The sequence below is a fragment of the Streptomyces sp. NPDC002680 genome (assembly GCF_042889145.1).
Lineage (GTDB): Bacteria > Actinomycetota > Actinomycetes > Streptomycetales > Streptomycetaceae > Streptomyces > Streptomyces adonidis.
In genome coordinates, this window is record NZ_JBIAQP010000012.1 from 335,495 (window position 1) to 389,170 (window position 53,676).

The 53,676-nt window shown below is 69.9% G+C and carries 41 protein-coding genes (1 of these 41 running past the window's edge); 20 read left to right on the plus strand and 21 right to left on the minus strand.

The genetic code is table 11. From position 1 onward, the window contains the following. From iolC to ACFYXF_RS30930, 5 genes are all read right to left on the minus strand, one after another. Positions 1 to 186, minus strand: partial view of a 5-dehydro-2-deoxygluconokinase gene (gene iolC, locus ACFYXF_RS30910; RefSeq protein WP_389354489.1) — the 5' end (the start) only. It extends 783 nt beyond the left edge of the window; only the first 186 of its 969 coding nucleotides appear in the window; it begins with the start codon at positions 184 to 186; its stop codon lies beyond the left edge, outside the window. Positions 187 to 385: 199 nt separating this feature from the next. Next, a complete protein-coding gene (locus tag ACFYXF_RS30915) occupies positions 386 to 1,243 on the minus strand; it encodes a sugar phosphate isomerase/epimerase family protein (protein ID WP_389354491.1) in 858 nt (285 codons plus the stop codon). Positions 1,244 to 1,328: 85 nt separating this feature from the next. Further along, positions 1,329 to 2,270 (minus strand): ATP-binding cassette domain-containing protein, encoded by a 942-nt coding sequence (locus tag ACFYXF_RS30920; RefSeq protein ID WP_389354493.1) that lies wholly within the window; start codon positions 2,268 to 2,270, stop codon positions 1,329 to 1,331. Between the two features lie 4 nt (positions 2,271 to 2,274). Continuing rightward, on the minus strand, positions 2,275 to 3,351 hold the full coding sequence (locus ACFYXF_RS30925; RefSeq protein WP_389354495.1) for an ABC transporter permease: 1,077 nt from the start codon (positions 3,349 to 3,351) through the stop codon (positions 2,275 to 2,277). Beyond that, entirely contained in the window at positions 3,351 to 4,370 is a 1,020-nt protein-coding gene (locus tag ACFYXF_RS30930) for a sugar ABC transporter substrate-binding protein (RefSeq protein ID WP_389354497.1), read from the minus strand. Before ACFYXF_RS30930 ends, ACFYXF_RS30925 begins: the two co-directional genes overlap by 1 nt. Positions 4,371 to 4,610: 240 nt before the next feature. On the opposite strand from ACFYXF_RS30930, the gene ACFYXF_RS30935 reads away from it, so the two are divergent. The 7 genes from ACFYXF_RS30935 (at position 4,611) to ACFYXF_RS30965 (ending at position 12,725) form a co-directional block, all read left to right on the plus strand. Continuing rightward, positions 4,611 to 5,642 carry a LacI family DNA-binding transcriptional regulator gene (locus ACFYXF_RS30935; RefSeq protein ID WP_389354573.1) on the plus strand — a complete coding sequence of 344 codons (1,032 nt, stop codon included), beginning with the start codon at positions 4,611 to 4,613 and terminating at the stop codon, positions 5,640 to 5,642. A 234-nt stretch (positions 5,643 to 5,876) separates the two neighbouring features. After that, complete coding sequence (locus tag ACFYXF_RS30940; protein WP_389354499.1) at positions 5,877 to 6,920, plus strand: LacI family DNA-binding transcriptional regulator; 1,044 nt, start codon at positions 5,877 to 5,879, stop codon at positions 6,918 to 6,920. Positions 6,921 to 7,207: 287 nt separating this feature from the next. Then, on the plus strand, positions 7,208 to 8,500 hold the full coding sequence (locus ACFYXF_RS30945; RefSeq protein ID WP_389354501.1) for an ABC transporter substrate-binding protein: 1,293 nt from the start codon (positions 7,208 to 7,210) through the stop codon (positions 8,498 to 8,500). 3 nt (positions 8,501 to 8,503) lie between these two features. Further along, positions 8,504 to 9,544, plus strand: coding sequence for a carbohydrate ABC transporter permease (locus ACFYXF_RS30950; RefSeq protein WP_389354503.1), 1,041 nt, complete (start codon positions 8,504 to 8,506; stop codon positions 9,542 to 9,544). After that, entirely contained in the window at positions 9,534 to 10,406 is an 873-nt protein-coding gene (locus ACFYXF_RS30955) for a carbohydrate ABC transporter permease (protein WP_389354505.1), read from the plus strand. Before ACFYXF_RS30950 ends, ACFYXF_RS30955 begins: the two co-directional genes overlap by 11 nt. Before the next feature lie 268 nt (positions 10,407 to 10,674). Then, positions 10,675 to 11,433: an IclR family transcriptional regulator gene (locus ACFYXF_RS30960; RefSeq protein ID WP_389354507.1), complete on the plus strand. Its 759-nt coding sequence runs from the start codon at positions 10,675 to 10,677 to the stop codon at positions 11,431 to 11,433. Between the two features lie 107 nt (positions 11,434 to 11,540). After that, on the plus strand, positions 11,541 to 12,725 hold the full coding sequence (locus ACFYXF_RS30965; RefSeq protein ID WP_389354508.1) for a PP2C family protein-serine/threonine phosphatase: 1,185 nt from the start codon (positions 11,541 to 11,543) through the stop codon (positions 12,723 to 12,725). On the opposite strand, the gene ACFYXF_RS30970 is transcribed toward ACFYXF_RS30965, so the two are convergent. From ACFYXF_RS30970 to ACFYXF_RS30980, 3 genes are all read right to left on the minus strand, one after another. Further along, on the minus strand, positions 12,697 to 14,151 hold the full coding sequence (locus ACFYXF_RS30970; RefSeq protein ID WP_389354575.1) for a family 43 glycosylhydrolase: 1,455 nt from the start codon (positions 14,149 to 14,151) through the stop codon (positions 12,697 to 12,699). The genes ACFYXF_RS30965 and ACFYXF_RS30970 overlap by 29 nt on opposite strands. 78 nt (positions 14,152 to 14,229) lie before the next feature. Continuing rightward, a complete protein-coding gene (locus ACFYXF_RS30975; RefSeq protein WP_389354510.1) occupies positions 14,230 to 17,514 on the minus strand; it encodes a discoidin domain-containing protein in 3,285 nt (1,094 codons plus the stop codon). A 141-nt stretch (positions 17,515 to 17,655) separates the two neighbouring features. Further along, a complete protein-coding gene (locus tag ACFYXF_RS30980) occupies positions 17,656 to 18,684 on the minus strand; it encodes a LacI family DNA-binding transcriptional regulator (RefSeq protein ID WP_389354512.1) in 1,029 nt (342 codons plus the stop codon). A gap of 223 nt (positions 18,685 to 18,907) precedes the next feature. Between ACFYXF_RS30980 and ACFYXF_RS30985 the strand changes: the two genes are divergently transcribed. The 5 genes from ACFYXF_RS30985 (at position 18,908) to ACFYXF_RS31005 (ending at position 26,185) form a co-directional block, all read left to right on the plus strand. Continuing rightward, on the plus strand, positions 18,908 to 20,203 hold the full coding sequence (locus ACFYXF_RS30985; protein WP_389354513.1) for an ABC transporter substrate-binding protein: 1,296 nt from the start codon (positions 18,908 to 18,910) through the stop codon (positions 20,201 to 20,203). A gap of 105 nt (positions 20,204 to 20,308) precedes the next feature. Next, positions 20,309 to 21,187, plus strand: coding sequence for a carbohydrate ABC transporter permease (locus ACFYXF_RS30990; RefSeq protein ID WP_389354515.1), 879 nt, complete (start codon positions 20,309 to 20,311; stop codon positions 21,185 to 21,187). Positions 21,188 to 21,200: 13 nt separating this feature from the next. Beyond that, positions 21,201 to 22,022: a carbohydrate ABC transporter permease gene (locus ACFYXF_RS30995; protein WP_389354516.1), complete on the plus strand. Its 822-nt coding sequence runs from the start codon at positions 21,201 to 21,203 to the stop codon at positions 22,020 to 22,022. A gap of 25 nt (positions 22,023 to 22,047) precedes the next feature. Next, on the plus strand, positions 22,048 to 23,991 hold the full coding sequence (locus tag ACFYXF_RS31000) for a glycoside hydrolase family 127 protein (protein WP_389354518.1): 1,944 nt from the start codon (positions 22,048 to 22,050) through the stop codon (positions 23,989 to 23,991). A 40-nt stretch (positions 23,992 to 24,031) separates the two neighbouring features. Next, on the plus strand, positions 24,032 to 26,185 hold the full coding sequence (locus tag ACFYXF_RS31005; RefSeq protein WP_389354520.1) for a glycoside hydrolase family 127 protein: 2,154 nt from the start codon (positions 24,032 to 24,034) through the stop codon (positions 26,183 to 26,185). A gap of 48 nt (positions 26,186 to 26,233) precedes the next feature. Here ACFYXF_RS31005 and ACFYXF_RS31010 read toward each other — a convergent pair whose 3' ends face one another. Then, positions 26,234 to 29,383, minus strand: a complete 3,150-nt coding sequence (locus tag ACFYXF_RS31010; protein ID WP_389354522.1) for a glycoside hydrolase — start codon at positions 29,381 to 29,383, stop codon at positions 26,234 to 26,236. A gap of 195 nt (positions 29,384 to 29,578) precedes the next feature. Here ACFYXF_RS31010 and ACFYXF_RS31015 point away from each other — a divergent pair, with 195 nt between their 5' ends. Both ACFYXF_RS31015 and ACFYXF_RS31020 read left to right on the plus strand, forming a co-directional pair. Next, positions 29,579 to 30,205, plus strand: coding sequence for a hypothetical protein (locus ACFYXF_RS31015; protein WP_389354524.1), 627 nt, complete (start codon positions 29,579 to 29,581; stop codon positions 30,203 to 30,205). A gap of 103 nt (positions 30,206 to 30,308) precedes the next feature. Then, positions 30,309 to 32,036 (plus strand): hypothetical protein, encoded by a 1,728-nt coding sequence (locus ACFYXF_RS31020; RefSeq protein WP_389354525.1) that lies wholly within the window; start codon positions 30,309 to 30,311, stop codon positions 32,034 to 32,036. Positions 32,037 to 32,118: 82 nt separating this feature from the next. On the opposite strand, the gene ACFYXF_RS31025 is transcribed toward ACFYXF_RS31020, so the two are convergent. From ACFYXF_RS31025 to ACFYXF_RS31065, 9 genes are all read right to left on the minus strand, one after another. Beyond that, the gene (locus tag ACFYXF_RS31025) at positions 32,119 to 32,772 is read right to left on the minus strand and encodes a cutinase family protein (RefSeq protein WP_389354526.1); all 654 of its coding nucleotides are present in this window, start codon (positions 32,770 to 32,772) and stop codon (positions 32,119 to 32,121) included. Positions 32,773 to 32,852: 80 nt separating this feature from the next. Next, positions 32,853 to 34,091 (minus strand): PucR family transcriptional regulator, encoded by a 1,239-nt coding sequence (locus tag ACFYXF_RS31030; RefSeq protein WP_389354528.1) that lies wholly within the window; start codon positions 34,089 to 34,091, stop codon positions 32,853 to 32,855. A 122-nt stretch (positions 34,092 to 34,213) separates the two neighbouring features. After that, positions 34,214 to 35,155 (minus strand): alpha/beta hydrolase, encoded by a 942-nt coding sequence (locus tag ACFYXF_RS31035; RefSeq protein WP_389354530.1) that lies wholly within the window; start codon positions 35,153 to 35,155, stop codon positions 34,214 to 34,216. 21 nt (positions 35,156 to 35,176) lie between these two features. After that, complete coding sequence (locus tag ACFYXF_RS31040; protein WP_389354532.1) at positions 35,177 to 39,166, minus strand: beta-ketoacyl synthase N-terminal-like domain-containing protein; 3,990 nt, start codon at positions 39,164 to 39,166, stop codon at positions 35,177 to 35,179. Beyond that, a complete protein-coding gene (locus ACFYXF_RS31045; RefSeq protein ID WP_389354534.1) occupies positions 39,163 to 40,920 on the minus strand; it encodes a fatty acyl-AMP ligase in 1,758 nt (585 codons plus the stop codon). Before ACFYXF_RS31045 ends, ACFYXF_RS31040 begins: the two co-directional genes overlap by 4 nt. Positions 40,921 to 41,009: 89 nt before the next feature. Beyond that, positions 41,010 to 42,572 carry an acyl-CoA carboxylase subunit beta gene (locus ACFYXF_RS31050; RefSeq protein ID WP_389354577.1) on the minus strand — a complete coding sequence of 521 codons (1,563 nt, stop codon included), beginning with the start codon at positions 42,570 to 42,572 and terminating at the stop codon, positions 41,010 to 41,012. Positions 42,573 to 42,716: 144 nt separating this feature from the next. Further along, a complete protein-coding gene (locus ACFYXF_RS31055) occupies positions 42,717 to 43,598 on the minus strand; it encodes a metal ABC transporter permease (protein ID WP_389354535.1) in 882 nt (293 codons plus the stop codon). Continuing rightward, positions 43,595 to 44,437 carry a metal ABC transporter ATP-binding protein gene (locus ACFYXF_RS31060; protein WP_389354536.1) on the minus strand — a complete coding sequence of 281 codons (843 nt, stop codon included), beginning with the start codon at positions 44,435 to 44,437 and terminating at the stop codon, positions 43,595 to 43,597. The genes ACFYXF_RS31055 and ACFYXF_RS31060 overlap by 4 nt, the downstream gene beginning before the upstream one ends. Next, positions 44,434 to 45,369: a metal ABC transporter solute-binding protein, Zn/Mn family gene (locus tag ACFYXF_RS31065; protein ID WP_389354538.1), complete on the minus strand. Its 936-nt coding sequence runs from the start codon at positions 45,367 to 45,369 to the stop codon at positions 44,434 to 44,436. Before ACFYXF_RS31065 ends, ACFYXF_RS31060 begins: the two co-directional genes overlap by 4 nt. 261 nt (positions 45,370 to 45,630) lie before the next feature. Between ACFYXF_RS31065 and ACFYXF_RS31070 the strand changes: the two genes are divergently transcribed. From ACFYXF_RS31070 to ACFYXF_RS31090, 5 genes are all read left to right on the plus strand, one after another. Continuing rightward, positions 45,631 to 46,254, plus strand: coding sequence for a bifunctional 4-hydroxy-2-oxoglutarate aldolase/2-dehydro-3-deoxy-phosphogluconate aldolase (locus ACFYXF_RS31070; protein WP_389354540.1), 624 nt, complete (start codon positions 45,631 to 45,633; stop codon positions 46,252 to 46,254). Beyond that, entirely contained in the window at positions 46,251 to 46,451 is a 201-nt protein-coding gene (locus ACFYXF_RS31075; RefSeq protein WP_389354541.1) for a hypothetical protein, read from the plus strand. The genes ACFYXF_RS31070 and ACFYXF_RS31075 overlap by 4 nt, the downstream gene beginning before the upstream one ends. A gap of 148 nt (positions 46,452 to 46,599) precedes the next feature. Continuing rightward, positions 46,600 to 47,520, plus strand: a complete 921-nt coding sequence (locus ACFYXF_RS31080; protein ID WP_389354579.1) for a sugar kinase — start codon at positions 46,600 to 46,602, stop codon at positions 47,518 to 47,520. Positions 47,521 to 47,720: 200 nt separating this feature from the next. Beyond that, positions 47,721 to 48,422, plus strand: a complete 702-nt coding sequence (locus ACFYXF_RS31085) for a BTAD domain-containing putative transcriptional regulator (RefSeq protein WP_389354543.1) — start codon at positions 47,721 to 47,723, stop codon at positions 48,420 to 48,422. A 187-nt stretch (positions 48,423 to 48,609) separates the two neighbouring features. Then, complete coding sequence (locus ACFYXF_RS31090; RefSeq protein ID WP_389354545.1) at positions 48,610 to 49,755, plus strand: ricin-type beta-trefoil lectin domain protein; 1,146 nt, start codon at positions 48,610 to 48,612, stop codon at positions 49,753 to 49,755. Positions 49,756 to 50,094: 339 nt separating this feature from the next. Here the strand turns inward: ACFYXF_RS31090 and ACFYXF_RS31095 are convergent, their stop codons facing one another. The 3 genes from ACFYXF_RS31095 to ACFYXF_RS31105 form a co-directional block, all read right to left on the minus strand. Beyond that, on the minus strand, positions 50,095 to 50,889 hold the full coding sequence (locus ACFYXF_RS31095; protein WP_389354547.1) for an SDR family NAD(P)-dependent oxidoreductase: 795 nt from the start codon (positions 50,887 to 50,889) through the stop codon (positions 50,095 to 50,097). A 201-nt stretch (positions 50,890 to 51,090) separates the two neighbouring features. Beyond that, complete coding sequence (locus ACFYXF_RS31100) at positions 51,091 to 52,101, minus strand: zinc-binding alcohol dehydrogenase family protein (protein ID WP_389354581.1); 1,011 nt, start codon at positions 52,099 to 52,101, stop codon at positions 51,091 to 51,093. Between the two features lie 150 nt (positions 52,102 to 52,251). Then, on the minus strand, positions 52,252 to 52,614 hold the full coding sequence (locus tag ACFYXF_RS31105; protein WP_389354549.1) for a winged helix-turn-helix transcriptional regulator: 363 nt from the start codon (positions 52,612 to 52,614) through the stop codon (positions 52,252 to 52,254). A 298-nt stretch (positions 52,615 to 52,912) separates the two neighbouring features. Here ACFYXF_RS31105 and ACFYXF_RS31110 point away from each other — a divergent pair, with 298 nt between their 5' ends. Further along, positions 52,913 to 53,584 carry a hypothetical protein gene (locus ACFYXF_RS31110; RefSeq protein ID WP_389354551.1) on the plus strand — a complete coding sequence of 224 codons (672 nt, stop codon included), beginning with the start codon at positions 52,913 to 52,915 and terminating at the stop codon, positions 53,582 to 53,584. Positions 53,585 to 53,676 lie beyond the last annotated feature (92 nt).

Sequence of the window (53,676 nt, forward strand, 5' to 3'; positions counted from 1 at the left end):
CGGGTCGCGGCCCGTCTTGGTGATCACGGCCGCGGAGTGCCCGTAACGGGCGGCGGCCACGGCGACGTTGGTGGGGCTGCCGCCGAGGTACTTGCCGAACGAGGTGACGTCCGCCAGCCCCATGCCCGTCTGCAGCGGATACACATCCACTCCGACTCGGCCCATGGTCAGGACTTCCAACGGCATGACGCGGTTTCCCTTCGGCGGATCGATGGACTTAAAGCGCTTTAAAAACGCTTTCAGCAGAGAACGATGCCCGTGCTGAAATGTCATGTCAATAGATTGTTACAACAAGATGTCTCGCTGGTGGGCAGGCAGTGCCCGGTCGGCACGCACCGCCGGATTGTCGGGCTGCCGGAGGTGCGTGCCGAGGTGGTCGCAGCCGTCAGGGGCGGGCGGCCAGGTACTCGTCGATCTTCTTCCGCATGAGGACGGAGGACTCCTTGGCCCGTTCCTCCCAGGCGAAGACACACGCCGTGAGGGTGCCGTCGAAGCCGTTCGCGCGCAGGGCGCCGAAGAGTTCGTCGAAGTCGACCTCGCCCTCCCCGATGTCCAGGTGCTGGTGGACGCGGGCCGTGGTGCCGGGCGGGTTGAGGATGTAGCGGTTGCCCGACGACGCGGTGTGGTCGAAGACGTCCGCCAGATGGACGTGGGTGAGCAGGTCGCCCGCGTACTCGATGATGCCGGGGGCGTCGTTGCCGATGTGGAAGGTGTGCGGGGCGCAGTAGAGGAAGCTGACGTTGGGGTTGTTGACGCCCCGGATCAGGTTGACCGCGTCGTAGCCGTTCTCGATGAAGTCGTCCGGGTGCGGTTCCAGGGCCAGTTTGATGCCCTCGCGCTCGAACGCCGGCAGCAGGTCGTCCATCGACTTCCAGAACTGCGCCTCACTGCGGTCCGGGTCCTCGGGGCGGCCGTTGAACTCGGAGATCATGCTGTCCACACCAAGATCCGAGGCGATCTGGATGGCCCGCTTCCAGTACCGTACGGCGGCCTGCCGGGCGTCCTCGTCCGGCCCCGACCAGCGGAACAGGGGCAGTAGGGAGGAGATGCCGACGCCGGCCGCGTCGAGCGCCTTGCGGAACTTCCGTACCGTCGCGTCGTCCACGCGTGGGTGCCGGAAGAAGGGGATGAAGTCCTCCCGGGGGGACAGCTCGATCCACTCGTAGCCCAACTCGGCCACCACGGCGGGCAGTTCGAGGAGCGGGACGTTGCGGATCATATAGGGGTCGAGGGCGATCTTCACGGGGTGTGCCTTCCGGTCACGGGGAGACGGTGGGGCGTTGCTTTCGCCGAGCCGTTGCCGAGCATGCGCCGGGCCTTTTCCGGGGTCAGGGCGTCGTCTTTTCCGAGGAGACGGCCAGGGGTGCCTGGAGGTCCTCCACTTCGGGGAGTTCCTCGACGTCGACGCCGCGTACCTGGGCCAACTCGTGCTTGAGGGCTGCGAGTTCGGCGCCGCCGGCCATGTGGTTGGTGAGTTCTTCGAGGCTGACCTCGCTGCGGGCGGCGCTCAACTCCATGGTGCCGAGGCGCAGGACGCTGAAGTGGTCGCCGACCATGTAGGCGTGGTGCGGGTTGTGGGTGATGAAGATGACCCCGAGGCCCTTGTCCCGTGCGGCGGCGATGTACTTCAGCACCACACCCGACTGCTTGACACCCAGCGCGGCGGTCGGCTCGTCCAGGATGAGGACGCGGGCGCCGAAGTAGACGGCGCGGGCGATGGCCACGGACTGGCGCTGGCCGCCGGAGAGGGTGCCGATGGGCTGGTCGAGGTCGTCCAGGACGATGCCCATGTTGCGCAGTTCCGCGTCCGCGGTCTCTTTCATCTTCTCGATGTCGAGACGGCGCACGGGCCAGGGGCCCTTGGTCATCTCGGAGCCGAGGAAGAAGTTGCGCCACACCGGCATCAGGGGGACGGTCGCCAGGTCCTGGTAGACGGTGGCGATACCGGCGTCGAGTGCTTCGCGGGGGGTGCCGAAGTGGACGGGGGTGCCGTCGACGAGGAGTTCGCCCTCGGTGTGCTGGTGCAGCCCGGAGATGATTTTGATCAGCGTGGACTTGCCGGCGCCGTTGTCGCCGAGCACGCAGGTCACCTGTCCGGAACGGACCGCGAGGTTCACGCCGTGCAGGGCACGGATGTTGCCGTACGACTTGCCGGTGTTGCGCAACTCGACGATCGGTGCGGTTCCCTCGGGGCCGGTCTCCTCGGTGAGGGTGGCCTGGGGTGAAGTCGCCTCGTCGGTAAGGGTGTTGGGGGTCTTGTTGGTTGTCATGCGATCACCTCCGGGTCGCCTGGCGGCGGACCCACAGATTGACGAGGGCGGCGACCAGGAGCATCACGCCGAGGAACGCCTTGAACCAGTCCGGGTTCCAGTTCGCGTACACGATCCCCTGGGAGACCATGCCGAAGATGAACGCACCGATCACGGGGCCGATGGCGGAGCCGTAGCCGCCGGTCAGCAGACAGCCGCCGATCACCGCCGCGATGATGTACAGGAACTCGTTGCCGACACCCTCGCCGGACTGCACCGTGTTGAACGAGAACAACAGATGCATCCCGACGAACCAGGCACCCGCGCCCACACCCATGAACAGAGCGATCTTGGTGAAGTTGACCGGGACACCGACCGCACGGGCCGAGTCCTTGCTGCCCCCGACGGCGAAGATCCAGTTCCCGAACTTGGTGCGCAGCAGCAGCCAGGTCGCGATGGCGGCGAACACCAGCCAGTACACGATCGTGATCTTGAAGTTCACGTCGCCGATGCTGAACTCCGACGCGAAGACCTTCTTGGCCTGGTCGAAACCGTCCATGTCGGCGATCGAGTCCGACGCCACGTTCCCCGTGAAGATCTTCGTGACCGCGAGGTTGGCGCCCTGAAGGATCAGGAACGAGCCCAGCGTGACCAGGAAGCTTGGCAGCCCGGTCTTGATCAGCAGCCAGCCGTTGAACGCGCCGACCGCCAGGGAGACGATCAGGGCGACGATCACGCCCGTCCACACGTTCATCGACAGCTGGAAACTGAGGATCGCCGCGGTCAGCGCGGAGGTGGTGACCGCGACACCGGCGGACAGGTCGAACTCCCCGCCGATCATCAACAGAGCCACCGGCAACGCCATGATGCCCATCACGGACGCCTGGTAGAGCACGGTCGCAAGGGCGCTCGTCTCCCGGAAAGCCGGAGCCGCCGCGAAGAAGAACACGTACACACCGATCGCGGCGATCAGCGCGCCCACCTCGGGGCGGGCCAACACCCGCCGCCCCAGGGACCGCTGGTTGGTGCGGCCGTCCTTCTGGCTGACCGGCGGAGCCGGCGGTGTGGTCACCGCCGGCGCAGCCTGCTGGGTCACACTCATCACCGGGTGCCCTTCGCGGCGAACGCGGCCACCTTCTCGACGTTGGACTTGTCGACGAAGGCCGGGCCGGTCAGGATCGGCTGCTCGCCGCCGCCGCTGTAGTTGCCGTTGTTCTTGTAGAGCCACAGGGAGTCGACGGCCAAGTAGCCCTGGAGGTAGGGCTGCTGGTCGACCGCGAACTGGATGTCACCCGACTCGATGGCGGCGATCAGGTCCTTGTTGAGGTCGAAGGTCGCGACCTTCGCCTTGCTGCCGGCCTCGGACGCCGACTGGACCGCCGTCAGCGCGAACGGGGCGCCGAGCGTGACGATCTCGTCGATGGACTTGTCCTGGTTGAGCTTCGCGGTGATCGTCGACTTCACGGACGGCATGTCGGTGCCGTTGACGTAGAGGGTCTCGGTCTTGCCGCTGAACGTCTTCTTCACACCGGCGCAGCGCTCTTCGAGGTTGACGTCGCCCTGAGCCTGGACGACGCACACCGCGTGCTTGGCGCCGGTGGAGTTGAGCTTGGTGCCGAGCGCCTGCCCGGACACGGACTCGTCCTGGCCGAAGAAGGACAGCAGGCCCTGCTCCTTCCACACGCCGAGGCCCGCGTTGAAGCCGACGACGGGGATGCCGGCCGCCTCCGCCTTGGCGACGACGGCCTTCATGGCATCGGGCTTGGCGAGGGTGACCGCGATGCCGTCGACCTTCTGGTCGATCGCGTTCTGTACCAGGTTGGCCTGGTCGCCGGCGGTCTCGTCGTTCGAGTAGATGAGCTTGATGTTGTCCTTGGCGGCGGCGGCCTGGGCGCCCTTGCGGATGGTGTCCCAGAAGGTGTCGCCGGAGGGTGCGTGAGTGACCATCGCGATCGTCATCCGCGGGGTGGTGGCCTTGCCCGCCGAGGCGTCGGTGCCGCCGTCCTCGGACTTCTTGCCGCCGGAGCCGCTGGAACAGCCGGCCAGTACCAGGGCGGCTGCCGCGGCCGTGGCGACGACGGGAGCGATTCTGCGGGATCGCGGAAGAGATGTGCGGTTCATGCTTCATGCACCTCGCTGTGCAATGGGAGGAAACGGGAGGAATGGGGGGCGGCAAGTGGTGGGGGGCGGGTGTGGCAGCGATCCGCGGCTGGTGGATGGGGCCGGGAAACCGCGACAGCCTCTGTCAGGGTCGCGGTGAGAACATCAGGACAATTTAAAGCGCTTTAAGTCCTGGTACTATCGGCTCGTTTCACGAACGTGTCAAGGGTGTTGCGCAAGGAGATCTGGCGGGAGGCGCAAGTGGACGAGGCCGGTTCGGCTCGTGGCCGGGACGGTGCGAGCAGGCGCCCCCGACTGGAGGACGTGGCCGCGCGCGTGGGTGTGTCCACCGCGTCCGTCTCCCTCGTGCTGCGGGGAGTGGCCGGCCCCAGCGAGCGCACCCGGCAGCGCGTCCTGAAGGCCGCCGCCGATCTCGGCTACCAGGTCGACCGCACCGCCAGCCTGCTGGCCAGCAGACGCACCCGGCTGCTCGGCGTCATGGTCGACATCCACAGCCCGTTCCACGCCGAACTGGTCGAGCATCTGCACACGGCCGCCGAGGACGTGCGCTACGACCTCGTGCTCAGCACCCAGACCCGAACCCGCGACGAGCACACCGCCATCGAGACGCTGCTCGCCTTCCGCAGCGAGGCTCTGATCCTGCTCGGCCCCACCGCCCCCGCAGACACCCTCGCCGCCCTCGACCGCAAGGCGCCCGTCATCGCCGTCGGCCGCCGGATCGCCGACGCCGACCTGGACGTCGTACGCAGCGCCGACGAGGACGGCGTCGGCCAGATAGTCGACCACCTGGTGTCGCTCGGCCACCGGGCGATCACGTACGTGGACGGCGGCAAGGGAGTGATCGCCACCGACCGGCGCCGTGGGTACCGCGCCGCCATGCGACGGCACGGTCTGGACGCGTACATCGGCGTCCTGCGCGGTGACCACACCGAGGCGGCGGGCGAGCGCGCGGCCCGCCATCTGGTCGACGCCGGTGAGCTGCCCACCGCCGTCGTCGCCTACAACGACCAGTCCGCCATCGGCGTCCTGGCCGGCCTTGCCCGCGCGGGCGTCGACGTCCCGGGCCAGGTGTCGGTGGCCGGCTACGACGACGACGCGCTGTCCCGGCTGAGCTGCTTCAACCTGACCACCGTCAGCCAGAGCGCCCGCGAACAGGCCCGGCACGCGGTGACCGCCGCTGTCGAACGCCTCGATCAGGGGCGTACCGAGCCCCGCGAGGTGGTGCTGAACCCGCGCCTCGTCCTGCGGGGGACGACCGCCGAACGCGGCTGAGCCGGATCGCCGCCACCTCGACGGTCGCGGTTCCGGCGGATGGGGTTCGAGGTGTCCTGCTGTCGGCGGCCTTGTGGCTACGGCGGCACGTCAGCCAGTAGTGGCCGTGGCCCACGTGGGTGACCTGCGTGAAGCGGCCGCGGGGTGCGGCAGACATCGGATCAGGCGCTCCGCTGTCCGGTCCCTCGGGCCGCCCGGAGCCCCGGCTCGTCGTGGCCGGATACAGTGCACAGCGTGTGGGCCGACAAGCAGCAGCGGGAGCCGCGTACCGAGCAGCCTGACGGCCCCCGCCGCCGGGCCACGATCAACGACGTCGCCCAACTGGCCGGAGTGTCACGCCAGACGGTCTCCCGGGCGGTGAACGACAAGGGCGAGATCGACCCGGCCACGAAGGAACGGGTTCTGGAGGTCGCCCGTCTGCTTGACTACCGGCCGAGCCGGTTCGCGCGGGGACTCGTCCGCAAGGGGGCGGTGACGGCGGGACTGGTGATCCCGGACCTGATGAACCCGTTCTTCCCCGAGGTGGCCGCCGGTGTGCTGGAGGCCGCCGAGCAGCGCGGCTGGCAGGTGGTCGTATGGGACTCCCGCACCGACCACACGAGGGAGCGCGAGGCGCTCGACGTGCTGTCCCATCAGGCGGACGCGGTCGTCGGCTACTTCAAGAACGACGACGACGTTCTCGCCCGTCACCTCGGCGGTGTACCGCTCGTCCTGCTCGAACGCGGCCCGCAGCAGACGAGGTTCGCGGCGGTGGGCATCGACGCCGCCGCCGGGCTCGAACAGGGCATCGCCCATCTCGTGCGTGCGGGGCATCGCAGGATCGGCATGCTGGACGGGGGCCGGCTCGACGCGCCCGGGCCCCGGCGGGAAGCGTTCCTGGCCGAGGTGCGACGGCACGGGCTGCCCGTCGACGACAGCTGGATCGTGCCGAGCCCCGAGCACAGCGTGGCGGGCGGGGAGGTGGGGATGGCTCAACTCCTCGATGCCCGGCCCGAGATCACCGCGGTCTTCGGCTTCAACGACCTGATCGCCATCGGGGCGATGCGGTGCGCTCGGCGGCGTGGGCTGGGGGTGCCGGACGATCTGGCGGTCCTGGGGTTCGACGGGCTGTCGCTGGGGGAGTTGGTCGAGCCGGCGTTGACCACTCTGCATCTCGACAAGCGGCAGTTGGGGCGGCTGGCTGTCGAGCAGGTGGCTCGACTGCGGGCGGGGGAGGAGCCGTTGAGCGGTTCCGATGCGTGGGTCGTGCCTCAACTGGTGTTGCGCGCCTCGGTGTGAGAGTTGTGGTGGACGGGCGCGTTGTTCGCTGCGGGCCCGGTGGGGGCTGGTCGCGCAGTTCCTCGCGCCCCTGAAGGGGCGCGTTGCGGCGCCCCATGCCCTATGGGACAACCCCACCTGGTATCGCCGTAATTAAGACAACACATCTACCGTGTACGTCCCTTGACACTGGTTTTCGGCCGTGTCGATACTCAACGGCAACGTTCACGTGAACGTTCACGGCCCTGGCCGACATCGTTGTCTTCGCCAGCCCGGAAAGTGAGTGCGCGCCGATGGAACACCGAACAATGTCCCGCAGACGACTGCTGGGGGTCTCCCTCGGCGGTGCGGGTGCGGCCCTGTTGGGGATGTCGGGATGTGGGGCGAGCAGTGGCTCGGCCTCCGTGGGTACCGACCATCTGAGCCTCTGGTACTGGAAGGGCTCCCTGAGCGACAAGCTGCTCGCCACCGCCAGACGCCGTGTCCCTGGTGCGCCGGGGGTGAAGGTGAAGGGCTCCCAGATACCCGACGGGGACATCGACTCGAAGGTGCGTACGAGCCTCGCCGCCCGTGCCTATGTGCCGGACCTGACGGTCGTGAACTCGGACAACCTCGCGACCTTCTTCCCCGACGAGGACGAGTTCCTGGACCTGCGGACGGTGGGCGCGGAGTCCGTCCGTGACCAGTACCTCGACTGGAAGTGGAAGAGCTGCTTCACCCCGTCGGGCCGCATGATCGGCTTCCCGCTCGACGCCGGACCCACCGCGCTCTACTACCGCCGGGACCTCTTCCGGGCGGCCGGACTGGCCTATGAACCGGCCGATGTCGCCGAGGCGATGCCCACGTGGGAGAAGTTCATCGATGCCGGCCGGACCCTCCGGGCTAAGGGGCCCGGCAAGCCGTACCTGGTGAGCAACATCGGCAACGTCTTCCAGCAGGCCCTGCTTCAGAGCCCCAAGCAGTTCGTGGACGCCGACAACCGTTTCATCGGCGACCAGGCGCACATCCGACGCGCCTGGGACCTGTCCGTGGAGATACTCCAGCGGGGGCTCAGCGCCAGGATCACGGACGGCACGCCGGACTACAACGCGGCCATGAGCGGCGGCAAGGTCACCACGATGACCACCGCCGTGTGGGCCATCAACGGCCTCAAGGACACCGCGCCCAAGACGTCCGGCTCATGGCGGCTGACCACTCTGCCGGACGGCCCCGGCAACTACGGCGGCTCCTACGTCACCATGACCCGCTACTGCCGCGACCCCGAGGGCGGATTCGCCTTCATGAAATGGCTGCTCGGCCCGGAGAACCAGCTCAAGAGCTACCAGGAGATGTCCCTGTTCCCCACCACCCCGGCCGCCTACGCCGACCCCGCGATGCACACGGCCGACCCCTTCTTCGGCGGCCAGAAGCCCATCGACGTCTTCGGCCCGGCCGCCGAGAAGGCTCCGGTCATCTACTTCAGCCCGTACGAGGAGACCGCCAACACCCCGTTCTTCCAGGAGCTGACCAACGTGGAACTGCTGGGCAAGAAACCCGACCGGGCCTGGCAGGACGCGGTCGACACCGCCGAGACCACGCTGTCCAGGCTGGGGGTGAGCTGACACATGGCCACGGTTCTCGACCCGCCGACCGACACCAAGCAGCGCCCTGTCCGCCGTACGCGATCCACCGCCCCCGGCGGACGGCGCCGCCACTTCCCGCCCCTGCTCGCGATCTCCCCGTTCTACGTCCTGTTCGCCGTCTTCGGCGCCTTCCCCGTCGTGTTCTCCCTGTACCTGTCCTTCCAGGACTGGGACGGCATCGGGGACATGCGGTACATCGGGTTCAAACAGTACGGCTGGCTACTTGAGGACTCGGTGTTCTGGCACTCGGTGCTCAACACCTTCGAGATCTGGTTCCTGTCCACGGTGCCGATGCTGTTCCTGGCTCTGGTGCTCGCGTTCATGCTGCACTCGCAGGTCCGGTTCACGGGCGCGCTGCGGGTGGCGTACTTCATCCCCAACGTCACCTCGATGGTCGCCATGACCATCGTCTTCGGCTCGGTCTTCGCACAGGCGGGACTCGCCAACTCGCTGTTGCGGGCGGTCGGGTTGGACGGTGTCGGCTGGCTGTCCTCCGAGTGGGGCATCAAGTCGGCCGTCTCCATCATGATCATCTGGCGGTGGATCGGCTACAACGCGTTGATCTTCCTTGCGGGCCTCCAGGCCATTCCCACCGAGCACTTCGAGGCCGCCCGTGTTGACGGCGCGAACAGCTGGCAGACCCTCTTCCGGGTCGTGGTGCCGCAGTTGCGGCCGGTCATCCTCTTCGCGGCCGTCACCTCCACCATCAACGGCCTGCAGATCTTCACCGAGTCCCAGGTGCTCTTCCAGTCGGACGATGTCGGAACCACCGGCGGACCGGGCCAGGAAGGTATGACCGTCGTGCTCTATCTGTGGCAGAAGGCGTTCAAGGACCATCAGTTCGGCTACGGGGCGGCGATGGGCTGGCTGCTCTTCGCGATCATCGCGGTGTTCACCGTCATCAACTGGCGGCTGGTCTCCGGTTCCGACAGCGACGACCGTTCCGGGATCGCGCGCTCGCTGCGTCAGCGTCTGCGTCTGCGTCTCCGTCTGAGTCGCAAGGGGGCCCGCAATGGCCGCTGACAAGAGGACGACCGGCAACGCGGGCCTCGCCATCGGCTCCGGCAGCAGAGTGACCCGGATCGGTGTCCGGGCGGTGCTGCTCCTGGGTGTGCTGGTCTCGCTGTTCCCCTTCTACTGGCTGGTGGTGATGGCCTCCGGCACCACCCAGGACATCTACCAGTACCCGCCCAAGCTGATACCGGGGCCGCATCTCCTGGACAACATGCGGCGGGTGCTCGACACCGTCGATTTCTTCGGCTCGCTGTTCAACACGGTCGTCGTCGCTGTGCTCGGCACCGCGCTGGTGCTGTTCTTCGACTCGCTGGCCGCGTTCGCCTTTGCCAAGTACGAGTTCCCGGCGAAGAAGTTCCTGTTCGGCTCGCTGCTGGTCACGTACATGATCCCCGCGCAGCTCTCCCTGGTGCCGCAGTTCGTCACCATGGCCGAGTTCGGCTGGGCCGGCTCCCTGAAAGCGCTGATCATTCCGGGCGCGGCCAACGCCTTCGGCATCTTCTGGATGCGCCAGTACGCCCAGAACTCGCTGCCCGACGAACTGCTGGATGCCGGGCGCATCGACGGCGCCGGCTTCTTCCGCCTGTACTGGCAGGTGGCCCTGCCGCTGTTCCGGCCGGCCCTCGCGTTTCTCGGGATCTTCACGTTCATCGGCATCTGGAACGACTACATCTGGCCCCTGGTAGTCATGATCGACCCCGACAGGGTCACCCTCCAGGTCGCCCTGGCCAATCTGAACGTCCTGTACAACACCGACTACTCGCTGGTGATGGCCGGGGCACTGATGAGTGTCGTTCCGTTGATCATCGTGTTCCTGTTCGGGGCGCGGCACTTTCTGCGGGACCTGGCGGCGGGGGCGACGAAGATGTGAGGGGGGTGTGGGCTTTTCTTCGCCCCCGCCGCCCCTACCCGTTCCCATCCCTGGGGGCTGCGCCCCCAGACCCCCCTTTGTCCTCAAACGCCGGACGGGCTGGATGTGCCTGGGTATTCCAGCCCCTCCGGCGTTTGAGGAGCGGGGGTTCGGGGGCAGCGCCCCCAGGGATGGGACGGGTAGGGGCGGCGGGGGCGAGAACAACTGTCGGCGCACCCCTCGCCTCGCACGTCTTGCCCGGGCCGCACGCCGGGCGCACGCTGGTCCCATGGGTGCGCACGAAGGCCCCACGCTCATCACCTCCGTCCAGCGGGCCTTCCGCCTGCTGGAGGCGGTGAGCGCGCACGCGAACGGCGCGCCGGCCAAGCAGCTGGCACGCGAGACGGGGCTGCCCCTGGCCACCGCCTACCACCTGCTGCGGACCCTGGTCCACGACGGCTACCTGCGGAAACTGGACGACGGCGGGTTCATCCTCGGCGACAGGTTCCAGACCCTGCGGACCACGGGCCGGGGGCAGGCCCTGCTCAGCCGGGTCCGTCCCGTGCTGGCCGCGCTCCGGGACGAACTGACGACCGCCGCCTACCTCACCTTCTACGAGGAGGGCGAGATCCGGGTCGCCGAGATCGTCGACGGTCCGCGGGCGCCCCGCGTCGATCTGTGGGTCGGGTTCGAGGACGCGGGGCACGCCACAGCGCTGGGCAAGTCCGTCCTGCGGGAGATGGGTGAGGACGCCCGCAAGGAGTACCTCTCCCGTCATCACCTCGCCGACCTCACCCCGAAGACGATCACCAGCCCGCCAGAACTGCTCCGACGCATCGACACCTCACCCGTGGCCCCGGCCGTCACGGACCTGGAGGAGTACGCCCTCGGCACGGTCTGCGTCGCCGTCCCCGTCTACCGGGGCGACACGCTCGGCTCGCTCGGCGTGTCCATGCCGGTGGACCGGCTCTCCCGGGTGCCGGACGTCCGGGCCCGGCTGATTCCGATCGCGGACCGTGTGACCAGGAGCCTCTCGCTCACTATCTGAAAATCCGATCCTTGCTGCCGGCCCGGTTGATCGCGTTTCCTGATTACTGGATGAAACAGGCATATCGGGGGCTCACCCCGTACACAGGTGAGGACTGCGGACGGAACATGAGTCAGGCCCGACACCATGACGGCGACCACTGGCCGATGCGGACCTTCAGGACCCGCATGGCCGCACTGCCGATCCTGCCCGTCCTGCCCGTGCTGATCGTCGCCGGTGTCGTCCTCGGCGACCTCGTCGGCGGAGCCGGGGCGAGCTGGCTGCCGCTGCTCGCCGCCGGGCCCGCACTGGCCGCCACCACCAACGGACCGCGCGGTGTCCTGTACGTCGGCCTCCTCGCCGGGGCGCTCGGTGCGACGCTCGGCAGCTGGGACGGCGTACCGGCCCGCGAGCTGGCCGCCGTACTGTCCGCCCTGGCCGCCGTCACCCTGGCGAGCGGCCTGGCCAGCGCGCTGCGCGGACGCCGGGAGCGGGTCCTCGACGCCGTTCGCTCGGTCGCGGAGACCGCCCAGCACGCCCTGCTCGTCCCCGTCCCGGCGACGGTCGGCCCCTTCCAGGTGGCCGTCCGCTACAGCGCGGCGGCGGCCGAGGCCCGGATCGGGGGTGATCTGTACGCGCTGATACCCACGCCGTACGGGGTGAGACTGATCGTCGGCGATGTGCGCGGCAAGGGGCTGCCCGCCGTGGGGACCGCCGCGCTGGTGCTCGGCGTCTTCCGGGAGGCCGCCTACGACGAGCCCGATCTGCTCGCCGTCGTCGACCGCATCGAGCGGAGCCTCGCCCGCAACCTCGGCCCGGACGACTTCGTCACCGCCGTGGTCGCCGGTTACCCGAGGACGGGACACCTGGAGGTGGTGAACTGCGGCCACGCGCCCCCGCTGCTCGTCCATGCCTCGGGCGAGGTCACGGCCGTGGAGCCCGCGCACCCGGCCCCGCCCCTCGGACTGCGCGCCCTCACCGGCCACACCCCCGACCTCCATGTGCTGCCCTTCGCCGACGGCGACCAGCTGCTGCTGTACACCGACGGGGTCACCGAGGCCCGCGACCGGGGCCGCGCCTTCTACCCGCTCGACGAAGGACTGGCCCGCCACGCCTCCGACGAGCCCTCCCGCACCCTCGACGCGCTCCACGAGGAACTCCTTGACCATGTGGGCGGCCGGCTCCACGACGACGCGGCGCTGCTCCTGATCCGCAAACCGACGGTCCGGGAAGTGGTGGTTCCCGAACCGTCGATGTGTGGGGCCACGGGTTGCGAGGTGCCCGTTACTCGCCCGACGGCGCGGTCAGCGTGACGCCGAGAGCCACCGGCGTACCGAAGTTCGGTGTGCCGTCGGCGTTCCAGGTGAACTTCTGCGCCCTGGTGGTGCGGTTCATGTCGCAGCCGCCCGAGGTGGAGTTGTTGGCGTGGTAGACGATCCAGTCCTCCGTCCCGTCGGGCGACTTGAAGAACCCGTTGTGGCCCGGCCCGTACACGCCGTTGGCGTTGGACCGCTGGAAGACCGGGTTCGGTGACTTGACCCAGGAGGCTGAGTTGAGCGGGTCGCCGGTTCCGTTGTACGTCAGCATCCCCAGCTTGTAGTCGGGCGTGGAGCAGTGGCTCGCCGAGTAGACGATGAACGTCTTGCCGTTGCGCTGGAGCACCTCGGCGCCCTCGTTGACCGCGCCGCCGACCGTCTCCCAGCTGTAGGTCGGGGTCGACAGGATCCGGCGGGTCCCGCTCGCGGTCCAGGGGTTGGAGAGCGGCCGGATGAACATGGGCTGCGAGCCGTTGTAGAACGTGCCGAGGAGATAGAGCTGACCGTTCAACTGGAGGATGCCCGGGTCGAGTTCCCAGGTGTTGTCCTGGGTCGGGTCGAGCAGGTCGGCCTTGAAGGAGTAGGGGCCCATCGGGTCGAGCCCCGCGCTCTCCAGTACGTGGATGCGCTGGGTGCCCAGGTCGTACGGCTCCCGCCCGGCAGTGTAGTAGAAGTACCAGCGCTTGCCGTTCGGGCCGTCGAGGAGATGGAACTCCGGGGCCCACATCGTGCCCGCGCCGTTGGGCCGGGTCAGGTTGAAGATGACCTGGTCGGCGGCGGTCGCCAGCCCGGCGAAGGTGCTCGCCTTGCGCATCGTGATCGTCGAGTTCCAGGTGGTCGTGGCGAGGTAGTAGTAGCCGTCGTAGTACGTCAGCCAGGGGTCGGGCCCGTGCTGGGACAGCGGGTTGGTGAACGTGTGCGTGCCCGTGCCGCCCCCGCTCGTGAATCCGGGCAGCCGCCACACCCTGCCGTTGGCGGAGGCGCACGGGAGTTGGACGAGGTTGGTGTTCGAGGCCGACGAACCGCCGCTCGGCGTCACGCACTTGCCCGAACTCACCGAGACCAGATTGAAGGTCTTGTCGGTGCCGGCGACCGTCACGGGAACGAGCCGCCACTGCTGGTTCGTTCCGCTGTGGCAGGGCCACTGGATGATCGTGGCGTTGTCCGCCGTGGACGCCCCGAAGACGTCGACGCACTGACCGGACTGCGTGGTGATCGTGTACGTGTCGGAGGTCCCCGCGACCGGGGTGTAGCCGAAGTTCTGGTTGGCGCCGGAACTGCACGTGAACGCACGCAGCTGAGTCGCGTTGGTCGTCGAACTCCCGGGCAGGTCAAGGCAGTTGCCGCCGTTCTGGTTCACGCCCGTCGAGCTGAACGTGACGGCGGCGGACGCGGGCGGCGCCACCAGGAGGGCGACCACCATGGCGAGCACGGCGACGAGCACGGCCGTACATCTGGAAAGGGTGGAACGGGTCACTTCAGGCACATCCCTTCTCATCCCTCAGGGTCCGTACGCCTTGACTTCGAGGAGTCCGACGGAGCTGGTGCCGGTGGCGGTGAGCAGCACCCGTAGCCGGGTGGTGCTGGTGGCGGTGAACGACACCGAGTTGTACTGGTTCTTCGCCAGCGCGTACGCGCCCGCGCCCGGCACGTCCACGTACGCGCTGCCGTTCCAGTACTGGAGCTTCCAGGCCGAGGGCATGTCGATGCCCTGGTCGTCGTCGAAGAAGTACACGTCGGCCCTGTTGAGGGTCTTCGCGGTCGGCCAGGTCAGCTCGGCCCACTGCTGGCCCGTCTCCGGCCAGGTGCCCCAGCGCGGGTTCACCGTGTCGTTGGAGGAGGGCGGGTCGATGCCGTCGTTGATCGCGGCGACGCTCTCCCAGGCGGAGGTGTAGGACGCGGACGGTGTCGCCGAGGACGCCTGGTTGGCCGGTGGTTGCGGCGGCTGGACTCCGCCCCGATTGAGGACCTTGACCTCTGTCAGGCCCGTTTTCGCGCCGGAGGCGTTGGTGGCCAGGACGCGGACGCGCTGGGCGGTGACCGCCGGGAACTGCACGAGGTTGTAGTTGGCGCGTGGAGCGGTCGGCGTCCTGGTCTGGCTCGGCGCGTTCACCCATGAACTGCCGTCGTAGTACTGGATGGTGTACGCGGACGGCGCCCGGTAGGTCGTACTGGCCGGGCGGCTGTCCTTGAAGTACAGGCGCACCTCGTTGAGCGTGCGGGCCGCGCCGAAGTTCAGCTCGTACCAGTCCTGGCTGTTGGCGGAGCCGCCCGCGCCCCAGAACGGCTCGTTGGTCGGATAGCCGTCGACCGCGCCCGAGACCGAGCTGCCGGACCCCGTGTACGAGGCCGAAGTCGTCGCCCCGGACGCCAGGTTGGTCAGATCGGCGGTGAGATCGACGCCCGCCTTGGCGAGCATGTCGACCATACGTGGGCTGCTCTGGACGACCTGGTTGGGTGCCTGGAGTCCGGCGACCGCCGTGTTGTAGGTGACCGTGCCGCTGGTGGTGACGGAACCGGTCGCCGGGTCCCAAGTGAAGGGGACCAGGGAGTTGACGGTGGCGGCCCGGTTGCCGTTGACGTAGATCGAGTAGCCCTCCGGAACGCCCGGGTAGCGCACCACTCCGTCGGCCGGGTCGTCCCAGACAATCGACAGGTCGGCGTTGCGGTAGCGGAGGTTGTTGACGGTGAAGTGACTCCAGCCGATGTCGATCGGGGACAGCTCCACCTTGGCGTCACTGCGCGGCCGGAGACCGGCGACGTCCTCGATGACCGTCCAGTTGCTGCTGCCGAGGATGTTGTGGTGGATCCAGGAGCGGTAGTTGATGGAACTGCCGTTCCAGTCCGCCCAGAACTCGTTGGCGTCCGGCCACTGGGTGTTGCCGCCGACGTACTGCGCCCAGGTGTTCCAGTACAGGAGCTTCTTGTAGTCGGTCGCGTTCATCCACGAGTTGGGGTAGTTGCGCAACACCGAGGAGTACAGGCGGAATTGGACGGTCGAGTTGATGGTCGAGAAGTTGTTGGAACCCGGTTCCCCCGCGTCGGCCGCCGCCTGCTTGTCGACCTGGTTGGCCGTGTAGAAGGGGAAGATCGGGTACTGCGCCGGGTCGTCGTACAGGCGCAACGCCTGCTTGTAGGCAGTGGTGTTGGGGACCGCGCCGACCGCGAACGGGTAGTAGTTGTTGATCTCCTTCCAGGGCACCCACTCGTTCGTCGACTTCAACCGGTGCTCGAACAACTGCCGGTTGGGGTTCCACAGCACGTTGACGATGGCGTCCTTGATCTGCGTCGCCAGCGTGCGCATCTCGGTCGCCTTGGCCGTGTTGCCGATCGCCTCGTAGGCCTGCGCGGCGGCCAGGGCGCCGCTGTACTGGTAGGCGGACTCGGCGCGGTCCATGTTGCCGGGCTTCCAGTGGAAGGAGACCGCGTCGGCGTCGTTGCCGGTCAGCGCGCCCCAGTCGTACTCGATGAGCTTGTTGTTGTCGTGGTCGTAGTAGGCCAGTTGACCCTTGACATCGCCCTCGGCGTACCGCGCCAGGTTGGCGGCGATGCCCGGCTGGCCGCCGTGGATCTGGTAGCTCTTCCAGGCCGCCTCGGCGATGTACTGGGTGTAGCTGTTGGACCAGTTCTCCGGGTCACCCGGGTTGTCGAGGAACCGCCCGCCCTTCGAGGTCTGGCCGACGCTGAGCCAATCCCCGTACGCGTAGGCCGGGTTGCGCAGATACTTCAGGTCGTCGATGTGCATCGGCTGGGTCAGCGCGATCGCGTTGTTGTAGCCGAGGACGCCCTCGGTCGACGTCGGGAACTGGAAGGTCTGCCCTGGGATGTCGGCGTCCAGGTTGTTGAAGCGCATCAGCCACCAGCGGTAGTAGACGCTCTTCTTGATCGCCGGTTCCGGAACGTCGATGTAGGGCACGTTCTGCGCCCACCACAGGTTGTAGGCCCTGACGTGCGTCGCGAAGGCGGTCGCGTTCGAGTAGCCCGCGTAGGCGTTGTACTCGGTGAGCGACTCGGGGATCTCGTCGGTGACAAAGCCCATCACCACCTTCGCGGTCACCGTGGCCCCGGCCGCGACCGTCACCGATCGGTTGAGACCGCCGCTCGACACCGTGAAACCGTCGCCGGTGAGGCGCGGGCGAAGAGTGGTCAGGCTGTTGTACGCGTTCACCTGGCCGGTCAGCTCGCTGCCGGTGCCCGTGGTGGCGTACGGCGAAGTCGCCCGTAGTTGCAGGGTCGTTGAGCTGCTGCCGGTGTTCCTGATCGACAGGTTGGTCACGGCCACGTTGTTGTCGGTGATGAACTTGGTCTGGCTGACCGTGACCGACCCGCTGGTGTGGACGCTGTTCCAGTGGCTGGGCATCTGGCGGCGCTGGGCGACCTGTTCGGTGAAGGTGCCCGGGCTGATCGCGACGGTGTAGGCGTTCTGGTTGTTGACGCTCTCCCAGTAGGCGACGTTGCCGCCGAAACCGAGCACCGCCGGGTTGTGGGTCTTCATGAACAGGGCGCGGCCCCGACTCATCAGCCAGGGCCCTGCCGGGTCGTCACCGGTACGGGCGAGCAGCCGGTCCATCCAGAAGTCGGTGCCCGAACTCTCCGCGTCGTAGATGGACTTCATCATGTCGCCGGTGGTGTGGGCGACGGGCGGAGCCGGGATCGCGGGGCCGCTGAAGGTGGGGAACCCGATGGTCTGCGCGGCGCGAGCGGGGGTCGCGGTGAGGGCGGAACAGGCCAGCAGCGCCAGGACGACCAGGAGGCGTTGTAAGGCGGGTTCGATTCGTCTTCGCATCGGATGCTCCCCTTTGCTGAAACGACCTAAAAGGTTTTCGCAACGTAGGAGCGAGCTGATGGAGTGTCAAGAGTGGTGGTCGATAGCCCAGTTCATCGGCGGCGGGATTCAGGACAGCAGCAGGACCCAGGACAGCGGGATTCAGGACAGCGGTGCCGTCGAGCCCCGGATCACCACCCGGCAGGGCAGCGCCTCGATGCCCGAGCGCCGGCCCCCGCCGATCGCGGTGAACAGGGCGTGCGCCGCCGCCCGGCCGACCTGCTCCAGGTTCATGTCGACGCTGGTCAGCGGCGGCCGGGCGCCGGAGGTCAGGACGTGCCAGTCGTCGAAGCCCATGACCGACACGTCCTCCGGGACCCGACGGCCACGCTCGCGCAGTACGTCCATGGCGCCGCGCGCTATCTGGTCGTTGCCGCACAGCACCGCGTCGACATCCGTGTGCCGGTCGAGCAGCAGCGCGGTGGCCGCCCGCCCCCAGCCCTCCGACCAGGCGCCGAACCTGGGCTCCTCGACCGGGGTCAGACCGGCGTCGGCGAGCGCGGCCAGGGCACCCTCGGACCGCTCCCGCGCCGCGAGATACCCGGGGTCGCCGGTGATGTGCGCGATCCGGGTACGCCCGCACGCCAACAGGTGGGTCACGGCGATCCGGCCGGCGTCGACGTTGTCGGGGACGATGGACAGATCGTCCGGGTCGTCGGACGGGGCGTACGCGTAGACCACCGGGACCGGCAGCTCCCGGCCCAGGGACGGACGCGGATCGGTCCGGCTGCCCACGACGATCAGACCGTCGACCCGGCGGCCCAACAGCGCCCGCACATGGTGCTGTTCGCGGATCGCGTCCCCCCGGGCATCGCACAGGAACACGGCGACCTCGCCCGCCCCGAAGGCGTCCTCGGCGCCCATGAGGATCGGGATGCTGAACCGGCCCTCCAGGTCGCTGGTGAGCAGCCCGACCGTGCCGGTGCGCCCGGCGAGCAGACCGCGCGCCAGCTGGTTGGGGCGGAACGAGAGCCGCTCGGCCGCGTCGACCACCCGCTGCCGGGTCTCGGCGCGCACCTGGCTGCGGCCGTTGAGGGCCTTGGACGCGGTGGCGATGGACACGCCCGCCAGCCGGGCCACGTCGCTGAGGGTGGCGGGCTGCGAACGAGAGGGGCCGGTGGCCTGTGCCATGGATGAACTCCTGTCTCGCCTTGCGTGCGTAAACCGTACGCGAGTTGTTTCGGCCGAGGTGGCTCCCGCGCACTTTCACAGGTTTCGGTGTGTGTGGCGGGCGTGGCATCAGGCTCCGACTTCCCTTCTGTGCAAGGGGATTGACGGACCATGAGCCGAGTCCTAGCTTCAGAAAGCCTTTTCGGTTTCTTTCCGGCGCAGAACCCACACGAGGGGGATCGTTATGGGGCACAGAGTTGCCACCGGCGCCGTCGCGCTTCTCGCCGCCGTGAGCCTGGTCACCGCCTGCGGTTCCGGCGACAACGGCTCGAACGGTGGCGGAGGGGGTGGCGGGGGAGCGGCCGGTGCCACCGGCGTCGACGACGGTGCCACGCTGACGATGTGGACCCGGGCGGCGACCCGGCCGCAGAGCGAGGCCCTGGTCAAGGCGTACAACGCGAGTCACAAGAACAAGGTCGAGCTGACCGTCGTCCCCACCGACGACTACCAGGCCAAGGTCGGCGCGGCGGCCGGCTCCAAGGATCTGCCCGACCTGTTCGCCTCCGACGTGGTGTTCGTCCCGAACTACACCTCCAGCGGCCTCTTCGCCGACCTCACCGAACGCATCGACGCCCTGCCCTTCGCCGACAGCCTCGCCCCGTCCCACATCAAGGCGGGCACGTACGAGGACCGGAAGTACGTCGTCCCACACACCCTCGACCTGTCGGTCCTCTTCTACAACAAGGACCTCTACCGGCAGGCGAAACTCGACCCCGAGAAGCCGCCCACCACCCTCGGCGAGTGGGACCAGCAGGCCCGCGCCGTGGACGCGCTCGGCGGTGGCGTCAACGGCACGTTCTTCGGCGGGAACTGCGGCGGCTGCGGGGTCTTCACCTGGTGGCCGTCCATCTGGGCCGCAGGCGAGGACGTACTGAACGCGGAAGGCACCGAGGCAACCCTTGACTCCGCCACCGCGAAGAAGGTCTACGACACCTACCGGGGCTGGGTCGACGACGACATCGTCGCGCCCGGCGCCCGCGACGAGACCGGCGCGACCTGGACCGGCGTCTTCCCCAAGGGACAGGTCGGCGTGATGCCGATGCCCTCGACCACGCTGGGCCTGATGCCGAAGGACCTGGACCTCGGCGTCGCTCCCATCCCCGGACCCGACGGCGGCAAGTCCACCTTCGTCGGTGGCGACGCGATCGGCATCTCCGCCACCAGCGAGTCGGCCGACCAGGCCTGGAACTTCCTCGCCTGGTCCCTGGGCGACAAGGCGCAGGTGGATGTGGTCGCCGCCCACAAGGACGTGGTCGCGCGGTCTGACCTCGCGTCCAACAAGTACTCGGACGCGGATCCGAGGCTCGTGACCATCAACGAGCTGGTGGGGGAGGGGCGTACTCCGTACGCCTTGAAGTTCGGCCAGACCTTCAACGACCCGAATGGGCCTTGGCTGAGCCTGATGCGGGATGCGGTGTTCGGTGACGGGTCGGATGTGGAGAAGGACAACGACGCGGTGAGCGCTTCGCTGGCGGACTGAGCTTGGCCGCTGAGAGGCAGGGGCGCAGCCCCGCCTCTCAGGGGCGCGGGGAACTGCGCGACCAGCCCCCACTCACCCGCAGCGACAGGAGAGGAGAGGAGCCCCATGCGCTGGCGCACCCGCAAAGCCCAAGGCCTCGCCTACGCCGCGCCCACCGGCGTCTTCGTCACCGTCTTTTTCCTGCTGCCGCTCCTCCTCGTAGGCCAGATGTCCCTCAGCGACTGGCCCCTCCTCGCCGGCGACCGAGGCCTCAACACCCCCGAGAACTACACCGACGCCACCGACACCACCCTCTTCTGGCCGGCCGTCCGCTTCACACTCCTCTACACAGTGATCGTCACGGCGATCCTCCTCGGCCTCGCCCTTCTCCTCGCCTTACTCGTGCAGGAGTCCCGCCCGGCGGCCGGCTTCTTCCGTACGGTCTATTTCCTGCCCAGCGCCCTCGGGCTGGCCTCTGCGTCCCTCCTCTTCTGGGGGCTGTACAGCCCGACCACCGGACCCCTCAGCCGGATCCTCGAAAACCTGGGCCTGGTCGATGACCCGGTGTCGTTCCTCGGGACCCCGACCTCCGCGCTCCTCTCGACGGTCTTCCTGATCGTCTGGAAGTTCGCCGGGTTCTACATGCTGATCCTCCTCGTGGGCCTCCAGCGCATCCCCCACGAGGTGTTCGAGGCGGCCCGGATGGACGGCGCGAGCCGGGGCCAGATCTTCCGCTCCATCACGCTGCCGCTGCTGCGTCCGTCCCTCGCGCTGACGCTGCTGCTCTGCGTGACGGGATCGCTGCTCGCCTTCGACCAGTTCTTCGTCCTCACCAAGGGCGGACCGGACAACAGCACGGTCACCGTTGTCCAGTTGATCTACCGGGAGGCCTTCCAGCGGATGAACCTCGGTACGGCGGCGGCCCTTTCGGTGATCGTCCTGGCCGTACTGCTGCTCCTCAACGCCCTCCAGTTCCGCGGTCTGCGCCGCGCCGACGAGTCATGAGAGGGGCCCGACCGTGCTGACCCGAGCCCTCGGCCGTACGCCCTACTACGTCGTCGCAGGAGGGCTGGCCGTCATCTTTCTCTTCCCCCTGCTGTGGAACGCCTGGGCCTCGGTCAGCGGACAACCCGGCACCGCACAGGAGTCCGGCTACGGCCTCGGCAACTACCGGACGCTCCTCGACTACGACGCGGGCCTGTGGCAGTACTTCCTCAACAGCACCGTCGTCTCCGCGCTCACCGTCGCCCTGACCCTCGGGGTGTCCCTGCTGGGCGGCTACGCCTTCGCCCGCTTCGACTTCCCGGGCAAGAACCTGCTGTTCCTGCTGACGCTGGCGATCCTCATGGTCCCGTACGCCACCCTCCTCATCCCCCTCTACGTGCTGCTCGGCCGGCTCCACCTCCAGAACTCGCTCATCGGGCTGAGCCTCGTCCTGACCATGTTCCAACTGCCGTTCGCCACCTTCATGATGCGGATCTCATTCGAGGCGGTACCGCGTGAACTGGAGGAGTCGGCGCTCGTCGACGGCTGCGGTACGGCGGGTGCGCTGCGCCGCGTGCTGCTCCCCGCCGTACGACCGGGGCTGATCACCGTCGGCCTGTTCGCGTTCCTCGCCGCCTGGAACGACTTCATCGCCCCGCTGATCCTCATCTCCGACAGCGAGAAGGCGCCCCTGCCGCTGGCCGTCGCCAACCTCCGTCAGCAGAGCATGGGCGCCGTCGACTACGGCGCCACCGAGGCCGGTGTGGTGGTCCTCGCGGTGCCCTGTCTCCTTCTCTTCCTGCTGCTGCAACGGCACTACGTACGGGGCTTCATGTCGGGCGCGCTAAAGGGCTGACGATCCGAATGAGAGGCATCAATTGGTGAGCGAGAACCGAGAGTTGTCGACCGCACTGCCCGTGGCCCCGACCCGGGGACGACTGCGCCCCCTGGGCCTCGACGAGGTCAGGATCACCGGCGGATTCTGGGCCCGGCGCCGCGAGACCAACGCCACCGCCACACTCGCCCACTGCCGTGACTGGATGGAACGCGTCGGCTGGACAGGCAACTTCCGGGCCGTCGCCGAGGGTCGCATCCAACACGACCGGCACGGAAGGGAGTTCGCGGACTCGGAGATCTACAAGCTCCTCGAAGCGATGGCCTGGCAGGCAGGCACCGGTCAGAGTGGAGTGCTCGACCACGACATCGCAGCCCTCACCACGGCCGTCGCATCCGCCCAGGAACCGGACGGCTATCTGAACACCGCCTTCGGTCACCCCGGACAGCAGCCCCGCTACAGCGACCTCGAATGGGGTCACGAGCTGTACTGCTACGGGTTTCTGATCCAGGCGGGCATCGCCCAAGCCCGGACCCGTGGCGAGGGCGAGCTGACGAAAGTCGCCCGCCGCGCCGCCGACCACATCTGCGCCACCTTCGGCCGAGGCGGCATCGAACGCGTCTGCGGCCACGCGGAGATCGAGATGGCCCTCGTGGAACTGGGCCGACTGACGGGCGAGCAGCGCTACCTCGACCAGGCCGCGCTGTTCATCGAGCGCCGAGGCCAAGGCACCCTCGCCGACGGCGAGTTCGGCCGCGTCTACCACCAGGACGACGTGCCGGTACGGGACGCGACGGCACTGCGCGGCCACGCCGTCCGCGCCCTCTACCTCGCCTCCGGCGCGGTCGACGTGGCTGTGGAGACCGGAGACGAGGAGTTGCTCGCGGCGGTCGTACGGCAGTGGGAGGCCGGGGTCGCCCGGCGCACCTATCTGACCGGCGGCATGGGCTCGCACCACCGCGACGAGGCCTTCGGCGACGACTTCGTCCTCCCGCCCGACCGCGCCTACTCGGAGACCTGCGCCGGCGTCGCCTCCGTCCAGCTCGGCTGGCGACTGCTCCTGGCCACCGGCGACCCGCGCTACGCCGACCTCGCCGAGCGAACCCTGTTCAACGTGGTCGCCACCTCCCCGTCCGAGGACGGCCGGTCCTTCTTCTACGCCAACACCCTGCACCGGCGTCACCGGGGTGCCGTGCCTGCCGCCGACGAGGTGAGTCCGCGCGCCGAATCGAGCCTGCGCGCCCCCTGGTTCGCGGTCTCCTGCTGCCCGACGAACGTGGCACGCACCCTGGCCCAGCTCCCCGCCTACCTCGCCACGGCCGACGACCAGGGCGTCCAGCTCCACCAGTACGCCGACGCGGAGATCGCCACGACCCTCACCGGCGGCCACGCGGTCGCCCTCAGCGTCCACACCGACTACCCGTCCGGCGGAAACGTGACGGTACGGATCGACAGCTCGCCCCCGACCCACCCCTGGACCCTGTCGCTGCGCGTCCCCGCCTGGACCGAGGGCGGCACGACCTACCTGGTCGACCCGGACGGAATCTGCCGTACGGTCGACCCGGGGACGGCGGAGGTCACCCGGGTCTTCCGGCCCGGCGACGAGATCCGGCTCGAACTCCCCGTGGCCCCACGGTGGATCGCGCCGGACCCGCGCATCGACGGCGTACGCGGCACGGTCGCCGTCCAGCGCGGCCCGCTGGTGTACTGCGCCGAGTCCGTGGACCTGCCGGGCGGACGTGAGGTGGACGCCGTACGCGTGGATCCGTCCGTCGAGCCGGAGGACGGGCCGGACGGCACCGTGGTCGCGTCGGGCGAACTCGTCGAACAGGCCGAGGTCGATCCGAGCGAGACCGCATGGCCGTACCGGCCACTGGACCGGGCCACCGTTTCCGACGCCGAGCACGCGGGAATCGTCCTGGTTCCCTACAACTCCTGGGCGAACCGCGGCCCTTCGACGATGCGCGTGTGGCTGCCCACGACCACCTAGCCCTGGACCAGGCCCCCGAACCCCACGATCGGAGCCCGAGATGACCCAACCCCCCACCCGCAGAGGCCTGTTGAGACTCGCGGCCGCGAGTGCGGCATCCGCGCCGCTCACGTACGCGATACCGGGGGCGCACGCGGCGGCTTCGGAGTTACCCGCGTCAGGCGTCGCTCTCCCCGTGCCCGTCCCGCCCGCCACCTGGGCCGTACACCCCTTCCCCCTCGACCAAGTCACCCTGGGCGAAGGCGTGTTCCGTCGTAAGCGCGACCTGATGCTGGAGTACGCCAGGGCCTACCCGGCCGACCGCATCCTGGCCGTCTTCCGGGCCAACGCCGGGCTCGACACCCGGGGCGCGCAGCCGCCCGGCGGCTGGGAGACCGCCGACGGCAATCTGCGCGGCCACTTCGGCGGTCACTTCCTCACCCTCGTGGCGCAGGCGTACGCCGACACCCGCGAGGCCGCGCTGAAGACCAAGCTCGACTATCTGGTCACCGCACTCGGCGAGTGCCAACAGGCCCTGGCGGACCACGGATCGCCGAGACCGAGCCACCCCGGATACCTCGCGGCCTACCCGGAGACGCAGTTCGTCCTGCTGGAGAGCTACACGACCTACCCCACCATCTGGGCGCCCTACTACACCTGCCACAAGATCATGCGCGGCCTCCTCGACGCCCACACCCTGACCGGAAACCAGCAGGCCCTGACCATCGTCTCGAAGATGGGCGACTGGGTGCACAGCAGGCTGAGCCGGCTGCCTCAGGCGCAGTTGGAGCGCATGTGGTCGATCTACATCGCCGGTGAGTACGGCGGTATGAACGAGGTGCTGGCCGACCTGTACGCCCTCACCGGCCGGGCGGAACACCTTGCCGCCGCCCGCTGTTTCGACAACACCGCGCTACTGGACGCCTGTGCCGAGAACCGTGACATCCTCGACGGTCGGCACGCCAACCAGCACATCCCCCAATTCACCGGCTACATACGGCTGTTCGACCACACGGGGGAGGGCGAGTACGCCGCCGCCGCGCGCAACTTCTGGGGCATGGTCGCGGGTCCACGGACTTACAGCCTGGGCGGCACGGGTCAGGGCGAGATGTTCCGGGCGCGGAACGCCATCGCGGCGACCCTCGGCGACAACAACGCCGAGACCTGTGCGACGTACAACATGCTGAAACTGAGCAGGCAGTTGTTCTTCCACACCCCCGATCCGGCCTATCTGGACTACTACGAGCGGGGGTTGACCAACCACATCCTCGCCTCCCGCCGAGACGCCCGCAGTTCGGACAGTCCGGAGGTCACGTACTTCGTCGGGATGGGGCCGGGAGTCGTGCGCGAGTTCGGCAACACCGGTACGTGCTGCGGCGGTACGGGGATGGAGAACCACACCAAGTACCAGGACTCGGTGTACTTCCGCTCTGCCGACGGCAACGCCCTGTATGTGAACCTCTATCTCGCGTCGACCCTGCGCTGGCCGGAGCGGGGCCTGGTCGTCGAGCAGACGAGCGACTACCCGTCCGAGGGCGTCCGCACCCTGACCTTCCGCGAGGGCGGTGGCAGCCTCGATCTGAAGCTCCGGGTGCCGTCCTGGGCCACGGGAGGCTTCGCCGTCGCGGTCAACGGGGTTCCACAGGCGGCGACTTCCGCACCCGGCAGCTACCTCACCCTGAGCCGGAACTGGCAGCCAGGCGACCGGATCACCGTCTCCGCCCCCTACCGACTGCGTGTCGAACGGGCCTTGGACGACCCCACGGTCCAGTCACTGTTCTACGGACCGGTCCTGCTGGTCGCCCGGAGCCAGACCACGACCTTCCGCACCTTCTCCTTCTACAAGGACTTCACCCTGCGAGGCGACCTCGCCGCCTCCGTGAAACCCGAGGGCTGTCCGCTGCACTTCACCACGCACGGGCTGACCCTGGCCCCCTTCCACATCGCCGACACCGCCCCCTACCACGCCTACTTCAGGCGCTCCGAGCCCGTCGTCGTGTTCGGCACGGCCACTTCCGGCGTACCGAACCGCGCCCGCCCGGACGGCCCGACCTTCCTCGACGTGCTCTGGGAGCGGGCTCCCTTCGCCACCCAGGGGGCCTTCCTGGACGCGGTCCGGGTCCTCGCCGACGGCTGGCTGGCGCAGGGGCTGTTCAGCAGGACGGAGCGGGACGCGGTCGTAGCCGCCGCAGTCCGGGCGAACCTGAGGCGCTGAAGGGAGGGGAGGGGGACCGACCGGTTCCCCTCCCACCGGAGCGTGCCCTCAGCGTCGTACGAGCGCGATCCGGTACGTCGTCGTCCGCGTCCCGTGCTCGCCGGTCACCGTGACGACGGCCCGCGTCCGGCCGTGCTCGCGGATCGTCTCGAACGTGACGTTCGCGTAGGGGTCGCGGGCCGTCGCCGTGATCACGGCACGCGCCGGATCGCGGGTCGTGACCCGGTAGTCGGTTGTCGCGGGGTCGAACGATGGGACCGGGACTCCGCCCACCTCGATCGACTCGGCTGCGGAATCCGAGGAGGCGGCAGGGGACTTGGCGTACACCTCGACCTCGCTCATCGTGATGTAACCGCCCTGACGCGCCGTCATGACCACACGCACCCCGGTCGTCGGCCCCGTCGTCAGCGATACGTCGATCACCGGCGTGCCCTCCGTCCCGACCGGCACGGGGTCGCTCGCGTCGGTCCATGTGTCGCTGTCGGCCGCCCGCACCTGGACCTTGAGGCTTTCGGGGAAGGACGCGTTGGACCCGTCCCGGTGGAAGTACGCGACGACCCTGCTCAGGTCGCGGGCCTTCGGCAGTGTGAACGTGATGGTGTCCGAGGGGTTCTTGGTGTTCCCCGGTTTCCAGTTGGACCACGCCTTCTCCGACAGGTCGCCGTTGCGCAGCCGCTCCGCCGAGTAGCCGCTCTCGGTGAAGGTGGCGGCGACGGATACGTCCGGGTCGGGCGCGATGTTGGTCACCACCGGCTCCGTGACCTGGACGCGCACGGTCGCGTCGGCCGTACCGCCGCCGACGATCAGGGCGGTGCCGTGCAGGGTGACGACGCCGATGGTGTCGTACGCCCCGTCCGGTGCCGGGTCCCAGGTCACCGGCAGGTCGGTCCGGCCGCCGTGCGCGCCGACGCCGACGACTGTCGCGGGCAGCTCCGGGTGCCCGCCGACGTACGTCTTGGCGCGGGCGGGCAGGGTCGAGGCGATCGTGTCGATGGTGACGACCGCCGTCGCGGAGATCGTGCGCCCGAGTGCGTCGGTCGCCTCGCCCCTGACCCGCACGGTCCCGGGATGCCGCCAGGCCCGGTCCGACGGCACGCTCCACACGACGGGGAGGGCACCCCGGGCGCCGTCCCGGAACACCGGCGTCACCGTGGTCGGCAGCTCGGGCCGCAGACCGGGAACGGTGAACACCTTGGCGGGCTCGGTGCGCAGTACCGTCTCGTCGGGCACCGCCCAGCGCTGGTTCGCCGCCGAAGTCGGGGTGTACGTCGACACCTTGGCGCCGTCCGCCGAGGACTGGCCGGTGACGTCGAGCAGTCGGCCGGTGGCGGCGTTGACGAAGGTCCAGGTGTTGTCGCCGGTGGTCGACAGGAGCCACTGGGAGGCGCTGTCGGGCTTTCCGGTCGGCGGGTCCTCCAGTACGGCCAGGTTGTCGCGTACGGCGAGTTGCTTCCCTGTGGTGGCGGTGGTGAGGGCGTAGCGTTCGCGGTTCTCGGTGCCGGGCGTCAACTGCCGTACGGACCAGAGCTGTTGGGGGCTTGTCGCGTCGGTCGTGCGGATGACGACGCCGGTGCCGTCGTCCGACGGGGTGAGCGACTTGCCGCTCTGGGTGCCCTGGAGCCGGTAGACATGGCCGGGCTGGACGAGGGCCGCGTCCTTCGCCACCCCGCTGACGCCCTCGACCAGGAAGGTCGTGACCGACTTCGCGGGGACGGTGAGTGTCGCCGACCTGCCCGTCACCGGGACCGGTGTGCCCCGTACGAGCGCGCCGTCGGCGCTCGTCACCACGGGTGTGACGGAGGCCCGGCGTCCGATCTCGCCGAAGCGGGAGAGATCGAGGGTCACGGAACGGGCGGACGTACCGCTGTTCACATGCACGGCCGTCGCCGCGTGGCCGGACGCCTTCACCGCGGCAACGGTCGACGCGTCGTCGGTCTTCACGAAGTGGTCGCCGGGGCGGATGTAGTGGGTGAAGTTCCGGATGGTGTGGAACTTGGAGTTGGCCTTGATCGGGCAGGTCTCCAGGGTGTCCGCGGCCGTGCAGTTGAACGGGACATGGATACTGCCCCAGTTCTTGCCGGCGGCGGCCTGCGGGATCGAGTCCTCGACGGGCTGCCAGAACACCCAGGCGGAGGGCTCCAGTTCACGCATGTCGTCGACCATCCGGGTGGCGATGCCGAGCCCCGGTTCCATGCCCGTGAAGTCGGTGCCCGTGCCCCAGGTGCCCTCGACCTCGCTCATCCACAGCTTCCGGTCGGCGCCCTTGGCGATGTCCCGGGCGCTGGTGCGCTGTCCCGTGCCGTAGGTGTGCACGTTGAGCTGGTCGACGGCGGCCCGGGCCTCGGCACTGTAGGCATTCCAGTTCTGGGTGAAGATACCGGGGTTCGTCTCGTCCATCGCGGAGATCGTGGCGTCGGTCTGCGCCCCGGCAAGTGCCTTGTCGAGGGCCAGAATTACCTTCTGTTGGAGCCCCGGCCCGGCGTGCGCGCCTTCCTGACGGCCGCCCGTGGGCTGACCGTCGGCGCCCAACTGGGTACCCCAGTAGTTGGTGTTGGGCTCGTTCAGCGGATCGATGGTGTCGAACTCGATCCCGTGTCGCTTCTCCATCTCCTCGGTGACCTTCACCAGATAGGTCGCGAACTCGTCGACACGGTCCGCGCGGATCTGGTCCGTGTTCGCGTCGAAGCCCCCGGAGACGTATCCGCTGACGGTCTGGAACCAGGGCGGCGAGTTGCTGAACGCCTCCCAGGTGGTGACCTTGTCCTTGATCTGGTCCACCCACCAGCGCTGGCCCGCGTCGGCGTCCCAGTTCCAGTGGTCCGGGTTGTTCGGGTCCCACCAGTCCATGTCCTTCTGGGTAGTGCCCTCGGGGGCCTTCCAGAAGCCGTCCATGGTCGCGCCGGCCTTCATGTAATCGGTGCGGACGTCCGGGGCGTTGCCGCCGCCGATGTTGTAGCGGGCGATGTTGAGGGCGAGCCCGTCGTCGCCGAACAGCATGTCCACCAACTGCCTGCGCACCGGCTCCGGATAGCCGCCCGTCGCGTTGGCGAACCAGACGAGACTCGTGCCCCAGCCCTCGAACTCCTGCTGCTGGTACGACGGATCGATCCGTACCGTGACCGCGCTCTGTGCCGCCAGGTCCGCGCTCGTATCCGCGCCCGTCGCGGACGGTGCGACCACGAGACCCGCACCGAGCATCAGAGGAACCGCTGGAGCCAGTACCTGGACCAGGCGACGGCGATACCGAGGGAACACGGCACTCCCTTCCAGAACACGGAGACGAACAGAACCGAACAGAAAGAATCGCGTTCACGGCATGCTTGATTACGGGAATGGACACGTCAAGATGGTGTGCACGTTCCTCTTCGGTCCTCCCTCCCCACAGGAGTCCCCATGAGTTCACAGTCGAGCTCCCTGCGATCCCCTTGGCGCAACACGGCGGTTGTGGCCGCCCTCGCAGCCGCGATGCTCGCAGGTCCCGGCATCGCACAGGCCGCCCCACAGGCCGCGCCGGTGGCCGGCGAGCGGGCCGCGGCGGCCACCATCACCTGGACCCTCGTCCGCGCGAGCAACCCCACGACGGACCAGCAGAGTGCATACAACCTCATCACCACGGCCATGAACGCCGCGGTGAACCGCTACAACAACGTCAGCGACCTCGGGAAGGCCATCACCGTCCGGTACGAGCCCGGCGTGCCCACCGCGGACGGCAACATCAACGGCGCCATCCGCTTCGGCAGCAACCGCAGTTACATGACCGAGCGGACCGCCCTGCACGAGATCGCCCACACGATAGGCGTGGGCACCAGCTCGGGCTGGTCCTCCCTGGGCGGCAGCGGTACCTGGACCGGCGCCCAAGCCACCGCCCTCGTCCGGCAGTTCGACGGTTCGAGCGCCAAGATCTCCACCGGCGGCGGCCACTTCTGGCCGTACGGCCTCAACTACGAGAACGAGTTCTCCGGCACGGCGGCCGACCGCCATGTGCGGATCGTCGCCGCCATGAAGAACGACGGTCTGTAGGCGACCGGGGCCGGTTGCCGCCTGGTGACAAAGGTGTCGCCGGTGGCTGCGTTCTTGTGAGCACCGCCTGATCGCACGGTCACCGCCGCCCTACGGTCCGGCTATGAAGACGAGTCGCAGCAGAGGGAGTTCGTGGCGCAGCACCGCGCTTGCGGTGCTGCTGACCACCGGGACGCTCACCCTGGCGGCCCCGGACGCGCGAGGCGAGAGCACGCGCACCGAGGACCCCGTGACGTTGTCGAGCCCGGGTGCGGTCGCCGGGGTGACCGAGACGGTGGTCCGGGTGAAGGCACCGCTGCCGGCGTCCTTCGGGGCCCGGCCGGCCGCGTGCGACTGGCTGTCGTACCTGCGCTACCGCTCCTCCGAAGGCCCGGCGGAATCGGTCGACGCCGACCGGATCCTCGTCGCCCAGCCGGGCATCCTGGAGGGCGCCGGGGCGTTCGACAGCGTCGCCCGCAACAGCGTGGCGCGGGCTGCCGAGCGCGGCCTGCACATCGAGTTCTGGGCGCTGGACCGGCGTTCCAACTGCCTGGAGGACCACACCGGTACCGACTCCGGCGACCAGCACACGGCCGTCGACTACTACTACCGGGGCAAGCAGGTCGAGGGCCGTACGTTCGCCGGGTTCCTCGGCAACGACAAGCTCGGATGGATGGCGAAGCTCGGCATCGAGCAGACCGTCCGTGACCAATACGCCCTGCTCACCGCCGAGTTGCCCGACCAGGCGCTGCGCGAGGAGAAGGTGCTGTGCGGCGGGCACTCCCTGGGCGGGGTGATCACCGGGTACTTCGCGACCGCCGACTTCGACGGGAATCCGGCCACCACCGCCGACGCCGGACACCGCCAGTGTGCGGGCTACTTCGCCCTCGACACCACCGTCTCCACCTCGTTGGCCGACCTGAGCGGCTCCATCCCGGACGACACCAACCTGCCCGACATCGGCCTCGGTTACGGCGTCGTCCAGGCCGGGCTCGACAGCGGAGTGCTGCCGCGTTCGCTGTCCGCGCCGGTCCTGCTCAACGCAGAGACGATGACCCTGCTGGCCATCGCTGGCGTGGGTGCCGTACGGGACGGGGGCGGCGAGGCCGACCTGCCGTCGTATCTGCCCGCGAACGTCAACATCGAGGCGACGAACCGCTTCCTGTTCTCCAAGGACGCCGCCGCCTTCCTCACCGGCTCACCGGCCGTGAAGGACTTCCGGCTCACCAACGAGGCGGTGCTCGGCGCGCTGCTGGACGACAACTCCGTACCGCTGGCGTTCCTGCAGAGCAGCGTGGGGTTCTTCGACGGCGGGCCGATCGTGGACAAGACCTTCCCCGTCGCCAACGGCGGTGACCAGCAGCCGGGGCTGTTCGGCACCGCGTACAAGGCCATCCCGGACCGGCCGCACGGGCCGCTCTACACGTGGCGGAACTACGACCGCGTCGGCGATCCCGACGACCCCGGGTACCGGTCGGCGGACGGGACGCCGTTCACCGGCGCGGGCAAGGAGGTCACCGACATCCAGGAGCTGGCCCGCAGTCTCGCCGAGCAGCCGCTCGACTTCACCGAGCAGTACTTCCCGACGAAGCTGGTGACCGATCTCCAACTGGCCACCTCCCCGCAGGTGAAGCGGCTGATCGTGCACCCGGAGGGGCTCACCGCCGATCCGACGCTCACCGTGCTGGCGGGTGACGGGCTGCTCGCGGGGCGGGTCCCCGCCGACCTCGATCCCGTGGTCGCCGACGGTTATCAGCACCTCGACGTGCTGACCGCGGCGCCCGAGCAGAACAACGGCCTGCCCGAGCCGGTCTCCGCCGCACTGACGGAGTTCGCCCGGGAACCCAAGTAGCTTCCCTCCCATGGAAGAAGGGCCCGGGAGGAATTTCCTCCCGGGCCCTTTCCTTTCCTGTCCGTTCCGTACGGCCTTCGGCTCAGACCTTGGTCGCGGCGAAGTCGGCCGCCGCACCCGCGTTCGCGGTGTAGCCCAGGTGGGCCAGCACGTCGTCGCCGCCGTTCTCGCAGATGGGGTCGCCCTCGGCGCAGAAGTCGATGGTGCGGCTCTGGTAGGTGCCGGTGACGCTCTTGCCGATGGCCCGGATCGGGTTGCCGAACAGCAGCAACGCGGCGACCCTCGGCTCCAGCGCGGCCGGAATGGTGGCCACGATCGGGCTGCCGACCACCGCGCCGGCGCTGCTGATTCCGACGGAGTTGTCGACGACGTTCGCTCCCTGCGAATAGCCGACCAGAATGAAACGCTGGCTCGGACAGGAAGCCGCCTGGCTCCTGACTTGGTCCACCAGATCCGAGTTGCCCTGGGCGGCCGAGGTCAGGGAAAGGTCAGCCGGATAGTCCACCTTGTAGCTGGACAGGCTTTTGCCCGTCAGTTTCCGCTGGAGCGCGGAATACACCGGGTCGCCGACGATCGCGCCGAGCGTGCCAGGCTCGAACGTGCCCCGAGCAGCGACGACGTCGATGTCGGTGCAGGCGGCGGCGGTCACGGCGGCGGACGCGGCTGGCGTCGGGACGGTGGTCAGTGCGGCCCCGCCGGCGAATGCGAGCGCGGCGAGACAGTAGCGGATACGCATGGGGATCCTTTGCGGGTGAGGCGCGTACAGCGCCTATGGAAAAGGACGTCCCGAACGTATTCGCGTTGCCGCACCGAGGGTTATGGACGGGAATTCAGGAATTCCTCGCCTTTTTGTGCCGAGGTGAGTGCCAGGATCAGATCCAGACGGGTGCCCGGATCATGCAGCGCGGCCTCGCCGAAGAGCTTCTCCAGCTGGCGCAGGCGATAGCGGACCGTCTGCGGGTGGATGTGCAGCCGGGCGGCGACATCGGGCACGTTGCTGCCGCTGAGCAGCCACGCGATCAGCGTCTCCGCGAGCCTGCCGCGCTGCTGCTCCGAGACCGTGTCGAGGGGAGCGAGGGCACGCGTCCGGAGCTGGTCGAGCATGGGCTCGTCGCTGTGCAGCAGCAGGGTCGAGAGGTGGTCGGCGCAGCGCACCACGCCCTGTCGGGGCAGAATCCCGCGCCCCATCAGTCCGAGCGCCCGGGTGGCCCAGTGCAGCGACCTGGCGGCCTCGGTGAGCGGCACCGTCGGCCCGATCGCCGCCGGCCGCCCGCGCAGGGCGAGGGTGAACGCCCGGCCGCCGAAGCCGCCCGAGCCGTCCGGGTCGGGCACCAGCATCCGAGGCGGCCGGGTCTCCATGTCCACCAGCGCCCCCGCCGCCGCCAACGGCCGCTCCTCGTCCCGCTGTTCGGGCGTGGCCGCGAGGACGACTACCGCGACGTACGGCGGTACGGTCCACCGGGCGCCGTGCGCCAGGTCCCGCACCGCCTCCGGGGACACCGGCCCCTCGCCCAGCAGCAGGGCGAGCAGCCGCCCCCGGCGCCGTTCCAGCTCGTCCGTGTTGCGCAGCTGCCCCTCCGCGTACCCCGCCGCCGCGGCCTCGGCGACCTCGTGCACGGTCCGGAACGCCAGCTCGCCCAGCCCGGCCATGACCGAGGAGTCAAGGCCGAGTTCCTCCGTCGTACGGCCCAGCAGCCGCCAGGCGTGCAGACCCCCGACCCGCAGCGCGGACTGCAGCGTTTCGAGGCTGTGGCCCTCCAGCGCCTCGCCGCGCCCCAGTTCGTGGTAGATCGCGGTGATCGAGTCTCCCTGGTGGCCCGGATCCGCGATGTGGTCGACGAACAGGGTGAGGGCCTGCACGACCCCGGATCTGAGGTGCGCGCGGTCCGTGCCGTCGGCCGACCGGGCGGCGTACTCCGGGACCTGTCTGCAGACCTCCTCCTCCACCTCGTCGGCGACGGACTCCAGTTGGTCGCGCAGCAGTCTGGCCAGTTCGGGCGGCACGGCGGCGGCACCGGGGCCGTCGGGGGCGCCGTGCGGGGCGGGGGTGGCCACGGCGGGCCCTCCTTTCACCCGGAGGCGGCTCACCCTAGGGCTGTTGCCCGTGGGGCGGGGGACAAGTCCGGGATTGGACGGACGTCCCCTGCGCTCCGTTCCGTGCCCCGACGGCACGGGCCTCACTCCGGCACCCCCAGCGCACGGGCGAGCATCGGCCACGACGCGCTGAACTCCCCCTTCCAGTAGGCCCAGCTGTGTCCTCCTCCCGCGTAGTAGTGGGTGGTGACCGGGACGCGGAGCAGGGCGAGCGTGTCGGTGAAGGCGTGCGCGGAGAGCCACAGGGCGCTCTCCAGCGCCTCGGGCAGCCAGTCCCCGGTGCCGCCGACGATCCCGCTGCCGCTGGAGACGTACAGCGGGGTGCCGCGCAGCCCCTCGGCGCGGGCCCGCGGATTGAAGTCGCGCCAGGTGAGGAGGTTCAGGAGAGGGCTGCCCCAGAGGGAGCGGGGCGACAGGTTCTCGCGGGCCACGATGGCGTCCACCAGTGGGGGCACCCCGGGCGCGGTGGTGTCGAGGATGCCGCTGTACGAGGCCGCCGCCGCGAACTTGCCCGGATGGCGTGCCGTGTGCGCCATCGCGCCGTAGCCACCGGTGGAGACCCCGGCGACGGCCCGGACACCGGAGGCCCGGTACTCGCGGGCGAGCAGCGCGGGGACCTCCGTGAGCTGGAAGGTCTCGTAGTCGGGCCCGCCGCGCCAGGCGCTGGGAATGCCGGTGGGCCCCGCGTCCGGCATCGCCACGATCAGGTCCCGGCCCTCGGTGAACGCCTCGATGTCCGTCTCCCGGGTCCAGGACGTGTAGTCGTCGTGGGCGCCGTGCAGGAGATAGAGGACGGGATAGGTCCGGCTGGTCTGGGTGTCGAACCCCGACGGCAGGATGAGCCGCACCGGCGCGCTGCGGCCCAGGGCGGGCGACGCCACGGAGACGTCCAGGGTGCGTGGACCGAGACGGGTCGCGGCGTGCGCGGTGGCGGTTCTCGCGCCGAGCAGTCCGGTGAGCCCGACGGCGGCGGCTGCCTTGGCGACGGTGCGTCGGGACACTCCTGTGGCGTGGTGGTGGGACATGGCGGCTCCTCGTGGTCCGGTTCAGCGGCTGTGCTCTTCGAGCGCGCGCCGCAGATGGGCGGCGATCTCGTCGACGTACGGCGGGTCGAGCAGCGACAGATGGTGCCCCGCGACCGGTACGACCGTCAGCCGCGGGCACACCTCGTCCCAGCCGAGCGCCTCGTCGTCCCGCTCGTACGCCGGGTCGCGCACGGTGTGCGGAGCGGGCTCGGTGGCCCGGTACAGCACCACCGGCCCGTCGTAGGGCCCGGGTTCGTGCGCTTCGCCGATTCTCAGGTCCAGATAGGAGGAGCGCTGGTGCTCCAGGGCGGCGGGCGGTACGTCGACGGCCTCGCGCAGGGCCCGCAGTACGGTGTCGATGCGCTCGCCGTCGTCGTCCATGGCCTCCAACTCGTCGTACGGCAGCCCCAGTTGGACCCCGTACGCGTCGGCGACATGGTTCGCGAAGCCCGTGAAGTGGGCGCGGATCCGGTCGGCCGGGGTGTCGCCGGGCCGGGGGAGCGGCCGTACGGAGTCGAGGAGCGCCACGAGCCCGACCTCCCGCCCGGCGGCGGCGAGTTGCCGTGCGGTCTCCTGGGCGACGAAACCGCCGAAGGACCAACCGGCAAGCAGATACGGCCCGTTGGGGTGGGCGGCGGTGAGGGCTTCGGCGTAGCGGCGCGCCTTCGCGGTCACCGTACGGGCGTCCGGGAGCCGTTCCAGTCCGTACACCGGGCGTTCCTCACCCAGCCGTTCGACGAGCGTCCGGTAGACGTCGGTCGTACCGCCGGCGGCGTGGACGAGGAAGAGCGGGGCCTGGGAGCCGGTGGCGCGCAGAGTGCGCAGGGGGGAGTCCAACTCGGTTGCGGGGAGCCCCTGTTGGAGATGATCGGCCACCGACTGGACAGTGGTGGCGCCGAGCAGCTCGCGCAGGGGCAACTCGATCCCGAACTCGCCTGCCAGGGCCGTGCGGATACGGACCGCCATCAGGGAGTCCAGGCCGAGGTCGGCCAGCGCGGTGGCGGGCGTGATGCGGGTCGCAGGGTGGCCGGTGACGGCGGCGATGTGGTGACGCAGCCGCCCGGAGACGGACGTGTCCGGTACGTCGACCTCCTTGAACGCCGATACCGGCGCGGCTGTCGCACGCCTGCCGTCCGTCCACCAGTGCCGGACATGCCGCCAACGCGGTGCGGGCAGGTCGATGACATGGCCCGGCGGCAACGGCAGCCGCCCGCCCGCGCAGTACAAGGCGCCCACCTGGGCAAGGAACTCGGCGGAACTGTCGGCGTCGCGGCGCAGGGTGCCGATGGCGAGGGCGCCGGGCGCGGTGTCGGTGATCGCCCTGGTCAGGACCGGGTGGGGCGAGATCTCGACGAAGGCGGTGTGACCGTCGGCGTGGGCCGCCGCGACGGCCCGGTCCAGACGTACGGGCCGTCTCAGGTTCGCGGCCCAGTGAGCGGCGTCGAAGAGGGAGTCGCCGCGCGGGTCGTCCAGGACGGTGGAGTAGACGGGGACCCGGGGTCGGCCGCCCGTCATGTCTGCGAGCGAGTCGGCCAACTCCGGTAGCAGTGGGTCGACTTGGGGCGAGTGTCCCGCGCCGACGACACGCAGGGCACGAGCGGTCCGCCCTTGCTGCTCCAGCCTCCGCACCAACCGGGCCACCGCGGCCTCCTCCCCGGTGACGACCTTCTGCCCGGGCGAGGAGTGCACGGCGACGCAGACACCCAGGAAGTCCCGTTCCAGGGCGTCGAGTTCACCGTCGTCGAGGTCGACGACAGCCATGGCGCCGCCCCTCAGTTGGCTGAGCAGCCGGGCCCGTACGGCGACCACCCGGGCGGCCTCGGACACGTCCAGCGCGCCCGCGCACACCGCGGCGGCCACCTCGCCCACGGAATGGCCGATGACGGCGACGGGCTCGACACCGTACGAGCGCCACAGCTCGGCCAGCGCCAACTGGAGCCCGAACAGCACGGGTTGGGCGACTTCGAGCCGGTCGAGTTCGCCGCCGGACGCCAGGTGGTCGTACAGGGAGAGTCCGCACTCCGGGGCGATCTGCGCGTCGAGCTTCTCCACGGCGGCGGCGAAGGCGGGTTCCTCGGCGATCAGTCGGCGCCCCATGCCGGCCCACTGGCTCCCGTACCCGGAGAAGACCCACACCGGCCCGCGCCCCACGAGCTTCCGCTCGTCCGTCACGACCTGCGTGTGGGGGCGTCCCTGCGCCAACGCGCCCAGCCCGTCCGCGAGTTCGGCACGGTCTCGGGCGACGACCGCCGCGCGTACCGGCCCTCGCCCTCCCCGCCCGGCGAGCGTGCGTGCCACGTCGGCAGGGTGGGCGGCGCCGCCCTCGGGTGTCCGGAGCCAGTCGGCCAGTCTGGACGCCGTGTCGCGGAGGCGGAGGGTGTCGACGTCGGAGAGGAGGTGGAGGCGGGTGGTCGGGGATTCATCGTGGAGTGGCGGGAGGATCTCGGGCCGCCATTCCTCCAGTACCGCATGGGCGTTGGTGCCGCCGAACCCGAAGCCGGACACCCCGGCGGTGGCCGTGCCGCCGTAACGCGGCCATGGCTCGCACTCGGTGACCACCCGAAGCCGTTCGTCGTCCAGGGCGCTCCCGTCCGTGCAGTGCAGGGAGGGTGGGATGACGTCGCGGTGCAGTGCGAGGACCGTCTTGACCAGCCCGGCGATGCCCGCTGCGGCCTCCAGATGGGCGAGGTTGCCCTTGACGGAGCCGAGCAGCAGCGGCTGGTCGGGGTCGCGGCCCGCGCCGAGTACGGCACCGAGGGCGCCCGCCTCGATCGGGTCGCCGAGCCGGGTACCGGTGCCGTGGGCCTCGACGTGGTCGATGTGGGCCGGGGAGAGTCCGGACCGGGCGTAGACGGTGGTCAACAGGGCTTGCTGGGCAGCGGGGTTGGGCGCCAGGAGGCCGTTGGAGCGGCCGTCGGAGTTGACGGCCGTGGCGCGGACGACGGCAAGGACGCGGTCGCCGTCCCGCTCGGCGTCGGACAGTCGCTTGAGCAGCACGGCCGCGCAGCCCTCGCCGCGTCCGATGCCGTCGGCAGCCGCCGAGAACGGCTTGCACCGCCCGTCCGGCGCGAGGGCACCGGCCCGCCGGAACGCCACGCCGACGGTGGGGGAGAGCAGCAGGTTGACCCCGGCGGCGATCGCCGTGTCGCTCTCACCGGTGCGCAGACTGACACAGGCGTGGTGCACGGCGACCAAGGACGACGAACAGGCCGTGTCGACGGCCATGCTCGGGCCTCGGGTGTCCAGCACATACGCCAGTCGCCCCGCCGTCACGCTCAACGCCCCGCCCGCAGGGGCCCAGGGATCGACGGTCGCCGGGTCGGCGCCGGTGAGCGAGCCGTACTCGGCGGCGGAGACGCCGACGAAGACACCGGTGGCGGTACCGGCGAGGGACTCGGCCGGGACGGAGGCGTGGTCGAGAGCCTCGTGGACGACCTCCAGGAGGATCCGCTGCTGGGGGTCCATCACCGCGGCCTCGCGCGGGGTGATGCGGAAGAAGTCCGCGTCGAACCCGGCGATGTCGTCGAGGTAACCGCCGTACAGGGGCGCGTCGGAGGGCGGAAAGGCCCCGAAGTCGCGCCACCGGTCCTCCGGAACCCGACGCACGGCGTCGACGCCCTCGGCCAGCAACCGCCAGTAGTCGCCCGGCCCGTGCACACCCCCGGGCAGTCGGCAGCCGACCCCGATGACCGCGACAGGCTCGCCGGTCGTCGCCGGGGCAGGTGCCTGAGCGACCCCTGCGCTCGGCCCCGTCTCCGTCTCCGTGCGGCACAAGTACGCCACCAGGGCATCCCCGGTGGGCGCCTCCCACAACAGCGTCGCCGCCAGCTCACGCCCCGTCGCCCGCGACAACTCCCCGGCCAGCACGACCGCGTCCCGCGACGACATGCCGAGGTCCGCCAACGGCCGGTCCATCGGCACGTCCTCGACAGCGGTACCGCTCCACGCGGCCACCCGCTCGGCGACCAGCCGACGCAACCGTCCCTCGTCGTCGACGCCGCCGCCCCTCATCCCGCCGCCTCCGGCCCGTAGGCACCCTCCAGATAGCGCTGCCGGGTCAGCGCCCGGGCCACCTTGCCGCTGGACGTACGCGGAATCGCGCCCGGCGATACGAGGAGGACGTCCGCGAGCCGTAACCCGTGCCGCGCCGAGACGGCCGCGCGCACGGCACGCACCAGTCCCGGTACGTCGATCTCCGCGAGGGCGGTGCCCCGTACCCGCTCGGCCACCACGACCACCCGCTCGCCCGCGTCACCCTGCACCCCGAACGCGGCGAGCCGGTCGCGCCGCACGGCCGGGTCCGCGTCCTGGACCGTGGCCTCCACGTCCTGCGGATAGTGGTTGCGGCCGTCGACGACGATCAGGTCCTTCAGCCGCCCGGTGACGATCAACTGCCCGTCCAGGAAGGTCCCGAGGTCGCCGGTGCGCAGCCAGTGGCCCGTATCGGCCGAGTCGTCGCCCGGCTCGGCGAACTCGGCGCCGAAGACGCGCCGGGTCTGCTGCTCCCGATTCCGGTAACCGCGCCCCACGTTGGGCCCCTGCACCCAGATCTCGCCGACCTCTCCCTCGGACAACCGGGCACGGGACACGGGATCGGCGATCCGCACGCGCTGGCCCGCCGGAGTCCCGCAGCCGGTCAGCGTCACGGCTCTGGGATCGTCGGCCCGCGCGGGCAGCGCCTTCCCGGTGGCCAGGGCGTCGCGGTCGAGCGCGAACCGGCGCAGGGGGTCCCCGGGTCTGCCTGCGCTGACGAAGACGGTGGCCTCGGCGAGCCCGTACGACGGACAGTGGACGTCAGGAGCCAGTCCCTGGGCGGCGAAGGCGGCGTGGAACCGGTCGGCCGTGCCGGGGCGGACCGGTTCGCTGCCGTTGATCAGCGCGGCGACACCGTCCAGCCGCAGTCCTGATCTCTGGGCCTCGGTGACTGTTGAAGTGCAGTAGTCGTAGGCGAAGTTGGGCGCCGCGCTCAGCGCACGCGGGTGCGCGGCGAGCAGCCGCAGCCAGCGCACCGGTTCGTGCAGGAACGCGGCCGGATCCATGAGCACCGACAGCAGCCCCCGTACGACCGGGGCGGCGACGCTCAGGACGAGCCCCATGTCGTGGTACAGCGGCAGCCAGCCCACACAGGTCACCGAACGGTCGTCCACACCGTAAGCGGCCAGCGCCTGACGGGCGTTGACGACGACATTGCCGTGAGTGATCTCCACGCCCGCCGGGGAACGGGTCGACCCGGACGTGTACTGGAGGTAGGCGACCGCGTCGTCGTGCGGGGTGACCGACAGCAAGTCGCCTGCGGTGTCGGGCACTTGGTCCACCGCGATGATCCGCACCGGGAGGACGCGGGCGCAGAAGTCCCGTACCTCGTCGAGGAGGTGACTGGTCGTCACCACCGTCGCGGGACTCGCGTCCTCCAGTACGGTCGCGAGCCGGTCGCCGTGCCCGGGCAGACCCGGCGGATACAGCGGTACGGCGACCAGTCCGGCCGTGAGCGCCGCCAGGAACGCGATGACGTAGTCCGTACCCTGCGGACACAGCAGCGCGACCCGGGATCCGGGCTCGGCCTCCTCGGCGAGGCGCGCGGCCAACTTCCGTACTCGCAGATCCAGTTGGCGCCAGGTCAGGGTGCGGTGGACGCCGCGCGAGTGCGGGGCGGGATGGTCGACGAAGGTGAACGCCCGGCGGTCGGGGGTGGTTTCGGCCCAGTGGCGTACGTACTCCGGCAGACTCCGGTGGGCGGGGGCGAGCGGGGGGCGGCGGCTGTCCATCGGGCATGGCTCCTCACATCGCGGAACGGCGGGACTCACGACTTGACGAGTACTCGGGCGGCTCAGACGTCTCAGAGAGATCAGACAGCTCAGAGGGGGATGTTGCCATGTCTGCGCGTCGGCATCGGGGCGCGCTTTCCGCGCAGGGCGCGCAGGGCGCGGACGATGTGCGCGCGGGTGTCGCGCGGGGCGATCACGGCGTCGACGTACCCGCGTTCGGCGGCCAGATAGGGCGTTCCGTACGTACTCTCGTACGCGGCGACGAGAGTGGCCCGCAGCGCCTCCGGATCGTCTGCGGCGGCCAGTTCGCGCCGGTGCAGGATGCCCACCGCGCCCTCGGCGCCCATGACGGCGATCCGGGCGGTGGGCCAGGCGAGGTTGATGTCGGCGCCGAGATGCTTGGAGCCCATCACCGCGTACCCGCCGCCGTACGCCTTGCGCACCACCACCGTCACCTTCGGGACGGTCGCCTCGGCGTACGCGTACAGCAGTTTGGCGCCGCGCCGGATGATCCCGGCCTGCTCCTGGCGGACGCCGGACAGATAGCCGGGGACGTCGGCGAAGGTCAGCAGCGGGATACCGAACGCGTCGCAGAACCGCACGAAGCGCGCGGCCTTCTCGGAGGCGTCGATGTCCAGGACACCGGCCGCGTGGAGCGGCTGGTTGGCGACGACACCGACGGAGGAGCCCTCGACGAGAGCCAGTGCGCAGATGATGTTCGGCGCGAACAGCTCCTGGATCTCCAGCAGTTCACCCCCGTCGACGACCGCGCGCAGGATGTCCCGCATGTCGTAGGCCTGCCCGAGCCGGTCCGGCACGACCTCGTCGAGACTGACATCGGCGGGCGGCGGCGTGGGCGTGTACTGCGGGGGCCGCTCCAGGTTGTTGGCGGGCAGGTACGACAGCAGGTCGCGTACGGTGTCGAGGGCCTCCACTTCGTCGGCGGCGAGGAAGTGGGCGTTGCCGTTGACGGAGTTGCTGGTGCGGGCGCCGCCCAGGTCCTCGGCGCTAGTGCGCTCCCCGGTGACCGCCTCGATGACATCGGGCCCGGTGACGAACATGTGCGAGGCGCCGTCGACCATCACGGTGAAGTCGGTGATGGCCGGCGAGTACGCGGCCCCACCCGCACAGGGGCCGAGGACGACCGAGAGTTGGGGGATGACCCCGGAGGCCTGCACGTTGCGGCGTACCAGCTCGGCGTAGAGGGCGAGCGAGGTGACGCCCTCCTGAATGCGGGCGCCGCCGCCGTCGTTGAGGCCGATCACCGGGCAGCCGGTCTTCATCGCCAGGTCCATCAGGGCGATCGTCTTCTCCCCGAAGGCCTCGCCCATGCTCCCGCCGAACACCGTGGAGTCCTGGGCGAACACACAGACGGGACGGCCGTCGACCGTGCCGTGCCCGGTGACCACCCCGTCTCCGTACGGGCGCCGGGCACCGTCACCGGTGGGCCGCGCCCGGACGAACTGCCCGGTCTCGGTGAACGAGCCCTCGTCCAGCAGCAGATCGATCCGCTCACGGGCGCCGTACTCCCCGCGTCTTCTCGGCCCGCCCTCCGTGAGCGCCCGCGCCCGACGGCTCTCCAGAACGGTGATGCGGTCGGCGGTGCGGTCGGGCACGTGCGTCGCCCAGGATGTTGTCGCCTCTAGCGTCACAGCCACCTCCGAAGTGGCTTTCGAATATGGCAGCGCCGGAGGAGCGGACCGGGCCAATCACCTTTCTGTGTGCGGGAGATGAGTCCTGCGGGACCGGGGTTCGTCCGTGAGTGACAAGTGCCGGTGTTGTGAGGCCGCTGTGTGTCAGGCGGGCTGCGGGACCGGCCTCCGGTCTCCCCAGCGCCGGGTGCGGTAGGCGCCCGCGAGGCGGCACAGCGCGTAGATGCCGAACGAGATGGTGGTGACGTACGGGCTGATGGGGATGGAGCTGCCCAGGGCCAGCAGGATGCCGCCCTCGATGGACAGCACGGCGAAGACCACGCTGAGCAGCGGCAGCAGCACCGGGGACGCGGTGACGCGGGCGGCGGCCGCGGCCGGGGTGACGACCAGGGTCAGGACCAGCAGCGCGCCGACGACCTGGACCGACAGGGCGACGGTCAGCCCGAGCACGATCATGAAGGCGAAGGACAGCCCGCGCACCGGCACACCACGGGCCGCGGCGACGTCCGGGTCCGCGCTGGCGAAGGTCAACGGCCGCCAGATGACGGCCAGGACCACCAGAACCAGGGCGGAGGTGCCAAGGAGCCAGGTCATCTGCGGGGTGTCGACGGCGACGATCTGCCCGGTGAGCAGGCCGAACTTGTTGGCCGCCCGGCCCTTGTAGAGAGCGAGGAAGAGCACGCCGAGCCCGAGCCCGAACGGCATGAGGATGCCGATCGCCGAATTGCGGTCGCGGGCCCGCGCGCCCATGATCCCGATCGCACCGGCCGCGACGAGCGACCCCACGATCGAGCCCGCCACGATGTTCGTGCCCAGCAGCAGTGCCGCCGAGGCGCCCGCGAAGGACAGCTCGCTGATGCCGTGCACCGCGAAGGGCAGATCCCGCATGATGACGAAGACCCCGGCCAGCCCGCCGACGAGGCCGAGCGCGGCACCCGCGATGAGGGAGTTGCGGACCAGGGCCAGCAGCTCGCCGTAGTTCTCGAAGCTGAAGATCTGGTGCCAGACCCCCTCGGCGAGCGTCATCGGCGTACTTCCTCGGTCTCGTGAACGGGCTGATCGGTGTGATGGGGTGGTGCGGCCGGTCCGTCGGGGGCGCCGACGACCACGACCCGGCCCTGGACGCGGAGGACGTCGACCCGGGTGCCGTACAGCTGCGACAGCGACTCCGAGGTCAGGACCTCCTCCGGAGTTCCGACCCGGTGGCCGCCCGGCGCGAGGTACAGCACGCGGTCGACCAGGCCGAGCACCGGGTTGATCTCATGGGTCACGAAGACCACGGACGTGCCGTGGGAGCGGCGGCGGGCGTCCACGAGTTCGGTGACGGCCCGCTGGTGGTTCAGGTCGAGGGAGAGCAGGGGCTCGTCGCAGAGCAGGATGCGCGGGTCGGTCGCCAGGGCCTGCCCGATCCGGACGCGCTGCCGTTCGCCGCCGGACAGCATGCCGAGGGGAACGTCGGCGTACGCCGACGCCCCGACCGAGGCGAGGATCTCGTCGACCCGGTGGCGGACGGCACCGGTGCGCAGCCGAGGTCCGAAACGGTGCCCGTCGATGCCGAAGCGCACGAGATCGCGGGCCCGCAGCATGGCCTGTGCGGACAGTTCCGCCTGCTGGGGGACGTACCCGAGATGACGGCCGGCCTCGCGAGCGGGGCCGCCGAGGACGGTCAGAGTCCCGGCGGACAGCGGCTGCCGGCCCAGCAGAGCCCGTACGAAACTGGTCTTGCCGGAGCCGTTCGGCCCGAGCACGGCCAGGAACTCACCCGGCCGTACGTCCAGGTCGAGGCCCTGCCACACCACGCGGGCGCCGTACGACAGTTCGGCACCGCGCAGGCTGATCACCGCCTCCGGGGCGGGCCGGCTCACTTGGCGAGCGCGCTCGCGAGCGCGTCGACGTTGGAGGTCATCCAGCCGAGATAGTCCTTGCCGGCGGGCAGGGTCTCGGTCACCGGTACGACGGGAATGTCGGCCGCCTTGGCCGCGGCCTTGGACTTCTCGGTCTGCGGGCCGGAGGTCTGCTCGTTGTAGACGAGCGCCGCGACCTGCTTGTCGCTGAACACCGCCAGCGTGGCCTGAAGCACCCGGGGGGAGACGTCGTCGCCTTCCTCGATGGCCTCGCTGAACGCTGCGGGCGTCTTGTTGACCAGACCGCTGGCGCTGGTGAGATAGAGCGGCACGGGCTCGGTGATGGCAATGCCCTCGCCCGCGTGCTCCTTCTTGATCTGGGCCTCCTTCGCCTCCAGCGCCGTGAGCTTCGTCTTGAATGCCTCGGCGTTCTTGGTGAAGAGGGCGGCGTCGGCGGAGTCGGCCTTGCCGAGGGCGGCGGCTATTCGGTCAGCGATCTTCGCGACGGTCGGGAAGTCGTACCAGACGTGCTCGTTCAGCTCACCGCCCTTCGGGGCGGTCTTGCCGGAGACCTTGACGGCGTTGACGACCTCGGCGGATGCGTTGCTGCTCTTCAGCATGCGGTCCACGAAGTCGTCGTAGCCGCCGCCGTTCTCGATGACGAGCTTGGCCTTGGACAGCGCCAGCTGGTTCTGGGTGTTGGCCTCGTAGGAGTGCGGGTCCTGGTCGGGATCGCTGATGATCGACGTGACGTCGACCTTCGCGCCGCCTATCTGCTCGACGATGTCGCCGTACACATTGGTGGAGGCGACCACGGCGACCTTCGACGAGGCGACCGGTTCCTGCGCACCGCTCCCGTCACCGCCGGAGTCCGACGAACTGCCGCACCCCGCGAGAAGGGCCAGCGAGGCGCCGGTGATCAGGGCGAGACGCCGGGACGGGGACGGGGACATGGATCCTCCACGAGAGCAGCATGCACAGGGGGCCGGGTCGGCACGCGACGGACCGGCATGCGCCACCGTAGATGGAAATGAATGTCAAGAACATGGCCGATTCCGATCGATATGGAAACCATTGCCAACCCTTGACGCGCCCCATGTGACCCGGGAGAAGATCATGACGATGTCGCGAGAGGCAGGCAGGCCCCCACGCAGAAGCAGAAGCAGAAGCAGAAACCGGCACGTCACGCAGAAGCAGAAGGAGAGCCCGCTCCCATGAACCTGGTGGAATCGCTCCGGGCCCACCGCCTGCTGGCGATCGTGCGAGGCAAGGATCCCGGCGCGGCCCTGCGCACCGTACGTACCCTCGCCGAGGAAGGCATCGCGGCCGTCGAGGTCTCACTGACCACCGCCGACGCCCTGACTGTCATCAGGCAGGCCCGCACTGACCTGGGCCCCGATGCACTCCTCGGCGCCGGCACCGTTCGCTCGGCCACGGACGCCGCCTGCGCCGTGGAGGCCGGCGCGTCGTACCTGGTCACCCCGGCGCTGGTCGACGGTCTTGAGCCGTACGGCGTACCCGTGCTGATGGGCGCCCTGACACCGACCGAGGTCGAGGCCGCCCTCGCCCGGGGCGCCGCCGCGATCAAACTCTTCCCCGGGTCACTGGGCGGCCCCGGCTATCTACGGGCCCTGCGCGACCCCTTCCCCGAGGTGCCCTTCGTGCCGGTCGGCGGGGTGGACGCGCGGGCCGCCCGTGAGTATCTCGACCGGGGTGCGATCGCCGTCGGCGTCGGCTCACCGCTCGTCGGGGACGCGGCTGACGGCGGAGATCTGGGCCAACTCCGCGTCCGCGTGGCCGAGTTCCGCGAGGTGGCGGCGGCGGGGGAGGCACTGTGACGGCCCCGGGTCCCCACTCTTCGCCGGACGTGGTGACCTTCGGCGAGGCCATGGCAGTGCTGCGGTTCGGCAAGGTGGCGGCAGGGGGAGACGCCGTGACGACTCCGGTCGGCCAGTCCCCTCCGGATGTGGTGACCTTTGGTGGGACAGTGGCGGTGCTGCGGCTCGGCGAGTTGGCGGCGGGGGAAGGGTTGTGACGGCCTCGGGGCGTCAGTCCTCGTCGGATGTGGTGACCTTTGGTGGGACAGTGGCGGTGCTGCGGCTCGGCGAGTTGGCGGCGGGGGAAGGGTTGTGACGGCCCCGGGGCGCCAGTCCTCGCCGGATGTCGTGACCTTCGGCGAGACCATGGCGGCGCTGCGGGCCCAGGGCGCGCTGCGGCTCGGCGGGAACCTCGGTCTGTCCGTCGCGGGAGCCGAGTCCAACGTCGCGATCGGCCTTGCCCGGCTCGGGCACCGGGTGCGCTGGGCCGGGCGGGTCGGCGCGGACGAACTCGGCGCGCTGGTACTGCGTACGCTGCGCGCCGAGGGCATCGACACCGACCACGCGGTCGTCGACGACGCTGGTCGGCCAACGGGCCTGCTGCTGACCGAACCCCGCCTGGGCACGCTCACGCGTGTCAGCTACTACCGCGCAGGTTCGGCGGGTTCGGCGGTCTCACCGGCCGACGTGCTGCCGGCGCTGGCCGCCGGATCCCGCGTCCTGCACCTGACCGGCATCACACCGGCGCTCGGTCCGTCGGCGGCCGAGGCCACGCTCGCCGCGGCCATGGCGGCGCGCGAGGCCGGCATCACCGTATGCCTCGACGTCAACTACCGCTCCCGACTGTGGACCACCGACCTAGCCCGCACGACCTTGCGCCCGCTCCTGCCCCACACCGACCTGCTCATCGCCTCCGAGGACGAGCTGCCGCTCGTGCAGGAACGGCTCGGCGCGGGCGAATCCGAGGCCGTGCACAGCATCCTGGCCGCAGGTGTCGACGAGGTGGTCGTCAAGCGCGGCGCACGTGGCGCGACCGGCTTCACCGCCGAGGGGGCGACCGACCGCGCGGCACGGCAGGTCGACGCCGTCGATCTGGTCGGCGCGGGCGACGCCTTCGTGGCGGGGTACCTGTCCGGACTCCTCGACGGAGCGGACATCCCGGCCCGGCTGCACCGGGCCGTCACCACCGCGGCCTTCGCGGTCGCGACCCGGGGGGACTGGGAGGGCCTTCCTACGCGGGAGGAACTGGGCTTGTTGGACGAGGCGGAGGGTACGACCATCCGCTGAACCGGGAGGGATCGGCGGTGGGCCGATGATCGTGCCCGCGGCGAGGTCGGACGCCCCCCGTTGTCAGCCCGTGGCTCCCGCGTTCCAAGTCCGTTCCAAGACCCGTCTGCATAGTGCGGTAGCAGGCCGGTTCAGGAGTTTGGCGTCGTGCGTGTTGCTCGGGGTCCTGGTGCCGGGTCGGGATTCACCGGGAGATCTGGGTGCGGGAGCAGGTACGGTTCGCGGTGCTGGGACCGGTCAGGGCGTGGCGTGGGACCGTCGAGGTCGACCTCGGGCCGCCCCAGCAGCGGGCGGTGCTGCTGCTGGCGGAAGGCTCCCAGGTGCGGGTCGGTGAGCTGGTCGACGCGGTGTGGGGGACCGAGCCGGTGGCCTCGGCCACGGGTTCCATACGTACGTACGTGCACCGGTTGCGGCATCGGCTCGACCCGTCCGTGATCCGTTCCATGGGCGACGGATACGTGGTGCGCGTCTCGCCGGAAGAACTCGACGTCGCCGCCTTTCGCGACCTCGTCGCCCAGGCCGAGCAGTCTCGTCGGGCGGGGGATGCCAAGGACACCGCGCGGCTCCTTCGTGACGCGCTCGGCCTGTGGCGCGGCACCGCGCCGGCCGGCATCCGGGGTGAGTACGCGCAGGTGCAGCGGGAGCGGCTCGGCGCACTGCGGCTGTCCGCACTGGAGGCCCGGCAGGCGGCCGAACTCGACCTCGGCGCCCACACGGACGTTGCCACCGAACCGGGCCAGCTCGGCGACACCCATCTGAGCGCGGGGCGACCGGAGTTGGCGCGCGTGGAGTGGACCGCGGCCCCGCACATCCTCGAACGGCTCGACCACGCCGACTGTCTGCGCGCGAAACTCCGAGAGCTTCCGGTACCGGACGGACGCCGCGTGTCGCCCTTTGCCTAGGCGGTCGTGGACACGACAGAATCGCCCTCGGGCACATCGCCCACGGTGCGAGGACGGCGATCGCCGGTGCCCGCCCGAGGCCATCACGAACCAGCACAGGCCACCACGCACGGCCACGACGTCCTCGACACCTCGACGGCGCACCGGCCGCGCGGGAATCCACCAACCCCAGTACCGGAAGGACGACATGACGGCCTCCTCCGAGGATCCGACGGCGGAGGCCGCCACGGCCCGGCCCGAGCAGACCGCCCTACCACGCCGATCCAGAGGGCCCTCGGCGATCGCCGAGGCGGCTGCCGCGCTCGGGTCCGCCGCCTCCGAGCCCGGGGCCGTACCCGTCCCCGACCCGGAGTCCGTGCCCCCGCCGCCCATGTCCGCGGCGGCGGCGGAGTTCGCGGCACTCACGGAGGCCGCGCCGGACACCCCGGCGCCCGGCAACCGTCCCGACGCTCCTACCGGGGACACGGCCGGCCGTCGCGCCGATGTCACTGCCGCTCCGAGCCGGTGGTCCGCGCTTCTGTCCGCCCGGCACCGCAAGATGCTGCTGGCGGCTGCCATCGGCACCGGCGTCGGTGTCCTGCTGGTCGGCTCCGTGTTCCTCGTGAGCGGCGGCGACAGCGAGGGGCGCCCGGCGGCGGCCGGTACCGGATCGGACACGGCCGTGGACGGCGAGCAGAACCCGGACGCGTCCGGTTCGTTCGGCTCCGCCTCGCCGTCGGGAGGATCCTCCGCGCTGGAGGCCAATGCCACGAACGTCACCCAGCGGCCCGGTGAGCGGCCGACGCCGGACGGCAGTTCACCGGCATCCGGCGACAACACAGGTGGTACGACGCCCACTTCCACGAACGACACCAAGAACGGCGGGGTGCAGACCGGGAGTTCGTCCGAGGACTCCGCTCCGGATGCCGGTTCCGGAGACACCGGCTCCGACGCCGACACCGACGTGGTCCAGGGCGTGCTGATACGGGGCCACGCCTCGGGTCGTTGCATCGACGTGAGCGGAGGCAGTTCGGCGGACCACACCCGCCTGCAGATCTGGGACTGCACGGGCGCCGCCCGCCAGAAGTGGCAGTTCTCGTCGGACGGGACCGTCCGCGCCCTGGGCAAGTGCATGGACGTGGACGGCGGTTCACGGGAGGACGGCGCCTGGATCAAGCTCGTCACCTGCAACGGCACCGGGGCCCAGCGGTTCAGGCTCAACGCCGCGCACGACCTGGTCAACACCCAGGCCGACAAGTGCGTCGACGTCACCGACCAGGTGACCGGCAACGGCGCGGAACTGCAACTGTGGAGCTGCACCGGCGGGGACAACCAGAAGTGGAGCACCGGCTGAGGGCACACCCGCTGGCCCCCGGGGCCTGCCGTTCGGGTCATGCCGGGCCGGCGGGTCACACGCCGAGCCGCGGACGGAGCTCCCGCCCCGCCGCTGTGAGCGCGGCGAACTGGTGATGAGTCAGCGAGGTGTGGCCCGAGGCGTCGGTGATGAGAAGGTCGAAGCGTTCGTGGCAGGTGGCGGTCGCGGAGGTGGAGCTGTTCGGTCACACGCCGAGCTGAACCCGAGGGGTGTCTGCCCGGGAGTCCTCCCGGGCAGACACCCCTCGCCAGCCTTTGAAAGAAGCCAGGCCGCCCCTAGAAGAAGCGAGGCCCTGGCGGAAGCCAGGGCGCTGCCCCGTCAGGGCAGGATCGAGTCGACGTATCCCCCGTCGACCCGCAGGGCTCCGCCCGTGGTGGCCGAAGCCTGTTCGGAGCTGAGGTACACGACCATGTTGGCGATCTCCTCGGGCTCGATCAGCCGTTGCAGGAGGGACTGCGGCCGGTGCTTCCGCATGAACTCGCGCTGGGCCTCGTCCCAGGGCAGGTCGCGGTCGACGAGTTCGTAGACGAAGTCCTCGACGCCGCCCGTGTGGGTGGGGCCGGCGATGACCGAGTTGACCGTCACGCCCGTGCCCGCCGCCTGCTTCGCGAAGCCGCGGCCGACGGCGAGGAGCGCGGTCTTGGACACGCCGTAGTGGATCATCTCGGCCGGGATGACGACCGCCGAGTCGCTGGCGATGTTCAGGATCCGGCCCCAGCCACGCTCCGTCATACCCGGCAGATACATACGGGTCAGCCGTACCGCGGCCAGCACGTTCACCTCGAAATAGCGCCGCCACTCCTCGTCGCTGATCTCCAGCGGGTCCGCGGAGCCGAAGATGCCGAGGTTGTTGACGAGGATGTCCATCTCCGGCAGCGCCTCCAGGACGCGCCGCGCGCCCTCCTCGTTCGCCACGTCGGCGGCAACGGGCACGAAGGAGGCACCGGGCACCTCCTTGGCCAGCCGCGCCACGGCCTCCTCGACCCGCCGCTCGTCCCGGCCGTTCACCCCCACCCGGGCGCCGGAGCGCGCGAGTCCGGCGGCGATCGCCGCGCCGATGCCCTGTGTCGAGCCCGTCACCAGGGCGGTGCGTCCCGTCAGGTCGATCTGCATGTGGAACCAGTCCCCTTGTGCGTTGTGCGGGTGTCCGTCCTGAGTGCCGGTACGTCTGCCGTCAGCCTGGCCGGAGGCTGATCGGTGCGCCACTCCGGCCGACGCCGGCGGGCATGACCTCGCCTGCGTATGCCCACCCGGCGACAGGTGACACTCGGTGCGGGGTCCGCCGTCGCCTCGTGACTCGCCCGCACGGGAGGCTCAGAATCCGGTGAGGGTCACTTTGCCGATGGCGGAGCCGGACTCCAGGATCCGATGCGCCTCGCGCAGATGGGCGGCGTTGATCACGCCGAGGTCCCGGGTGGCCGTGGTGCGCAGGGTGCCCGCGTCGACGAGCCGGGCGATCTCGCCGAGGATGCGGTGCTGCGCCGCCTGGTCCGGCGTCCGGTACAGCGAGCGGGTGAACATGAGTTCCCAGTGGAACGAGATGCTCTTCGACTTCAGCAGGCCGATCTCCACGGGCCCGAAGTCGTCGATGGCGACCAGCCGGCCGAACGGCTTCAGGATGTCGGCGTAGGCGGCGAGGTTCCGGTCCGTACCGACGGTGCTGAAGATGTGGTCCACCCCGCCGGGCGCCACCTCGGTCACCTGCGCCGACAGCGGGCGATGGTGGTCGACCACGTGCGTCACGCCCATCCGGCGGGCGAACTCGACGGTCTCCGGGCGCGAGGCGGTGCCGATCACGGTCAGACCGGTGAGGGCTCGTGCCAGCTGGGCCACCATGGCTCCGACACCGCCCGCCGCCGCGGTCACCAGCAGCGTGCCGGTCTCTTCCCGGGAGTCCTCGCGCAGGCCCAGGCGTTCGAACAGGCCCTCCCAGGCGGTCAGGGAGGTCAGCGGCAGCGCCGCCGCCTCGGTGAAGGAGAGGGTGTTCGGCTTCCGGCCGACGATGCGCTCGTCGACGGTGTGGAAGCGCGCGTTCGTGCCCGGCCGGTCGATCGCGCCGGCGTAGAAGACCTCGTCGCCGACCTCGAACAACTCCACCAGCTCACCGACCGCGACGACCGTGCCGGCGGCGTCCCAGCCGAGCACCTTGGGTTCGCCGCCCGGGTCGTTGCTCTGCCGGACCTTGTAGTCCACGGGGTTGACCGCGACAGCCTCCACCTGGACCAGCAGATCGTGGGGACCCGGCTGCGGCACGGGCAGCTCGACGTCCACGAGGCTCTCGTCGTCATCGATCGGCAGGCTCTTGCGGTAGGCGACGGCGGGCATCGTCGTCGTCTTCCGGCTCTCACTCATGATGGATCTCCTCGACTTGCGGGGCGGGCCGACGAGGGGCGGCGGCCATGGCCGCAAGGTATCCACCAGGAGGTAGTAACCTTCAAGGGATCATACTTCCCATCGGGAAGTGTCCAGGTGAGGTCAGTCGGAGTCGGGGAACCGGTCGATGTTCTGCTCGACCCAGGTACGCAGATGGGCAAGAGGGGCGCAGGCGTCCTTGCCGAGCGGGGTCAGGCTGTACTCGACGCGGGGAGGCACCTCGGCGTAGATCCGGCGGTTGATCAGGCCGTGGTCCTCCAGGCGGCGCAGCGTCTGGGTGAGGACCTTGGGGCTCACGCCCTGCAGTTGGCCGCGCAGTGCTCCGAAGCGCCGGGGCCCGTCCTCCAGTGCGCCCAGGGCGAGAGCGCTCCACTTGTTGGCGAGCAGGTCCAGCATGTCGCGGCAGGGGCAGGCGGCCGCGTAGACGCTCTTGGGGTCGTCACAGAGGTCCGATGTCTTCGTCATCGAGGAATAGTACCCAATGGGTACTGGCATCCCTTGACAGGGCTGAACCGGCCTGCGGAAACGGGACCGCTGCCGACGGAGCGCGGCGACTTGGACCGGCAATGGCCGGCCCGGCTCTTCTGCGCCTGGCTGTCCTGGTCCCGCTTCCGGGCGGTCGTCCCGGTCGAGTGGACATGTGTCGGTCGCCTTGAGGTCAACTCGGAAACCGAGAGTCTCGCGTGAGACCGACGGCGATGAGTGAAACTCTGTTGCCCAGGTGCCTCGCCGCCCGTCATCGTACGGACATGAGGGACTCCACATGCGGCTGAGGCTGCACCAGTTCAGGCCCCGGACCGGGCCGTGCGAGCATCGTGTCGTCCAGCCCCGGCAGCCACTTCGCCACACCTCACTGCGCGCCCCCGAGCCCATCGGCTTTCTGCTCGGCGACCACGACGGGCTGAACCGGCTCGCGGGCCTGTTCTCCTTCGCCGCCTACTCCCGGCACACCATCGTCCATGTACCGCTGCGCAACAGCATCCCGCCGGACGAGGGGACCGGAGAGCCGGTCGACCTCGTGCTGGCCCACCACACGCTCGGCCTGCGCCCCAGCAAATGGCCCGAGTTGCGGCGCAGGCTGGTGAACGGCACTCCACTGACCGTCCGCACCGACGAGGCACGCACCGCCCGGGACGCCACCTCCTGGCGTGACCGCTGTGAACGGGCCGACCACCGGGACGAGTTGCGGCACGCCACCCACGCCCGAACGTTCTTCCTGTTCGGCAGCCGGGACGTCTTCGCCGGGACCGCCATGTCCCTCGCCGACGCGGCAGGCTGGGGCCCGCGCCAGAAAGGCGTGGCCAAAGGCCGCTCGGCCCTGATGACGGCACTCCCAATACTGACCCAGCAACACGGCGGAGGGCACCCCTTCGAGGTGCTGATCTGCTTCAAACCGTATCCGCCGTACGCCCACTTCAAGCTGCCGGGGCGCTAAGAACGGCTAACACAATGATCCGAGTTGTCGGTGGGTGATGAGGCAGCAGGCGAGTTTGAGGAACGCTTCGTGGATGTCGGCCCTGCGTTCCC

What these genes read in the sequence shown, in the direction of transcription:
- ACFYXF_RS30920 (WP_389354493.1), bottom strand. Translation starts at nt 2,270, where the DNA reads ATGACAACCAACAAGACCCCCAACACCCTTACCGACGAGGCGACTTCA.
- ACFYXF_RS30925 (WP_389354495.1), bottom strand. Translation starts at nt 3,351, where the DNA reads ATGAGTGTGACCCAGCAGGCTGCGCCGGCGGTGACCACACCGCCGGCT.
- ACFYXF_RS30930 (WP_389354497.1), bottom strand. Translation starts at nt 4,370, where the DNA reads ATGAACCGCACATCTCTTCCGCGATCCCGCAGAATCGCTCCCGTCGTC.
- ACFYXF_RS30945 (WP_389354501.1), top strand. Translation starts at nt 7,208, where the DNA reads ATGTCCCGCAGACGACTGCTGGGGGTCTCCCTCGGCGGTGCGGGTGCG.
- ACFYXF_RS30950 (WP_389354503.1), top strand. Translation starts at nt 8,504, where the DNA reads ATGGCCACGGTTCTCGACCCGCCGACCGACACCAAGCAGCGCCCTGTC.
- ACFYXF_RS30955 (WP_389354505.1), top strand. Translation starts at nt 9,534, where the DNA reads ATGGCCGCTGACAAGAGGACGACCGGCAACGCGGGCCTCGCCATCGGC.
- ACFYXF_RS30960 (WP_389354507.1), top strand. Translation starts at nt 10,675, where the DNA reads ATGGGTGCGCACGAAGGCCCCACGCTCATCACCTCCGTCCAGCGGGCC.
- ACFYXF_RS30965 (WP_389354508.1), top strand. Translation starts at nt 11,541, where the DNA reads ATGAGTCAGGCCCGACACCATGACGGCGACCACTGGCCGATGCGGACC.
- ACFYXF_RS30970 (WP_389354575.1), bottom strand. Translation starts at nt 14,151, where the DNA reads ATGGTGGTCGCCCTCCTGGTGGCGCCGCCCGCGTCCGCCGCCGTCACG.
- ACFYXF_RS30975 (WP_389354510.1), bottom strand. Translation starts at nt 17,514, where the DNA reads ATGCGAAGACGAATCGAACCCGCCTTACAACGCCTCCTGGTCGTCCTG.
- ACFYXF_RS30980 (WP_389354512.1), bottom strand. Translation starts at nt 18,684, where the DNA reads ATGGCACAGGCCACCGGCCCCTCTCGTTCGCAGCCCGCCACCCTCAGC.
- ACFYXF_RS30985 (WP_389354513.1), top strand. Translation starts at nt 18,908, where the DNA reads ATGGGGCACAGAGTTGCCACCGGCGCCGTCGCGCTTCTCGCCGCCGTG.
- ACFYXF_RS30990 (WP_389354515.1), top strand. Translation starts at nt 20,309, where the DNA reads ATGCGCTGGCGCACCCGCAAAGCCCAAGGCCTCGCCTACGCCGCGCCC.
- ACFYXF_RS31005 (WP_389354520.1), top strand. Translation starts at nt 24,032, where the DNA reads ATGACCCAACCCCCCACCCGCAGAGGCCTGTTGAGACTCGCGGCCGCG.
- ACFYXF_RS31010 (WP_389354522.1), bottom strand. Translation starts at nt 29,383, where the DNA reads ATGCTCGGTGCGGGTCTCGTGGTCGCACCGTCCGCGACGGGCGCGGAT.
- ACFYXF_RS31015 (WP_389354524.1), top strand. Translation starts at nt 29,579, where the DNA reads ATGAGTTCACAGTCGAGCTCCCTGCGATCCCCTTGGCGCAACACGGCG.
- ACFYXF_RS31020 (WP_389354525.1), top strand. Translation starts at nt 30,309, where the DNA reads ATGAAGACGAGTCGCAGCAGAGGGAGTTCGTGGCGCAGCACCGCGCTT.
- ACFYXF_RS31025 (WP_389354526.1), bottom strand. Translation starts at nt 32,772, where the DNA reads ATGCGTATCCGCTACTGTCTCGCCGCGCTCGCATTCGCCGGCGGGGCC.
- ACFYXF_RS31035 (WP_389354530.1), bottom strand. Translation starts at nt 35,155, where the DNA reads ATGTCCCACCACCACGCCACAGGAGTGTCCCGACGCACCGTCGCCAAG.
- ACFYXF_RS31040 (WP_389354532.1), bottom strand. Translation starts at nt 39,166, where the DNA reads ATGAGGGGCGGCGGCGTCGACGACGAGGGACGGTTGCGTCGGCTGGTC.
- ACFYXF_RS31045 (WP_389354534.1), bottom strand. Translation starts at nt 40,920, where the DNA reads ATGGACAGCCGCCGCCCCCCGCTCGCCCCCGCCCACCGGAGTCTGCCG.
- ACFYXF_RS31055 (WP_389354535.1), bottom strand. Translation starts at nt 43,598, where the DNA reads ATGACGCTCGCCGAGGGGGTCTGGCACCAGATCTTCAGCTTCGAGAAC.
- ACFYXF_RS31065 (WP_389354538.1), bottom strand. Translation starts at nt 45,369, where the DNA reads ATGTCCCCGTCCCCGTCCCGGCGTCTCGCCCTGATCACCGGCGCCTCG.
- ACFYXF_RS31070 (WP_389354540.1), top strand. Translation starts at nt 45,631, where the DNA reads ATGAACCTGGTGGAATCGCTCCGGGCCCACCGCCTGCTGGCGATCGTG.
- ACFYXF_RS31080 (WP_389354579.1), top strand. Translation starts at nt 46,600, where the DNA reads ATGGCGGCGCTGCGGGCCCAGGGCGCGCTGCGGCTCGGCGGGAACCTC.
- ACFYXF_RS31090 (WP_389354545.1), top strand. Translation starts at nt 48,610, where the DNA reads ATGACGGCCTCCTCCGAGGATCCGACGGCGGAGGCCGCCACGGCCCGG.
- ACFYXF_RS31095 (WP_389354547.1), bottom strand. Translation starts at nt 50,889, where the DNA reads ATGCAGATCGACCTGACGGGACGCACCGCCCTGGTGACGGGCTCGACA.
- ACFYXF_RS31100 (WP_389354581.1), bottom strand. Translation starts at nt 52,101, where the DNA reads ATGCCCGCCGTCGCCTACCGCAAGAGCCTGCCGATCGATGACGACGAG.
- ACFYXF_RS31105 (WP_389354549.1), bottom strand. Translation starts at nt 52,614, where the DNA reads ATGACGAAGACATCGGACCTCTGTGACGACCCCAAGAGCGTCTACGCG.
- ACFYXF_RS31110 (WP_389354551.1), top strand. Translation starts at nt 52,913, where the DNA reads ATGCGGCTGAGGCTGCACCAGTTCAGGCCCCGGACCGGGCCGTGCGAG.